Origin of the sequence: Cupriavidus sp. KK10, from assembly GCF_018223725.1 — a bacterium.
GTDB lineage: Bacteria > Pseudomonadota > Gammaproteobacteria > Burkholderiales > Burkholderiaceae > Cupriavidus > Cupriavidus necator.
Map to the genome: position 1 here is coordinate 3665210 of NZ_CP073677.1, position 57370 is coordinate 3722579.

The window sequence follows — 57370 nt, forward strand, 5'->3', positions numbered from 1 at the left end:
ATTTGGGCGCTGAAGCTGGTGCAGGCGTCACAGATCGCCAGGTGGGCGCGCATGCGCAGCCGCTCGCCCCATGACAGCGGCCGGTCCAGGCCCTTCATGGTGAGGTGATGCACCTCTTCACAGTTCGGCAGCAGGCGGCGGGAGGGGCGGGAATCTGGCATGTAGGTCAGTGACTTATCCGTTGCATGGGCGGGGGCCGGGCTCAACCGGCCTTGCCGGGCCGGCCGCGCTGGCCGAACCAGTGCAGTTCCAGGCATTCGCGCAGGCGCATGCGGGCGCGGTACAGCATCGCCCAGGCATTGGTCGCGCTGATCTGCAAATGCTGACAGATTTCTTCGGTGTCCAGCTCCAGCCACTCGCGCATCATGAAGATCCGGCCGGTGCGCTCCGGCAGGCGGTCCACGCAAAGCTGCAGGATCTCGAAGAACTCGCGGCGCTCAAAGGCGCGTTCCGGGTTGCCCCAGTCGGACGGCGGGTCCTGGTAGTGGCCGTTGCGCGTGAACAGCACATCGAAGGCATCGTCGTCGGATTGCGGCTGGCCTTCGGCATCGGTGGCCAGCGCCAGCCTGACCTCACGTTTGCCGCTGCGCAGGGTGTCGATGATCTTGTGCTTGAGGATGCCAACCAGGTAGGTGCGCAGCGTTGACTGGCCGGCGAAGCGCTCAGGGTGCTCCAGCGCCGCCAGCAGCGTTTCCGAGACGGCATCCTCGGCCACCGCCTCGTCCCGCAGCTGCAGGCGGGCAAAGCGCAGCAGGTAGGGGCGTATGGCCTGGAGTTCGGCGGGGTCGAGGCTCATCGGGGATCGGGGCGCGGTTGCCTGCACAGATGGCCCATGATACCCGCGCACCGGCGCCTTACCCTATCCCGCGGAACTGCCCGCACAGCCGGAACACGTCTTCCGACAGCGGGATCCCCTTGGCCTTGCCGTAGCGGGTTGCCAGCTTCAGCAGCTCCTTGATGTCGCGTCCGCTCGCCTTGGGGTAGGCGGCGGTCAGCGCATCGATCAGCGCGTCGCCCAGTTCCGCGCCGAACTGCCCGGCCTGCAGGCGCCACAGCCGCATGGCGTCTTGCTTGCACGGCGTTTCGTAATGGATGGTCGCGATGCAGCGCGACAGGATGGCATCGTCGACGTCGCCGATGCGGTTGGTGGTCATGAACAGCAGGCCGTTGAAGTACTCCAGCGTGCGCAGGAATTCCGCGACGATGGCGTTGTGCTCCAGGTCGTTGTCGCGGCAGCGGATATAGACGTCGGCCTCGTCCAGCAGCAGGATCGCGTTCCAGCGCATGGCCCGGCGCAGGATCGTCATCAGCGTGGCACCGACCGACGCGGCAGTGGTGCCCAGCTGCCCGGAATGCACGCGGTACAGCGGCTTGCCCACCACCTCGGCGTAGATCTCCGCGGTCAGCGTCTTGCCCAGGCCTGGGGCGCCCTGGCACAGGATGGTGGTACCGCCGGACTTGCCGGGCACGAAGTCCGGCACCAGCATGTCCATGTGCGAGGTCAGGATATCGATCAGGTCGCGGTGATGCGCGGGCAGGACCAGCTTGTCGCGCAGGGCCGGCTGGTAGCGATACTCGGTCAGGTGCTGCACATGCACCCAGATGTTGCGATGCCACTCCAGGTGGAACAGGTGCACGTAGCCATGCAGCGGCACGCGCTCAAAGCCCTCCATGACCCCGGCATCGCGCCAGAACGCCGGGTCGCAGGTCATCTCGAAGCGGCGCTCCAGCCGTTCCTCATCATTCACGCAGCGCGCGCCCGCGGTGTCGGCAATCGGCGTCAGCTCGGCGGGTCCCTTGGCATCGAGCGAGAACGCCGCGCGGGTGGCGACAAACTGCGCGCCGAAGCGGCGCTGGTAGCGCACGAAGCGCTGCGCATGCTGCTCGTATTCGTGCCGGAATTCCGCGCACTCCTTGTAGAAGCCGAACTCGGCCAGCAACTCCGGGATGGTGCGGTTAGCGATGTCGTCGCGGGTGATCACCATCGACGTGGTCATGCCGGAGCGGCGTAGGTGGTGGTCAGTCAGCGTGGAGTTGGCCGACTGCATGGTGTTGGCCAGCATGTCCACCACCACATAAGGCATGCCCTGCTCGGGCGACACATAGCGCATCCGGCGCACCAGCCAGGGCAGCAGCACGCCGTCGCGGCTGCGCTGGTACAGCCAGCCATCGATGGCATCGCGCGACAGGTAGGCGGCCAGCCCCGCCACCAGCTGGTCCAGCCCCGGAATCACGCGCGCCTGCGGCGCGTTGTAGACATTGTCCAGCGCCAGCATCTGGAACATCAGCGCGCGCTCGTTTTGCGTCTTGCTCAGCGTGTAGAGCGAGCTCAGCGACTGCGCATCGAATAGCTTGCTCGACACCAGCATATTGCCGTGGCAGACGCCGTGCTCCTGCAACTGCCGCGCCAACCGTGACCCGGTTTCGATCATCGCCAGCAGGGGGTGGATCAGCGCCTCTGGAATCTCGAAATCCATGTACCGCACTCCCGTTGAATGGCGTGGCCGCGCCGGCCAGCGGCCGGGGTTTCACTGCAGGAAGAAATCGATCGCGCGCTCGACCACGGGCGGATGGATGACATGCAGGCCATCGAACTCGACGTACTGCACGTCGTAGCCCGCGGCCTTCAGCCTGGCCGCATGGGCGCGGCCGCTGGTGACAACCGGCAGTTGCTCGTCAGCCAGCCCGTGCGCGACAAACACCCTGGGAGCGCCCTCCTGCATGAACACCGACATGAAGCCGCCGGAGAACGCAATCACATGGCTGGCAATGTCGCCGTTGGTGATGCCGATCGACAGCGCGTAGCTGGCCCCGTCCGAGAAGCCCGCAAAGGCCAGCCGGCCCGCGTCGACCCGGTAACGCGATGTCACCGCGATCAGCGCCTGGCGCAGCCGCTCCAGGTCGGGGCCGTTGCCGCCGATCACGATGTCCCAGGTCGGGTAGAGCGAATGCGGCGCCAGCACCAGGAACTTGTGGCGCCGCGCATGCGGCTCGATATGCGGCAGCACCTTTTCCGGAAACCCGCCCGCGCCGTGGAACATCACCAGCAGCGGCACCGGCCCGCTCTCCGGCAGGCCGTCCGGAACGAACAGCACGGCATCGCGCTCCGGGGCCACGCCCAGCGGGTTACGCCCGGGTGGCAGCGGGCCGTCGACGGGATCCGCGTAGGTGAATGACAGGCGACCGAACAGCGAGGGATCAAGCATGGCGGCAGGAGGCGTTATGCACACTTAATATATTGTATATCACATATCTAAGTATAGACCATGAACCCGGAGACCGACGGCGGCCTCCCTCCTCCGCAAGCAAACCTGCACCAGTCCTATTCCTGGTTCTCCAGCAGCGAGAAATACCGCCCGCGCAGGATGCCCTGCATCAGGTCCGCCAGCGGCATCTGCCCCCTGCGCCTCCCGTCGAGGCGCCGACCGGATTACCCGCGTCGGCTCGAAGCGCATATTTCCATAATCATATTTTTATGCCTAAACTATATGGACAAGAAGGAGCGTGGCGACGATCGCGCAGAGATTCCCTGGCGGTCGGCCAACAGGGCAGCCCGGCCGCCTTCTTGGCGCGCGCAGGAAGTTTAGGTATAAAGTAACTGATTGCGCGGGCTTCCTGCGCTTCGCAGGCGAGCCAGGCACGCTGCAATCCTGCAGGAGTGAGACGATGCAGACCGCCCCCCAGTCACCCGCCGACATCCCGTCTTCTCCGGCGCGTGACCACAACTGCGCGCCGCAAGGCATGCTGGCGAACTACCCCTCATTCCGCTCCGAGGATGTGAAGGAGGCCCAGGGCAAGATCGCTTCGGTATTTTGCCCGCATGAACTGCGAGTGATCGGTGCACTGCAGCAATTGCATGTCCAGCACAACCTGGTACGACTGCATGAGACCGCACTCAACTTCCTTGCCTATGGCGCCCATGTAGAGATCGACCCTGGCTGCCTAGAGCACTTCTATCTCGCCCAGATCCCGGTTGCGGGCCATGCCGAAATCAAGTGTGGCTCGCAGGAGATACTTTCCGACGTCCGCACCGCCAGCTTGCTGAGTCCAGACACCCCAACCCGAATGCACTGGCATGAGGATTGTGCGCAAGTCTTGCTCTGGATTCAGAAGGAAGCCATCGAGCAACGTTTCGCATTGCTGACCGGGCGCGATCCCAGCGGGCCCCTTTCATTCGATCCGGGGCTGCCCCAGCACGCATGGAGCCAGTCCGTACTCGACCTTACCAGGAATATCGACCAGCACGGCACCAACTGGCTCCAGTTCCCGGCCGCGGTGGCGTCGATGGAGGACTACCTGCTGCGGACGCTGCTGCTGCTTCAACCGCACACCCACACCTATCTCCTTGCGCGCAGCGCCGAGCCCGCCAGGCCACGTCATATGCAGCGGGTGATAGATTATGTCCGCGCGAATGCCGACACACCGCTGACCGTCGCCGACCTGGCGCAAGTCGCCTGCGTGAGTATCCGGGCGCTGGAAGAAGGCTTTCGCCGCCATCTCAATACGACGCCGTTAGCCTATCTGCGGGATGCGAGACTGGACTGCGTCCGACAAGCGTTGATTGCTGCCGCCGGAGCGGAGCAGGCCTCCATCACGGATCTTGCATATCGCTTTGGCTTTACACATCTCGGCCGGTTTGCGGCCTATTACAAGAAGCGCTTCGGCGTTTCTCCGTCGGCGACCCTGCGCAGGGGTGCAGCGGAGCGCCATGTCAGCGATGCCGGGCGTTGATAATCAGCGGGCTCTTTAGACCTCGCAATACCCCTGCGGCATCGACCCGTTTCACTGACTTGCAGTCATTGATACAACAACGCCAGGCCGCGCTCGCGCGTGAACGGATACCTGCACGCCCGGCCATCCGGCAAGGCTGCCGCCCCACCTTTTCCTGACTCCACCGCCTCCTTTTCCCGGTCCGCCAGCGACGGCTCGTTATCTGGATATTGGCCGGCGGATTGTGGATAGCAGCGTCATCACCGCTACACCAAACTACGTTGCACATGGCTACATGCGAGCCAATACAACAAGTGGAGACGGACATGCAAGGAATCGAAGGCAAGACGGCGATTGTCACCGGTGGCGCGACCATGATTGGCGAGGCCGTGGTATCGGCCCTGGTCTCGGCTGGCGCCAACGTCGTTGTCGTCGACATCGACCAGCAAGGCGGCCGCAATGTTGCCGAGCGGCATCCGGAGCGCTGCCGCTATGTGGCCGTGGACGTGACCAGCGATGCCGACATCGCTGCCTGCATCGCCGACACCATGGAGACCTTCCGCGGCATCGACCTGCTCGTCAACTGCGCCTGCACCTACGTGGATAACGGTGCCGATTCCACACGCGAGCAGTGGCTGGAGTCCTACAACGTCAATGTAGTCGGCGCGGCGATGATGCTGAAGGCGTGCGTGCCGGAGATGAAAAAGCGCGGCGGCGGAGCGGTCGTCAACTTTGCCTCGATCTCCGCGGGCGTGGCGCAGTCGGGGCGCTGGCTGTACCCGATTACCAAGGCAGCGATGCAGCAATTCACACGTAGCGCCGCATTGGATCTAGCCCCGGACAACATTCGAGTCAACTCCGTCTCGCCGGGCTGGACGTGGTCCTCCGTCATCAGCGCGCTGAGCGGCGGCGACAAGGCGAAAGCCGACGGTATCGCCGCAGATTTTCACCCACTCGGCCGGCTCGGCAAGCCAGAAGAAGTCGCGCAAGTGGTTCGCTTCCTCCTGTCAGATGCTTCCGCCTTTGTTACCGGCGCCGACTATGCATGTGACGGCGGATACGGCGCCCTCGGCCCCGAGGGTCGGCAAGCAGCCATCAACCGGCTGACGGCATAAACCGGCCGGTGATTCCGGGCGACCTCGGTTCGCCCGGCACGAAGTGAATTGCACACAAGACAATCCCACAGGAGAGACACATGATCCCCCATTCCATCGACAAGATCACGCCACGCAAGATTGCGATTGTTGGCGCGGGTCAGGCAGGACTATTGCTCGGGTGCGGCCTGCTGGATCAAGGCTATGAGGTCACGCTAGTGACAAACCGCACCGCTGACGAGGTATGGGGCGGCAAAGTGATGTCGTCCCAGTGCATCTTCGACCAAGCACTCCAGATCGAGCGCAATTTCCGGATGAATCAATGGGAAAGGCAGTGCCCCACGGTGGACGGCATCGGCCTGACCATCCCCACCGACGACGGCAAGGGCGAAGTTGCCATCCACTGGCGCGCCCGCCTGAATTCCTACGCCCAGTCTGTTGATCAACGTGTAAAGATGCCAGGCTGGATGGCGGAGTTCGAAAGCCGTGGCGGCATTCTACGTATCGAAAATGTCGAGATTCCCCAGCTTGAAGCCTTGGTCGAATCTCATGATCTTGTTCTCCTGGCCGGTGGCAAGGGAGAGATCGTCAATCTGCTGACACGCAATGATGCACGCTCGCCTGTTCGTCATCCCCAACGCCAGTTGGCACTTGCTTACGTGACGGGCATGCAGCGCAGTGGTCCGTTTGAGTGCGTCAACTTTAATCTGATTCCCGGCATCGGCGAGTACTTTGTCTTCCCGGCCCTCACCACCCAGGGCAGTTGCGAAACGCAAGCCTGCGACATCATGGTCTTCGAAGCCATTCCTGGCGGCCCGATGGACCGCTGGGCAGACATCAAGTCCGCCGACCAGCATCTGGATGTCTGCCTGGGCATCCTGCGCGACTACCTGCCGTGGGAAAGCGAGCGCTGTGCCAATGTACGACTCACCGATGCCAATGGGATCCTGAGCGGACGCGTCACCCCGACCGTGCGCAACCCTACTCTTTCCCTGCCTTCCGGCCGGCATGTAATGGGGCTCGGCGACGCGGTCATGGTCAACGATCCGATCACCGGCCAGGGCTCGAACAACGCCACCAAGGGCGCTCTGCACTATTTCGAGGCCATCCTGCGCCATGGGGACAAGCCCTTCGATAAGGCATGGATGCAGCAGACCTTCGACGGCCTTTACGAAGGCTATGCCGAACCGGTCATCCGTTGGACAAATTCCCTGCTTTTCCCGCCGCCAGACCACATCGTCAAACTGCTGGCCACAGCGCAGCACGCGCCGCGCATCGCCCAGCGCATCGCCAACGGATTCAACGATCCGCGCGACTATGGCAGCTACTGGTTCAACGAGGAAGCCACCGAGGCCTGGATCGCTGAAGAGTCGCAGTCCAAGGCCGCCTGAGGCAAAAAGATCACCCACACGAAAGCAAGCAGCCTGCTCACCGTGCAACGGTTGAGCAGGCGACAGGAGACAGCCATGACCGACGCTCGCGAATTTCGGAATGCCCTCGGCCGCTTTGCCACGGGCGTAACCATCGTCACAACGCGCACCCCCGACGGAGAACCCTGGGGCGTGACCGTGAATAGTTTCAGCTCGGTATCGCTGGAGCCTCGCCTGGTGCTGTGGAGCCTCGCCAAGAAGTCCTACAGCCTCGAGGCATTCCAGAAGACCGGGAGTTTCGTGATCCACGTCCTGGCAGCCGACCAGGAACATGTCTCCAACCGCTTCGCACGAGGCGCGGAAGGCAAGTTTTCGGGCGTCCCCTGCACGGATGGCATCGATGGCTCGCCTGTCCTGTCAGGTTGCGCAGCGGTATTCCAATGCCGAAACACGCATCAGTATGACGGCGGCGATCACATCATCTTCCTGGGCGAGGTCCGGCACTTTGACACATCGGATCGGGAATCCCTGCTCTTCTACAAGGGAAACTACGCGCGTACCGCTAACGCTCTTACGGAGCTGTCAGAGCTGATCCGCACCGAATACGTCGCCGCGACCTGATTCCGGTACCGCACGCGGCAATTCGTCTAAAGGAAGCTGGCCAACGCCGCGACCGAACGTATTTGCCCGCCTCTCTTATCCTTGCCCCCGGGATAATCCAATGAGTACGTATGACGCCGTCATTGTCGGCAGTGGTATCAATTCGCTCGTCTGCGCTGCCGTCCTAGCCAGACGCGGCAAGCGTGTCTGCGTGCTGGAACGCAATAGCACGCTGGGCGGATGCATTCGCACGGAGGCCCTGAATGCACCGGGCTATCTCCACGACACGTTGTCCACGGCACATCCGCTGTTTGTCACGTCGCCAGGCTACGCGGAGCTGAAGGATGAACTTCATCAGGCAGGGCTCAGCTACCGCAATAACAGTACACCCACTGGCGTACTGTTACCCGATAACCGTTCGCTGGTTCTGAGCACGTCCCGTGAGCGCAATGTCAGCACATTCAATACGCTGGCAAGCGGCGACGGTGATGCCTTTCAGGCCGCCATGCAAGAGGTCGAGCAAAACGCCGGCCTGGTGTTCTCGCTGCTTGGCAACGAACTGTGGAGTGCCGGTGTTGCAAAGACCGTGGCCGGCCGCCTGTGGAAACAAGGCGTGCATGACACCGTCGCCTTCTTTTCCCCTGCACTGATGAGTTGCCGCAGCTGGCTGGAGACCCGGGTCAAATCCGACCTGGTCCAGGCGCTGCTCGCGCCGTGGGTACTGCATACAGGCCTTGGCCCGGAAAGCGCCATGTCTGCATTGATGGGAAAAGTCGTCGCCTTCACGCTGGAGGCGGTTGGCCTGCCTATCGTCCAAGGAGGCAATGCCCGTACCGTCGACGCCTTCCGCAGAATCATCGAGAGCAGGGGTGGTGCTTTCCACGTCAATTCCGACGTCGAGGACATCCTGGTCGAGGGCGGCTCGGCGCGCGGCGTTAGGACGCGGGACAACCGCGTTTTCATGGGCAAGGAGATCATCTGCAACGTCACGCCCGGCCAGCTTTACGGAAAGCTGCTGGCCGCCAAGCACGTTCCCCCTGGCCTACGTCAGCAGGCGGCCGAGTACCGCTACGGCAAGGGGAACATGCAGATCCATTTGGCGCTGTCCGCCCCTCCGGACTGGCCCCAAGAACATCTGCGCGACGTCATCTACCTGCACCTTACCTCGGGTCTGGACGGTGTCTCCAGGGCAGTCAGCGAAGCAGAGCGAGGCCTGCTTCCAGCCGAAGGCACGATTTGCGTTGCCCAGCCTTGCGCTGTTGACCCTTCCAGAAGCCCGGCCGGAGGCTGGGTGCTCTGGATTCAGGTTCCGGAGTGTCCGCGTCAAGTCAAAGGCGATGCGCTTGGAGAGATCGCTGTTCCCGCGGATGGTCGCTGGACCGCCGAACTCCGTGAGCGCTACGCCGACCGGATTATCGACCGCATTGCTCGCCAGGTTCCAAATCTCAAGGCGAGCGTCGTCGGGCGTACGGTCCTCTCCCCGGCGGATCTTGAGTCGATGAACGTCAACCTCGTCGGCGGTGATCCCTATTCCGGCGAATGCAGCATCGACCAGTTCATGTTCTGGCGTCCGGTCCCTGGCGTCAAGGATCACGCTACCCCGGTTAAACATCTGCACCACATCGGCGCCTCGACCCATCCAGGCCCCGGTCTTGGCGGTACCTCCGGTTACCACGTCGCAAACGCGCTCGCAAAGAAACGGGCGAAATCTAACTCATAAGTGAAGCAACCACAGGAGACAACAACCATGAGCAACAGCCTCGCCCACTTTGCAGCAGAGTTGCTGTCCGGCCGCATCCGCGTGGTGGATCTGACGCAGACCTTGAGTTCTGAATTTCCGACCATCTCGCTGCCTCCGGAGATGGGCCAGACCTGGCCCTTCCGGCAAGAAACCATCTCGCGCTACGACGATCGCGGACCGAACTGGTACTGGAATAACTTCTCCTGCGGCGAACATACCGGGACCCACTTCGACGCACCAGTCCATTGGATCTCTGGTAAGGACTTGCCGGACAATACGACCGACACCATCCCTGCCGAAAAATTCTTCGCCACCGCCTGCGTCATCGACTGCTCGAGGGAGGCCGCGGAAGACCCGGACTACTTGCTCACTGTCGACGCCGTCAAAGCCTGGGAAGCACGGCATGGCCGCATCCCTCCGCGCTCCTGGGTCCTGATGCGCACCGACTGGTCCAAGCGCAATAGTCCCGAGGCGTACCTGAATGCGCGTGACGACGGCATGCACACACCCGGCCCTGACCTGGGCGTCGTCCAGTGGATGATTGAACAGCGCGATGTCCATGGATTTGGCGTCGAAGCAATTGGCACCGACGCGGGCCAGTCCTATGGCTGGGAGTTACCGTTCCCGTGCCATTACCTCATGCATGGCAACAACCGCTACGGTCTGCAATGCCTGACCAATCTCGACCAACTCCCGCCGCAGGGTGCATTGATTGTCGCCGCCCCGCTGAAGATCAAGGACGGTTCAGGCAGCCCGCTTCGCGTCCTGGCTCTTATTCCCGGCTGATATTCCGCTAACCCGCCCATCACCACAAAAAGGAGGAGAACGAAGTGAAGAAACGAGCAATCTCGGCCGTACTGGCCGGTTCGCTTGCGCTAGTCGGCAATCAGGCGCTCGCAAAGGAGGGCGCAGACCAGTATCCCAATGGAGCTGAAAGCTGGATGTCGGGAGCATTGCCCCCGCCCGGCACCTATCTCCTCAACTACACCGGCTATTACGGCGGTAAGCTCAAAGACGGCAACGGCGACAACGCAAACATCGCCGGCAATCCTGCAAAGGTTGACGCCTGGTTCGACGCGTTGCGGGTGGTGAAGGTCACCAACATCACGCTTCTTGGCGCGAGCTGGGGCATGCAGGCCATCGTTCCGCTCGTCTACCAGTCCATGAATTTGCCCCAGATGGGCGGCCGTCGCAACGCCACCGGCTTGGGTGACATCACGATCGACCCGATAGTGCTCGGCTGGCATGGTGCGAACTGGCATGTCACGACGGGTCTGGACATCTACGCGCCCACGGGCCGCTACGACCAGAATGATCCCAGGGCCAGCATCGGCGCGAACTACTGGGCCTTCGAGCCAGTTGCGGCATTCACCTGGCTGAACCAGAGTGGCTGGGAAATCTCTGCCAAGTTCATGTACAACATTAAGGGGAAGAACAAGGACTCCAACTTCGGCGGCATGACAGGAAGCTACCAGTCCGGACAGGAATTGCACGTCGATTACGCCCTGGGCAAGCACATCGGCCCGTGGACTGTCGGCTTGAGCGGGTACTACCTGAAACAGGTCACGGACGACAAGTTCAATGGCGCCGTGGTGCCAGAAGTGCCTGGGGTGTGGAGCCGTGGCCGTCGCGGCGAGGTGCTGGCTATCGGCCCCAGCGTCTCCTACACCAACGCCAAGGGAACTAGTTTCATCACCCAATGGCAGCATGAAGCGTATGCCAGGAACCGGTTTGGCGGCGACAAATTCTGGGTCAAGGTGGTCACCGCTTTCTGACGGAATGGGCCCGCGAGGCCCTGTGCTGTGCTTCTGTAGCCATGCGAGAAGACGGCGCTGATTTTCGCCTCGGTGCGAACGGCAACGTGGCCTGCCGGTCAGGGCGTGCCGCGCCGTTGCAGATATGCTCCAATAGCAAAAGCCCTGCCGTCGAAAGCCAGCCCGTCAGGCTGACTCCTGTATGAATTTGCGGCGGAGCGGAAGAGGTGAAGCATGGCCCTTATTAGCCGCCAGCTGTTCTCGACCAGCCCGCAAATTCAGGTGCGAGATGTAACGCTTTCCGCACACGACGACTTCCAAACCCAGCGAGCCAAGCTTGCAAGCATCATGCTGGACGCAATGTACCAGTTCGTCGGCCTGCTAGACGTCGACGGCAAGATGCTCGAGATCAATCGCGCAGCGCTCGAGGGAATCGGCATTCAAATGGATGACATTCGCGGAATGCCATTCTGGGAGGCCAGATGGTGGGTCATCTCTCCGGAGACCCAGCGCGTCTTGCGAGAGCTGATCCGGCGCGCAGGCCAAGGCGAGTTCGTCCGCGGTGACTTCGAGGTATACGGCCAAAAGATGGGCGAGGAGACGATCATTGTCGACTTCTCGCTATTACCTATTAGAGATTCGGATGGCGAGGTGGTGTTCCTGCTGCCTGAAGGGCGCAACATCACGGAAAAGAAGCGCACCGAAGCAGCGCTTGCGCGGAAAAACGAGGAGCTTCAAGCCAGCTGGGATCTAATCTGCCGTCAGCGCGATGAACTTCAGAGTCTTTACGATCGACTCATGGTCGAACAGACGCTTTCGGAGCGGCTGCTTTTGAACCTGCTGCCCTCTCCGATAGCTGAACGACTGAAAGCACGTCCGGAAATCGTAGCCAACAGCATTCCTGAAGTCATAGCCGACAGCTTCCCGGAAGTGACGGTCTTGTTTGCGGACATCGTGGCATTCACCCGTTTCTCGGTGGGCATGAGCGCCGAGCGCCTGGTCGCAGTGCTCAATGAGATCTTCACCGAATTCGACACAATCGCGGATCGTCGCGGACTTGAGAAGATCAAGACAATCGGGGACGCTTACATGGCAGCAGCTGGGCTACCGGAACCAGTTTCTGACCATGCTGTCCGCGCTGCCGACATGGCACTGGACATGATAGACGCGCTCAGACTGTTCAATCGACGCACCGGCTATAACCTCCGAATGCGAATTGGCATCAATAGTGGATCGGTCGTGGCCGGCGTTATCGGTAAGCGCAAGTTCATTTACGACTTATGGGGCGATGCCGTCAACACTGCCAGTCGGATGGAATCCCATAGTCTGGCTGGACGGATTCAAGTTACCGACGCAACTCGCAATCGATTGGGAGAATCCTTTCAGTTCGAAGAACGCGGCATCATCGTGGCAAAGGGGGTCGGTGCAGTGCATACCTGGTTCCTGACTGGCCGCCGCGAGGCGCTATAGCGATAGTTGTTTCGGAGGTGTCAGGAATTCTGTGTGCTGAGGTCGGTTAAATAAATCTCAGCGTAGGGCGTTGGTGAAGCGGTCACCGAAGAGAATGGCGAACTGGTTGGCCGCTTGTTTCCAGGTGATGGGCGGCATCTTCCAGTCTTTCTCGATGTTGCGCAAGGCCAGGTAAAGCAGCTTGCTGGCCGCCTCGTCGCTGGGGAAGTGACCTCGGTTCTTGACGATCTTGCGCAACTGCATGTGCATGCTTTCGATGGCGTTGGTCGTGTAGATGATCCTGCGCACTTCGGGCGGGTAGACGAAGAACGGGATGACCTGCTCCCATTGGCGGCGCCACATGTCGGTCACCGTGGGGAATTTGCGGCCCCAATCGCTGGCGGCGAACGCCTGCAGCGCGCCGGCGGCGGCGTCGGCCGTGGCAGCCTGGTAAATCGGCTTGAGCGCGGCCGCCAGGCCCTTGCGGTCCTTCCAGCTCGCCAGGTTCAGCGAGTTGCGGATCAGGTGGACGATACAGGTCTGGATTTGCGCGCCGGGGTAGACGGCCTCGATCGCTTCGGGGAAGCCACGCAGGCCGTCGACGACGGCGACCAGGATGTCGTCCAGGCCGCGGTTCTTCAACTCGTTGAAGACCTTGAGCCAGAACTTGGCGCCCTCGGTTTGCTCGATCCACAGGCCGAGCACCTCCTTGCGCCCGTCGGCGCGGATACCCAAGGCCAGGTAGACGGCCTTGTTCCTGACGGTGCCTTCGTCGCGGATCTTCAGGCGCAGCGCGTCGAAGTAGACGATGGGGTACATCGCCTCCAGCGGACGCTGCTGCCATTGTTCGACCTCGGCCAGCACTTCGTCGGTGATGGTGGAAATCAGGTCAGGCGAGACCTGCAGCCCATACAGTTCCTGCAAATGGCCCTGAATCTCACGCACGCTCATCCCGCGCGCATACATGCTGATTACGTGGTCGTCGAAGCCGGACAGCCGGCGTTGGTACTTGGCGACCAGTTGCGGCTCGAAGGTGGCTTGCCGGTCGCGCGGAATGTCCAGTTCCAGCTCGCCGTTGGGCGTGATGACGGTCTTTGCACTGCTGCCGTTGCGGTGATTGCCGCTCTTGCCTTGCTTGGCCTCGCTGGCCAGATGGTGCGTCAGTTCGGCGGCAAGCATACGCTCGGCCAACTGCTTCTTGAGCAGGCCGGCCAAGCCTGATTCACCGAGAATCGACTCGGCGTCCTTGTTCTGTACCTGAGCCAGTAGTTGATCGATCAACTCATCCGGAAACAGCTTCGGCGCGCTCGATTTCTTGCTCTTCTTGGTCATGCTTGTTGTTTCGGTCATAAGGGCGTTTCTTTCGATATCGTCTCATGACCTCAACACACAAGAAATCTGACAGGCTCGTTGTTTCCCCCTGACCAGATCCCCCGAGCCATCTTCGCTTCCACGTTTTTCGACTGCGCGTCACGACGCTGCAAGCCCCGCATTTATCAGCAGCTGTTGCAGATCACTATTCCGGCTAATGGCAGCCACTATTTCACCGAAGGCCGGCCATTCAATTGGCTCTCGTCGCATCCCTTATCTCCCCACTCCGGAGCCTCTTCGAAGTCTGGCTCGGCGGCGCAGAACAATCGTGTTAAGTCCAGACATGTCGCCAAGCCTGACTCAGCGAATGTCCGAGGTCAACGACCCGCCCATCTCCTATACTCCGCATGACACATTTCATCCGGAGCCAAACCATGGATTACACGCCCGGCATCAGCCACCTCGCCGGTCTGCTCGCCGATCCCGGCCGCGCGGCCATGCTGTGGGCCCTGATGGACGGCAGCGCCCGGCCCGCCGGCGAGCTGGCGCTGATCGCGGGGCTGTCGGCCTCTTCCACCAGCGGCCACCTGGCCCGGCTGACCGAAGGCGGGCTGCTGGTGGCCGAGACGCGCGGGCGCAACCGCTACTACCGCCTGGCCGCGCCGGAGATCGGCGTGGCGATCGAGGCGCTGGCTTCGGCGTCGCTGGCCAGCCAGCCGCCGCGGCTGCGCGACGTGCCGGTATCGCGCACCGCTCCACCGGCGCTGCGCCAGGCGCGTACGTGCTATGACCACCTTGCGGGAGAACTCGCGGTGGGCCTGTTCGAGCGGATGACGCATTCAGGCTGGCTGATGCTGGACGGACAGCGCGTAGACCTGAGCGGCGACGGCGCGCAGGCGCTGGCAGGGTTGGGCGTGGATGTGGAGGCCGCCCGGCGCAAGCGGCGCCAGTTTGCCTGCACCTGCCCGGACTGGAGTGAGCGCAAGCCGCATCTGGGCGGCGCGCTCGGCGCGGCGCTGTTGGGCAGCCTGCTGGCGCGCGGCTGGGTCGAGCCTACGCGCACCTCGCGCGCGTTGCGCGTGACACCGGCCGGCCAACGCGAGATCATGCGCATCGCGGCCTAGAAGACCGCAGCAACAGGAGAAAGTAGATGGCCAGACCACTGGACGACGACACGCAGGACGCGATTGCGCGTTTCTTCGCCCTGATCAACCTTGGCGACAGCGCGCAGACCTCGGCGCAGCTGTCGATGTTTGAAGATGCCCTGCTCGATGCCGAGGACGATGACACCGATGGCCAGGAACTGCTGTGGGTGATCCGCGAGGTCATCGACTGGCAGTCCGGGTTCTTTGTCGACTGGAAGGATGCCCAGTCCTTTATCGGCTGCCTGAACCAGCTGTGCGAACGGATCGACCTGGAGATCAACTGGGGCAGCGATGACCCCGAGGAAGAAGCCTTCCTGGAGACCACCAGCGTGCCCGAACTGATGGAGCTGGCGCACAACCAGTTGCGCGTGGCCGGCTATACGCTGTGGAACTGGGATACGGGCGGCGATGCCTACGGCGGCTGGATCACGCGCAGCGAGGATGATGAGGAGATGCTGGATCTTGCCGAAGTGCTGCACTTTGATGTGCGGCCGGCCGAGCAGCCTTATTGACCGATGCCTGCGAGCGGAGGCCGCGGCAGCTAAGCGTTCTCCCTCCGCTTGCCGGCCGGGCGCCGCGCCTCCGGCACCCCCAGCGTCTGCTCCAGCACGTCCAGCAGCAGCCGCACGCTGGCCGGCATGAGCTTGCGCGCCGGCATCAGCACGTAGACCTTCAGCGGCGATGAGGCATAGCCCGGCAGCACGCGCACCAGTTGCCCCTGTCCGACCGCATCCTGCACGAAGCGCGGCGACAGCCGCGTCACGCCCAGCCCGTCGAGCGCCGCCTTGAGCCGCAGCTCGGCGTTATGGGTGCAGATGCGCGGCTCGACATCCAGGCGTGCAATCTCCACGCCGTCGCGCAGGAACTCCCAGTGCCGGTCGTCGGCGTTGCCCAGCGTCGGCCAGCCCTGCAGGTCCTGCGGCGTGCGCGGCAGCCCGCGCGCCTTGATCAGTGCCGGCGCGGCATAGAAAGCGCGTTCAATCAGCACCACGCGCTTGCTGGCGAACGAGGTGTCGTGCAGCGCGGTGTCGGTCATCACGAACGCAAGGTCGTAGCCGTGCCGGATCAGGTCGGGCTGGTCCCAGCTGACATCGACTTGCACGCGCAGGCCCGGGTGGGCGCGCAGCACGCGCGTCAGGCTTTCGGACAAATGCTGGGAGCCGACTTCATAAGGGGTGGAGATGCGCAGCAGGCCGCTGACTTCGGCGCTGTCCGAGGTGGCCTCGGCACTGATGTCATGGAGTTCGGCGAACAGCGGCGCCACGCGCTCATACAGGCGCTGGCCGCGTTCGGTCACGCGCACGCGGCGCGTGGTGCGCTCGAACAGGCGGATGCCAAGCTGGCTTTCCAGCCGCGCCACCGCGGCGCTGGCGGAAGATTTGGGTACCTCGGCCAGCTCGGCTCCCTGGGTGAAGCCGCCGCCTTCCACCACGCGGCAAAAAATCTCCCAGTCCTTCCATTCGATTGTCTTCATGCGGCGCCTCGTCATTGCGGTGCGCCGCGATTGTCCCACAGCGCGAACAATGGCGCTGTGGGCGGCGACCCTAAATCGAACAGGATCACCGAACGCACCAGCTTGCCGCGGCGCAGTTCGTCGAAGGCATTGTTGATGCGCGCCAGCTACAGTTCTTCCTTGATCGGGAGCACGCGCAGCACGCCGATGCCCAGATGCTGCAGCGGGCCCATGCCGGGTTCGCTGTCGTAGACCATGAGCTGCCCCTTCTCGCGCGTGGTCCAGGTCAGGCGCCGGTTGCCGCCGTCGCCATCGGTCTGCATCCCGACGCGGTAGGTCATGTCGAGCAGCGCGTTCTCGGTGGACTTGATCATGCGCTCGGCCAGCGCGGGGCTGTCCAGCACGATGCCCATCTCGGTATTGAGCTTGGCCGAGCGCGGGTCCATGTTGAGCGAGCCGATGAATACCAGGCGCCGGTCGACGATGTAGTTCTTGGCGTGCAGGCTGGCGCGGCTGGACGACAGCCAAGAGCGCGAGCGTGAACCGCGCGCGGCCTTGCCGCTGCTTGCCAGTTCGGCGTAGGCGCTGGGCTTGAGCTCGTACAGCTCTACGCCCGCGGCCACCAGGGCCAGCCGGTGCGGGGCGTAGCCGGCATGCACCGGGCTGACATCGGTGGCGGCAAACGAGTTGGTCAGGATGCGCACGCGGATGCCGCGCTTTGCCAGCGCGATAAGCCAGGCCTCGCCGTCGTCGTCCGGCACGAAGTACGGCGAGATCAGCAGCACTTCCTTCTGCGCGCCGTTGATCATTTTCTCGAGCCGGGCGGTGGCGTAGCCGGGATCGTCATCGGTCTGGTGCGTGATCTTGGCGGCCGAATCGGAGACCACGACTGCGTTGCCGCTGTAAGCAGGCATATGGCCGCTCTCGATGCTCTTGGCCAGGCCCGACTCCAGCAATTCCTTCACGTAGGGACTGGCGATGGCCTGGTCGCCGCGTGCCTCCAAACCTTTGCGCAGGCTGCGCATCTCAACCGGCGCTTCCTTGCCTGCCGGGATCAGCGCCACCACCGGATATGAGGACTGGTCGTTCCAGTATTCGTCGAACACGGCCGACACCTGCGGCACCGCCGGTCCGGCAATCAGCACATCGAGGTCGCTGAAGTCCATGTCGGTGCGCGCGGAGAAGTAGGCATCGCCGATATTGCGCCCTCCCACCAGCGACATCTGGTTGTCCACCGTCATCGACTTGTTGTGCATGCGCCGGTCCAGCCGCTTGAAGCCGGCCAGCATTTCCAGCCAGCGCACGCTGCGGTTGGCAAAGGGATTGAACAGGCGCACTTCGATATTGGGATGCGAATCGATGGCCGACAGGATCTGGTCCATGCCGCCGGTATGCAGGTCGTCGAGCAGCATGCGCACGCGCACGCCGCGGTCGGCCGCGTCGAGGATGTCGCCCAGCACGGCGGCGCCGGTGCCGGTGGTCTCGAAGATATAGGTCTGCAGGTCCAGGCTGCGCTGCGCCGCACGCGCCATCGCCAGCCGCGCAGCGAGCGCGTCGGGCCCGGACGACAGCGGATAGAACAGCGACTCGCCGGGGCGCTGCGCCAGGCGCGGCGCCAGCACCTTGCCCAGCGGGGTATCGGCGGTACTGGCCGGAGCGCTCGAGGGGGTGCGCTGCGCCGAGGCCGGCAGGCTGGCGCACCCTGCCAGCACCCCGGCCGCCAGCGCGGACACCAGCATCAGCGCCGTCATCCGGCGCAGGCCCCGGCAGCGGCTGGCGCCCGCATGCCCCGCGGCACTGAGTGGCCGGGCATCGAACGGGACATGGCAGAGCGTCTGGAACATCCGTGAGGTCCCCCTGCGGCGGGATGGGATGGGGCTGGCTCCGCGCACCGGCCGGCATGCAGCGCCTGCTACTTCGCACGATATACCGTGCGCCGTGGCCGCAACAGCGGTGCCATTCCTGTTCCACGCCGGGTGTTTGTCCTACACCTCATGGACAAACAAGGCACCACGCGGCGAATGCCGCACATATGACGGCGCACGGCCCGCGCAGCGGCTTTCCCTGCACAGCGATTTCTCTTATGATGCCGCCCAATATACCGGCCGGTAGAACCGGGAGGTGGCACTGGCGGCGGGCCGCCGGGACCCATGCGGCTGGCGCTTTGGCGCAGCTTGCCGCCTCTTGGCGATGCCGGCATAGTTGCGCCCCCTTCGCGCCTTTAGTCCTGACGCGCGCCCAGACCGGATCCTGATGTCAAGCCAACCTTCCCAGCCCATCTCTTCCGGCGCCCCCGCGCCGACGCTGCGCCGCACCCTGCGGGCACGCCATCTCACCATGATCGCCATCGGCGGCTCGATCGGCACGGGGCTGTTCGTGGCCTCGGGTGCCACCATCGCGCAGGCCGGCCCCGGCGGCGCGCTGGCCGCCTATATCCTGATCGGAGCGACGGTCTATTTCCTGATGACCAGCCTTGGCGAGCTGGCGGCCTACATGCCGGTGTCGGGCTCGTTCGCCACCTATGGCGCGCGCTATGTCGATGAAGGCTTCGGCTTCGCGCTCGGCTGGAACTACTGGTACAACTGGGCGGTGACCATCGCGGTGGAGCTGGCCGCGGCCCAGCTGGTGATGCAGTACTGGTTCCCCGACACGCCCGGCGTGCTGTGGAGCGCGCTCTTCCTGGGCCTGATGTTCCTGCTCAACGCGATCTCGGTGCGCGGCTTCGGCGAGGCCGAGTACTGGTGCGCGCTGGTCAAGGTGGTGACAGTGATCGCCTTTATCGGCATCGGCACGCTGATGATCTTCGGCATCCTGCGCGGCGATGTATCGGCCACGCACGGGCTGGCCAACCTGACCATCGGGGATGCGCCCTTTGTCGGCGGCCTGCCGGCGCTGATCGGCGTGGCCATAATCGCCGGCTTCTCGTTCCAGGGCACCGAGCTGATCGGTGTCGCCGCCGGCGAATCGGCCGATCCCGCCACAAACATCCCGCGCGCGGTGCGCCAGGTGTTCTGGCGCATCCTGCTGTTCTATGTGCTGGCGATCCTGATCATCGGCATCCTGGTCCCCTACACCGACCCGAACCTGCTCAAGAACGACGTGCAGACCGTGGGCGTAAGCCCGTTCACGCTGGTGTTCCGCCATGCGGGCCTGGCCTTTGCGGCAGGCGTGATGAACGCGGTGATCCTGACCGCGGTGCTGTCGGCCGGTAACTCGGGCATGTATGCCTCCACCCGCATGCTGTACAACCTGGCCACCGAAGGCCGCGCGCCGCGCATTTTTGCGCAGCTGACGCGCAACGGGGTGCCGCTGATGGCGCTGCTGGCCACCACCGCGGTGGGCGCGCTGTGCTTCCTCACCTCGCTGTTCGAAAGCCGGTCGGTCTACCTGTGGCTGCTGAACCTGTCCGGCATGACCGGATTTATCGCCTGGCTGGGCATTGCGGTCAGCCATTACCGCTTCCGCAAGGGCTTTGTCGCGCAGGGGCTGGACCTGGACCGGCTGCCTTACCGCTCGCCGTTCTTCCCCTACGGGCCGGTCTTCGCATTTGCGCTGTGCCTGATCGTCACGTTGGGCCAGAACTACCAGGCCTTCACCAGCGGCAAGATCGACTGGGTCAGCGTGGCCGCCACCTATATCGGCATCCCGATCTTCCTCCTGATCTGGCTGGGCTACCGCATTGCGCGCAAGACGCGCTTCGTGTCCTATGCCGAGATGCATTTCCCCGCCCTGCCGGCCAGACGCGATGCCGCCCCGGCGCGCGCCGCCGTACCGGCAACCGGTGAATAAGCGCCATTCCCGGGCGCTCACAAGCAGCAGTACATAAAAGCAAGAAAGCACAACAACAAGGAGCATCGCTTTGAAGAGAGCAATCCGCATGAGCATGCTGGCGCTTGGCGCCGGCATGGCACTGAGCCTGTCCGCGCATGCCGCGCCGACACTGGTGGAATCGGTGCAGGGCTACACCCTGAAGCAGGACAAGATCACCAGCTTCACCGGCCTGGTGTTCGACCAGGGCAAGGTGCTGGCCACCGGCGACGCCGCCGCGCTGCGCGCGCAGTACCCCGATGCCAGACGCATCGACGGCCAGGGCAAGACCCTGCTGCCGGGCCTGATCGACGCCCACGGCCATGTGTTCCGCCTGGGCTTCAAGACCACCGAGATCTCGCTGTCCGGCACCAGGACCCTGGCCGAGGCGCAAGGCATGATCCGCGCCTACGGCGACAAGAACCCGCAGCGCAAGTGGCTGCTGGGCTATGGCTGGAACCAGGTGAACTGGAAGCTGGGCCGCTTCCCGACAGCGTCCGAGCTGGACGCGGCGGTGTCGGACCGCCCGGTGCGGCTGGTGCGCGTGGACGGCCACGCCGCGTGGCTCAACACCAAGGCGCTGCAGGCCGCCGGCATCACCCGCGACACCAGGGACCCGGCCGGCGGGCGAATCGAGCGCGACGCCGACGGCAACCCCACCGGCGTGCTGGTCGACAAGGCCATGGCGCTGGTCAACAGCGTGATCCCGCCGTACAGCGACGACGACCGCCGCGCCGCACTGGCCGCCTCGCTGGCGCACATGAACGCGCTCGGCCTGACCGCCGCGGGCGACGCCGGCGTGACCGTTGCCGAAGACAAGATCTACCGCGAGTTCGCCGACCAGGGCAAGCTGACCACGCGCATCTATGGCATGATCCGCGACACCGGCGACGACTTCAAGGCGCTTTCGGCCAAGGGGCCGCTGGTGGGCTATGGCAACGACCGCTACTACCTGCGCGCGGTCAAGCTGTACGGCGACGGCGCCCTGGGCAGCCGCGGCGCCGCGCTGATGGCGCCGTATTCGGACGACCACGTGCACAGCGGCCTGCTCTTCATGAGCGACGCAGCCATGCAGGCCGCCGTCAAGACCGCGATCAAGTCCGGCTACCAGGTCAATATCCACGCCATCGGCGATGCCACCAACCACCAGGTGCTGGATGCCATGGAAGCGGCCTACAAGGATGTGGGCGGGCGCCAGTTGCGCAACCGCGTCGAGCACGCGCAGGTGATCGCGCTGCCGGACATCCCGCGCTTCAAGACGCTGGACCTGATCGCCTCGATGCAGCCCACGCACGCCACCAGCGACATGAACATGGCCGAGGACCGCGTCGGCAAGGACCGCATCAAGGGCGCTTATGCCTGGCAGACGCTGCTCAAGCAAGGCACCGTGATCGCGGGCGGCTCGGACTTCCCGGTGGAATCGGCCAACCCGTTCTACGGCCTGCACGCCGCGGTGACCCGCACCGACCATGAGGGCCGCCCGATCCGCGGCTGGCATCCGGAAGAGGCCATGACCCTGCCGCAGGCATTCCGCGCCTTCACGCTGGATGCGGCCTATGCCGAGCACCAGGAGAAGACGCTGGGCTCGCTCGAAGCCGGCAAGTGGGCCGACTTCATCCTGGTCGACCAGGATCTGTTCAAGGCCAAGCCTGCCGACATCTGGAAGACCCAGGTGCTGGAGACCTGGGTGGCGGGTGAGCGGGTGTACGTGAAGGACGGCAAGCGCTGAGCGTTTCCCTGACATCCCGCGCGCACGCGGCGAATTTCACCAGCTAGCCATGGCTAGCACTCCTCTCTCCCGCACGCGGGAGAGAGGAGCTAACTGACCGCATCAGTCGCCTGCACGACAGAGATCGGCCCTTAGATCGTCCAGCGACTCGAACCTGCGCAACCCGCCGGCCCGCGCTTCCCTCAGCGCACCAATAGTCGCCGCATTTGGCGTCATCAACGCCAAAGGAAGTGCCTTGTCTGTCGCTATGCGCTTCAGCAGCATGCGCACTGCATCGGACACCGGCAGGCCCATTGCTTCCAGCACGGCAGAAGCCTCTTCCTTGGTTCGCAGGTCAATCGGACACGAATGTTCGACATGACCATGGCAGGCTCCAGCAATCGATAGGGGAGCAGGGAGGCTAGCGCGAACCGGCTACGCCAGCCACCGTTGCTTTCATCGCAACACCCCCTCCCACACCTTGACCACCGCAACGAGCGTAGGCATCATTCGGCTTTTCGCAAATGCGAATAAGTCGCATTTGTATTTACATACAGGCCCGCCTGCCTCCTGTTGTCCCTCATGAGCCGCCAAGTCATTCGCGCCGCGCGCCTGCGCGCACCCAAACCCTGCCACCTCGCCGCGCTGGCACAACTGGCCGTCCTGGCCGGCTTTCCGGCAACCGCCGCGCTGGCACAGCAAGCCGCGGCGCCAGCGGATGCGCAATCACTACCTGCAGTGACCGTCAGCGCCTCGGCGGTCGACGATTTCGGCCTGCAGCTTGAGAAAAAGGCCTGCACCGGCGCGCTGGGCTCGCGCACGCAGCTCGACACCCCGTACTCCACCACCATCGTCACCGGCGAAGACCTGGCCGACCGCCAGGTGGCCAAGCTGGGCGATGTGTTTGCGATGGATGCGTCGGTCAGCGACAACGGCAATGGCTACAACAGCTGGTCCAGCTACCTGAGCGTGCGCGGCCTGCAGATCGACTGGCAGAACGGCTTCAAGATCAACGGGCTGCCGTTCGTGGCCTACGGCATCACGCTGCCCTACGAGCACATGGAGCAGGTGGAACTGCTCAAGGGGCTGCCGGGCTTCATGTACGGCTTTGCCACCCCGGGCGGCATCGTCAACTACGTCACCAAGAAGCCGACCGACACCTTCACCGCCTCGTTCGAACTGGGCTACCGCGCCGCCAATGTCTGGAGCGAGCACGTCGACCTGGGCGGGCGCGCCGGCCCGAGCAATATGTTCGGCTACCGCCTGAACGTGACGCACGAGGAAGGCACGCCCTACAACGCGCGCAATATCCAGCGCGACAGCGTCTCGCTGGGCCTGGATGCGCGCCTGACCAGGGACCTGACGTGGACCTTCGACTCGATCTACCAGGACCGCCGCGCCACTGGCCAGATGCCGTCGTTCAGCCTGTGGAGCTACGGCGACACGGCCCTGCCGGCCGCGGTGTCCGGCCGCATCCGCAACTTCGCCGGTGCCGACCAGCACCTGAACACCAACCTGCAGCTGTACAGCACCGGCCTGCGCTACCAGATCAATCCGGACTGGGCGGTCAGCACCAAGTACAGCTTCACCAAGGTCAACCGCAGCCGCAACGAAAGCACCTACAACCTGCTGAACCAGGCCGGCGACTACAACGACCAGCGCTACGACACCGCGCAGAACCAGCAGGTGGGGCAATGGCAGGCGATGCTGGAAGGCAAGTTCCGCACCGGGCCGTTCGGGCACCAGTTGGTAGCGGGCCTGTCGTGGCAGAAGCAGATCGACCGCTATGACAACAACGGCTTCGGCGCCGTCATCGGCACCGGCAACATCTTCGAGCCCAATACCAACACGTACTACAGCTCGACCGCCTTCAACAAGGTGCGCAACAGCGACATTACGCAGAAGTCGGTGTTCGCCAGCGACACCGTGCAGCTGAGCGAGCGCTGGTCGGTGCTGGCCGGCCTGCGCGTGACCAACTTCGAGCAGAACGGCTACGTGCCGGTGACCTCCAGCTACAGCAAGAACGGCGTGGTCACGCCCACGCTGGCGCTGATGTTCAAGCCGGTGCCCACGGCCACGGTCTACGCCAGCTACGTGGAAGCGCTGGAGCCCGGCTCGATCGTGCCGGATGGCTACACCAATGCACGCCAGTTGCTCAGCCCGATCCGCAGCAAGCAGTATGAAATCGGCGTCAAGGCCGACCAAGCCGCCTGGAGCGCCACCGCCGCCGCCTTCCGCATCGAGCGCGGCGCCGAGTACGACAACATCAACGGCGGCGTGCCGACGCGCCAGCAGGACGGCACCTCGATCTACCAGGGGCTGGAGCTGGCTGGCGTGTACCGGCTGGGCTCGCAGTGGGAATTCGGCGCGAGCGCGATGTACCTGGACTCGTACTACGACAAGGGCATGGCCAACAACGGCAAGCGCGTCGCCGGTGCGCCTGACCTGGTGCTGGCCGGACGCATCAGCTACCGCGTGCCGTTCGTACCGGGCCTGCGCCTTGGTGTCGATGGCAAGTACACCGGCAATACCAAGCTGAACGCGGGCAATACGCTGGAGGCCGGCGGCTACACGGTGTTCAATCTCGGCGCGAGCTACAACACCCGCGTCGCCGGCAAGGACCTGACGCTGCGCGCCGCGCTGAACAACGTGACCAACAAGCGCTACTGGGGCTTCCAGTATGAGAACTACATCCAGCCGGCCGATCCGCGCAGCGTGAGCCTGACGGCCAGGATTGCGTATTGAGGTTCACCCGAACGCAACGATGCCTCGCAGAACCCCGCTCTCCGGAGCGGGGTTCTTTTTTGGTTCAGCGAAAACTGGCTTCCCGCCCCCGGGGCGACTTCAGGGAAATCGAATGTTGACAATCACCAATCCGTGATCTACAACATCGTCTACACACTTAATAACTTTTGTAGACAATTTAGTAGACAGCAGAAACCAGCTTCCCATCGGCGCACACCAAAGAGCCCAACGGCCGCACGTCGCCTATCGTCAAGACACACATCTGCCAGGAGACTCAGATGATGCAAACGACCGCAACGACCGCAGACGCACCGCAGGTGCAGGCGGGGGGTGCCGCACACGGCAACGCCCTGATCAAGCCGAGCTATGACGAACGCCTTACCAACGAGGACCTGGCGCCGCTGCGCAAGCAGACCTGGGGCACCTACAACATCTTTGCCTTCTGGATGTCGGACGTGCACAGCGTGGGCGGCTACATCACCGCCGGCAGCCTGTTCGCGCTGGGGCTGACCAGTTGGCAGGTGCTGGTGTCGCTGCTGGTCGGCATCCTGATCGTGCAGTTCTTCTGCAACCTGGTGGCCAAGCCCAGCCAGGTGACCGGCACGCCCTATCCGGTGATCTGCCGGGCCTCGTTCGGCGTGCTCGGCGCCAATATCCCGGCGGTGATCCGCGGGCTGATCGCAGTGGCGTGGTACGGCATCCAGACCTACCTGGCTTCCAGCGCCTTCCTGGTGCTGGCGCTGCACTTCTTCCCCGCGCTGGCGCCGTATGCCGACGTGAAGCTGCACGGCTTTGCCGGGCTCTCCACGCTGGGCTGGGCCGCATTCATGGTGCTGTGGGTGCTGCAAGCGCTGGTGTTCTGGACCGGCATGGAGACCATCCGCAAGTTCATCGACTGGGCTGGCCCGGCGGTGTATGTGGTGATGATCGCGCTGGCGATCTGGCTGGTGAACAAGGCCGGCTGGGAGAACGTCAATTTCACGCTGAGCTTTGTCAAGTACACCGGCTGGGAAGCGGTGCCGGTAATGCTGAGCGCAATTGCGCTGGTGGTGTCGTATTTCTCCGGCCCGATGCTGAACTTCGGCGACTTCTCGCGCTATGCCAAAGACTTCGAGTCGGTCAAGCGTGGCAACTTCTGGGGCCTGCCGGTCAACTTCCTGGGTTTCTCGCTGCTGACCGTGATCACGACCTCGGCCACGCTGCCGGTGTTCGGCAAGCTGATCACCGACCCGGTGGAAACCGTCAGCCATATCGACAGCACCTTCGCCATGCTGCTGGGCGCGTTCACCTTCATGACCGCCACCATCGGCATCAATATCGTCGCCAACTTTGTTTCGCCGGCATTCGACTTCTCCAACGTCTCGCCCAAGCACATCAGCTGGCGCACCGGCGGCATGATCGCGGCCGTGGCTTCGATCTTCATCACGCCGTGGAACCTGTACAACAACCCGGCGGTGATCCACTACACGCTGGACGTGCTGGGCGCCTTCATCGGGCCGCTGTTCGGCATCCTGATTGCCGACTACTACCTGGTGCGCCGCCAGCATATCGACGTCGACGACCTGTACACGCTGAACCCGCGCGGCCGCTACTGGTACCGCAACGGCTTCAACCCGGCGGCGGTGACCACCATGATCCCGGCGGCCATCATCCCGATCCTGTGCGTGGTGGTGCCGGCGTGGCAGCCCGCGGCCAACTACAGCTGGTTTATCGGCATGGGCATCGCGCTGGTGCTGTACCGGCAACTGGCGCTGCGCATGATGCCCGGCCACTTCGGCAGCCGCGCCGCCAGCCAGGCCTGATCCCCGAACCATTCTTTCGACTGCACGATTTCGACCGCACCTAGCAAAGCCGCGCCCATGAAGCTGAAGATCATCAACCCCAATACCACCCAGAGCATGACCGACAAGATCAGGCAGTGCGCCGTCGCCGTGGCGGCACCGGGCACGCGCATCAGCGCGGTCAGCCCGCGCATGGGACCGGCTTCCATCGAAAGCCACTATGACGAGGCGCTGTCCGTGCCCGGCATCCTCGACGAGATCCTGGCCGGCGAGCAGGAAGGCGTGGACGGCTACGTCATTGCCTGCTTCGGTGACCCCGGCCTGTACGCGGCGCGCGAGGTGGCGCGCGGGCCGGTGATCGGCATTGCCGAGGCCGCCATGCATATGGCCAGCGTGGTCGGCAGCAGCTTCAGCGTGGTGACCACGCTTGCGCGCACCTGCAATATCGCCTGGCACCTGGCCGAGCGCTACGGCATGAAGCGCTTCTGCAACAACGTGCGCGCCTGCGACCTGGCGGTGCTGGAACTGGAGCGCCCGGGCTCGGACGCGCGCCGCATCATCACCGAGGCCTGCCGCCAGGCGCTGGTTGAAGACCGCAGCGAATGCATCGTGCTGGGCTGCGCCGGCATGACCGACTTGTGCGACGAGATCGCCGACGCCATCGGCGCGCCGGTGATCGACGGCGTGGTGTGCGCGGTCAAGATGGCCGAGGCGCTGGTCTCGGTGCGACTGGGCACCAGCAAGCGCGGCGACTGGGCGCGGCCGCTGCCCAAGGCGTATGCGGGCATGCTGGCCCCTTATGCGTTGAACTGAACCGTATGACTTCCCGATCCATTTCCGACTCCACCGCCATGCTCCAGTCCCGCTATCCACGCGATCTCATCGGTTACGGCGCCCGGCCGCCGCACGCCCGCTGGCCGGGCGGCGCGCGCGTTGCGGTGCAGTTCGTCCTCAACTACGAAGAAGGCGGCGAAAACTGCGTGCTGCACGGCGACGCCGCCTCCGAGCAGTTCCTCTCCGAGATCGTCGGCGCCGCGGCCTACCCCGACCGCCACATGAGCATGGAGGGCATCTACGAATACGGCTCGCGTGCCGGCGTCTGGCGCCTGCTGCGCGAGTTCGAGAAGCGTGGCCTGCCGCTGACCATCTTCGGCGTGTCGATGGCGCTGCAGCGCCATCCTGAACTGACCCGCGCCTTTGTCGAACTGGGCCATGAGATCGCCTGCCACGGCTGGCGCTGGATCCACTACCAGGGCATCGACGAAGCCACCGAGCGCGAGCACATGCGCATCGGCATGCAGATCATCAAGGACCTGACCGGCGAGTTGCCGCTGGGCTGGTACACCGGCCGCGACAGCCCCAACACGCGCCGCCTGGTGGTGGAGCACGGCGGCCTCCTGTACGACTCGGACTACTACGGCGACGACCTGCCCTTCTGGACCGAAGTCGAAGTCACCGGCGGCAAGAAGAAGCCGCACCTGGTGGTGCCGTACACGCTCGACTCCAACGACATGCGCTTTGCCACGCCGCAGGGCTTCAATACCGGCGAACAATTCTTCCAGTACCTGAAGGATGCGTTCGACGTCTTGTATGACGAAGGCGACCCCGGCGGACAAGACAGCCCCAAGATGCTGTCGGTCGGCATGCACTGCCGCCTGCTCGGCCGCCCGGGCCGCTTCCGCGCGCTGCAGCGCTTCCTCGACTATGTGCAGGGACACGACAAGGTGTGGATCTGCCGCCGTGTCGACATCGCCCGGCATTGGGCGCAGGTGCACCCGTTCGCAGCCGCGGGCACGATGCGCGAGGAAGTTGCCCCGGCCTGACAAATGCCGCCCGTGTCGCCATATTTGTGTACGATATAGCCGTCTTTCGTCGCCATTTCCGGCGACAGGCTGAATGTCCGTCCCCTGATATGGCAACCACATCGAAGAAGGCGGCGCCCGGCACCGCAGCAAAAACGCCGCGCCGGCCCGCGTCCAAGGCAACACTGAAAACGGCACCCAAGGCCACCGCCAATGCCGCGCCGGAGGAAAGTGCCGGCCCGGAGGCCACCACCAGCGAGGCTTCCGCCACCGAGGCGATCTACCTGAGCCTGCTGACCGCGATCATGGAGCACCGCCTGCTGGCCGGCACCAAGCTGGTGGAGGAACGGCTGTGCGAAGTGACCGGCGCCAGCCGGGCGCGTATCCGCCAGGTCTTCGCGCGCCTGGCGCATGAGAAGCTGGTCACGCTGGTACCCAACCGCGGCGCCTTTGTCTCCAGCCCCACGGTGGACGAGGCGCGCGAGGTGTTCCAGGCACGCCGCGTGGTCGAGCCCGCGCTGGCAGCCGAACTGGCCCAGCGTGCCACGCCGGCCAAGGTCCGCAGCCTGCGCCGCCACGCGATGGAAGAAGACAACGCGCGCGCACGCGGCGACCGCGCCGCGATGATCCGCCTGTCAGGAGAATTCCATATCCTGCTGGCCGAGATGGCCGGCAATGCCATCCTCGAAAAGCTGATCCGCGAGATGGTGTCGCTGACCTGCCTCATCATCACGCTGTACGACCGCCCCGGCGCGCCGGCCTGCGCCGAGCATGAGCACCGCCAGCTGATCGACGCCATCGAGCAGCGCGACGCCGCGCGCGCCAGCGCGTTGATGGCGGAACACCTGGAACACATCGAGGGTTCGCTCGACCTGAGCGTGCCCGACAGCGGCACGCCGGACTTCTACAGCATCTTCAGCAAGGGTTGACGCACGGTGCGGGGCACCAGCGCGCGCCCCGTGACCGGCATTGCACTCCGCGCCCGGCAGCCTAGACTGGCTGCATAACAATGCCGCGCGCAACGCGCCGCAGGGAGGTCCGCCATGGCTGTCACTGCCGAACCCGTCACAACCGCCCGTCCACCGCTGGCCTTCGAACGGCTTTTCGCGGATGCCGACGGCGAATCCCACTTTGGCCCCCTTTCCGTTGCCATCACCGAGCGCCTGTTCGCACCGCCCGCGCGCGCCTTCTGGGTGTCGCCGCTGGACGAGGCCGCGCGCCAGGGCTTCCTGCTGGTGCCGGCCGGCTGGGTGGGAGCACTGCACCCGTCGCCGCTGCGCATGTGGATCTTCGTGTTGGCGGGGGCAATGGAGTTCGAAGCCAGCGATGGCGAGCTGCGGCCGCTGTCGGCGGGCAGTGCCCTGCTGCTGGAAGACACCACGGGCAAAGGGCATGTCAGCAGGGTCATCGGTACTGCCGATGCCACGTTGGCCGTGGTGCAGTTGCCGGAGAACCGAAGCTGAGCCCGCGGCGTAGCGGCAGGGCTGTCGGCTCGGACTGCGGCCGCGCAAAACTATCATGGAGGCGCCAGATGAATGCCCCCGAGCCAGCGGCTGCGCCCAAGCCCGCGCCGCAACTGGTGCCCAACGGCTACCGCCAGGGCATCATTACCGCGATCACAGTGCTGCTCGGCTTCTCGCTGGCGTTCTGGCGATTCTGGGGCTTCGAGAGTCCCGGCCACTGGAACCTGCGCGCGCTGTTCGCCGCGGTATCGCTGCTGGCCGCGGTGTCGCTGCAGATCGTGGCGCTCTATCGCGCGCTGCGCATCGAGGACGATGCAGTGGATGAGTACCGCAAGACCGTGCGATGGTTCATCGCGTCGGCGGTTGCGCTACTGGTCGGGCTGGCCGTGGCCATGATCGACGCGGCACTCGGCCCCTAGGGCGCTGACTATGTCCAGCACATGGGGCGTGCCGAATCCGCAGATGGCTATTGCCGCCATGCCAGGCGGCGCGCGCGCTCAGGCGCCGAGGATCTCGATGCTGTCGACGCGGTCGGGGTAGAAGGCCAGGTGCGAGGCGATCGCCGCCACCGCGGGGTAAGGCGTCTCGTAGCTCCACACCGCATTGCGCGCGCGCTCGCCGCCGGCGGGGATGGAGAAATAGCTGCAATCGCCCTTGTATGGGCAGTACGTCGTGTGCGCTGTACGCTCCAGCTGCGTCATGTCGACATGCTCGCGCGGGATGTACTGCACCGGTGGGTAGGTCGCCTCTTGCAGGGTCAGCGCCGCGTCGCTGTCTGCAATGGCAATGCCCGCCACCCTGACCACCACCCTGCCGGCAGTCGGCGTGATGGTGATCGGGTGGTCGGGGCCGGGGATCCTGACTGGCTTGTCGGTCATGGCGCGTCCTCCTGCAGGGCATCGTCACGGGGGCGATGCTGCATTCTAGGCGTTCGCCGCGCGGCCTGCAGGCCGTGCCCGATGGTTCAGCCCAGCCGTCGCTATTCGACCTTGACGTTGGCCTTCTTCACCAGGGCGGCGTAGCGCGTGGCCTCGCTGCGGAAGAAACTGGCGGCTGCCTCGGGTGTGCCGGGCTCGATCACGGTGGCCTGCTTCTTCATGGCTTCCAGCACTTCGGGCGAGGTGAAGGCCCTGGCAAATGCGTCATGCACGCGCTTGACCTCTGCCGGGGGCATGCCGGCGGGGCCGACCACGGCAAACCAGCCGGCGACGTTGTAGCGGGGCAAGCCTTGTTCGGCGATGGTGGGGATGTCCGGCGCGGCGGCCGAGCGCTTGTCGCCGCACACGCCGATCGCACGCAGCGTGCCGGCCTTCAGGTGCGGCGCCACTGCGTTGAGCGCGACCACGCCCAGCTCCACCTGTCCGGCGATCAGGTCGTTCATCATCGGCCCGGTGCCCTTGTACGGCACATGGCGCGCACTCACGCCGGCCTCGTCCAGAAACATCTCCCCGGCCAGGTGGATGATGGTGCCATTGCCGGACGACCCGTAGTTGTAGCCGTCGGGCTTGGCCTTGAGCAGCGCCACCAGTTCCTTCACGTTCCTTGCCGGCACCTTGGGATTCACGACAAGCACCAGCGGCGTGGTGCCGATCACGCTGATCGGGGTGATGTCCTTGATGGCATCGAACGGCATCGTGCGGAACACGCTCGGGTTGATGACATGGTTGTTCGAGACCAGCCCGAGCGTGCTGCCGTCCGGCTGCGCCTTGACCACGGCCGCGGCCCCGGTGATGCCGCCGGCGCCGGGCAGGTTCTCGATCACCACCGGCTGGCCAAAGGCCTTGCCCAGGGCCGGACCGGCCGCGCGCGCGATGGTGTCCACGCCGGAGCCGGCGCTGATCGGCAGGATCAGGCGCACCGGCTTGCCGGTGCTGCCCTGCGCGAGCGCGCCGATGCCGGGCGCGGCCAGCGCGGCGGCCATGGTGGCGGCCAGCGCCAGCCCTGACTTGAGAAGGATGCGACGGGGGTGCATGGGGTTGTCTCCGTATCGTTATCGTAGGATCTTTGCGGGCTGCCGCTGTGCCGCGGCATGCCCGTCGTGGTACCGCTCAGCCGTTGCGGCCCTGGCCGAGCTGCGACAGGATCTCTTCGTTGTGCTCGCCGGCCCTAGGCAGCGGCCGCCGCACGCCCGGGCGGCGCCCGCCCATCAGCAGCGGCAGCAGCACCGTGGGCGTGGTCGAGCCATCGTCGGCCTGCATCGGCACCAGCCCGCCGCTGGCAAGCAGGTGCGGATCGTCGAGCAACTGGTCCGGGCGCACGATCGGCGCATACGGGATGCCGGCGGCTTCGAGCTTGGGCGCCAGTTCTGCGCTGCGGTGGTGGCGCAGGATTGCGCCCAGCTCATCGAGCAGTTGCGGACGCACCGCCACGCGCGAGGCATTGCTGACGTACTCGGGCTTGTCGAGAAGCTCCGGGTGCTCCAGCACCTGGCACAACGTCACGAACTGCTTGTCGCTGACGGCGCCGATAAACAGCTGCTCGTCGCCGGCCAGCGTGAAGACGTCATACACGCTCCACGCCGACACGCGCGACGGCATCGGCGGCGGCGCCTCGCCGGTCATTGCAAACTGCTGCATATGCTGCGAGGCGAGGAACACGCAGTTCTCGAACAGCGCGCTCTGGATCTCCTGGCCGCGCCCGGTGCGGTCGCGCTCGCGCAGCGCGGCCAGCACGCCGATGGCGCCGAACATGCCGCCCATGATGTCGTTGACCGAGGTGCCCGCGCGCAGCGGACGCCCGCTTGGGCCGGTCATGTAGGACAGGCCGCCCATCATCTGCACCACCTCGTCCAGCGCCAGCCGGTTCTCGTACGGGCCGGGCAGGAAGCCCTTGTGCGAGACGTAGATCAGGTGCGGGTAGTCGCGCGACAGCGTGGCGTAGTCCAGCCCCAGCTTCTGCATCAGGCCGGGCCGGAAGTTCTCCAGCAGCACGTCGCTCTGGCCCGCCAGCTCGGCCGCGGCGGCGCGCCCTTCCTCGGTGGTGATGTCCAGCACCACGCTCTTCTTGTTGCGGTTGAAGGCGCGGAAGAAGCCGATGCCCAGGCCCGGCAGGTTGCGCGTCTTGTCGCCGCCGGGCGGCTCTACCTTGATCACTTCGGCGCCCAGGTCGGCCAGGATCATGCCGCAGGTGGGGCCCATCACCATATGCGTGAATTCGACCACGCGGATGCCGGCCAGCGGCAGGGAGTTTCTGTTGTCTTGGGTCATCTTGCGTCTCAGGCAGCGGCGCCAGCGTGCTGGGCCGGGAAGGTCTTGGGCAGGCCGGCGCGCCACAGCGTGCCGTGCAGGGTTTCGTCCTTGAGCCAGCCAGCCACGTCTTCACGCAGCGCCAGCAGGCGGCCGATATCGATGCCGGTGTCGATGCCCATGCTGCCGAGCATGTAGGCCAGGTCTTCGGTCGTGACATTGCCGCTGGCGCCGGGCGCGTGCGGGCAGCCGCCGATGCCGGCCAGGCAAGCGTCAAAGCGGCTCACGCCGGTTTCCAGCGCCGCGTGGACGTTGGCCAGGCCAAGCCCGCGGGTATCGTGGAAATGGCCGCACCAGAAGCGATCGCCGGCGATATCGACGGCGCGCGCAAACAGCTCGCGCACCATGCGCGGGTCGGCATAGCCGACGGTATCGGCCAGGCTGACGCGGTCGGCGCCGGCATCGAGCAGCGCCTGCATCAGGCGCAGCACTTCATCGGGATCGACATGGCCCTGCAGCGTGCAGCCGAACGCGGTGCCGACACCGCCCTCTATCAGCGTCTTCGCGCCGCTGGCATCGCGCGCGGCGCGGATGCGGGCGACTTCCGCCACCACCTCGTCCGGCGTCTTGCGCAGGTTGGCCAGGCTGTGCGCATGGCTGGCCGACAGCGGCACGAGCATCAGGTCCGCACCGCTGGCCAGCGCATCCTGCGCGCCGCGCAGGTTGGGCACCAGCACTGAGACGAACAGGCCCGGCAGCGTGCGCGCGAACGCGACCAGCTGCGCGGTATCGGCCAGTTGCGGCAGCAGGTGCGCGGGCACGAACGAGCCGACTTCCAGCTCACGCAGGCCGGCCGCGTAGGCGCCGCGAATCCACGCTTCCTTGCTGGCCGTGGGCAGGATGGTGCGGATGCTCTGCAGGCCATCGCGCAATCCGACTTCGCGGATAACGGCGTGGCGGGGAAAGGGAACAGACATGATTCAGGGGCTTCCGGTTTGCGCCCCGCGGTGGGGGCGACGGAAGAACTCTATGAGCTTCTGCCAAAGAGCTGAAGCGGTGATTTATGCACGATAACATTCCGAACCGGAATGTCTGCCTGGCGCCGCACAGCGACATCCAGGAATTCCCGGATGCATGATTCCGGCAACCAAAGAGGGCTTACCATTCCATTCCGGAAACCCGCATTCCCTCACAGCCATGCGAGACCTCGACCTCACCACCCTGCGCCTGTTCATCGCCGTCTGCGAAACCCGCAACATGGCGCGCGCGGGCGAGCAGGAGCACATCGTGGCATCCGCCATCAGCAAGCGGCTGGCGCAACTGGAGGAGACCGTGGGCGCAACCCTGCTGGAACGCCGCCGCCGCGGCGTGATCCCGACGCCCGCGGGCGAGATGGTGCTGGCGCATGCGCGCGCCATGCTGGCGGCGGCGGACCGCGTCGCGCGGGACATGGCCGACTACGGCGCCGGCATCCGCGGGCAGGTGCGGCTGCTGGCCACGGTGTCGTCGATGGCCGAATCGCTGCCGGACGATATTGCCGCCTTCCTGCAGCAACCGGTCAACCGCGACGTGCGCGTGACCATCGAGGAAAGCCTGAGCAGCGACGTGGTGCGCGCGCTGCGCGAGGGCTCGGCGCCGCTGGGGATCTGCTGGGACGCGGCCGACCTGGAAGGCTTCCAGACCCGGCCCTACCGCACCGACCAGCTCGCGGCAGTGGTACATGCCTCGCATCCGCTGGCGCAGGCCGCCGACTGCCGCTTCGAGGACACGCTGGACTGCGACCATATCGGCATGCCCGCCCAGACCGCGGTGCAGACCATGCTGACGCGCTATGCGGCCATCCTCGGGCGCGGCATTGCCTACCGCGCGGTGGTCTCGACCTTCGACGCTGCGCTGCGCTGTGTGCGGGCCAACCTGGGCATCACCATCATCCCGGCCGAGATCGCCGCGCCGATCGCGCCCACCTTCGGCCTGCGCGTGATCCCGCTGCGCAACGACTGGGCGCGGCGGCGCTTTGCCATCTGCTTCCGCGACCTGGAACTGCTGTCACCGGCGGCGCGGCTGCTGGTGGCCTTCCTTGAACAGACCGCGGCAGCGGAAGCGGCGGCCGCCCCCGCGGACACCGCACCAGTGCGCAAGCCACGGCGCAATCGGCAATGACGCCGACCCGGCGCGCAACTTCCTGTGCCGTTCAAGGGTTAGCCCGAGGCAATTTCGCAAGCAAATGTTGGGGAGCGGTGCGTAGACTGGCTTGCGTTTTTCGCCCCGGCCCACGATGGCAAAAGCCGGCCCCGGGCGATGCTGACCCCGACCATGCGCGCCACGACGGCGCAGGAGCACGCAATGAACTTCAACGACAAGAACGTATTGATCACCGGCGCACACGGCAACCTGGGCCGCGCCGTGGCGCAGGCCTTTGCGCAGGCAGGCGCGCGCGTGGTGCTGCTGGACCGGCATGTGGCGCCGCTGCCCGAAGCGGGCACGGGCCACCTGGCGCTGCAGGCGGACCTGCTTGATGCCGCCCAACTGAGCGAGGCCGTCGCGCAAGCGGTTCAGGCCGGCGGGCGCATCGACGTGGTGTGCAACCTGGCCGGCGGCTTCGCCATGGGCCCAAGCGTGCATGAAACCAGCGCCGACGCCTGGAACCACCTGTTCGACATGAACGTGGGCACGGTGCTGAACATGGCGCGCGCGGTGGTGCCACACATGCTGGCCGCCGGCGGCGGCGCCATCGTCAACGTGGGCGCCAACTCGGCGGCGCGCGGGCTGGCGCAGATGAGCGCCTATTGCGCCTCGAAGGACGCGCTGGCGCGCGTGACTGAATCGATGTCGGCAGAGCTGCGCGACCAGGGCATCCGCGTCAATGCGGTGCTGCCCAGCGTGCTGGATACGCCGGAGAACCGCCAGGCCATGCCGGATGCCGATGCCACGCGCTGGGTCAGCCTGGACGCGCTGGCCGATGTGATCCTGTTCCTGGCCTCGGATGCGGCTCGCGCCGTGCAAGGCGCGCTGCTGCCGGTGGTCAACCGCGCCTGACGCGGGGCTTGCGCGCGGCCGGCTCGGCCGCGCTGATGCCGCTAGCCACCTCCTGGATCTGCTGGCGCAGCCAGCGCCGCAGCCGGTCAGCATCGGTGCGCGCGTGCCAGATCTGCATCATGTCGACCTGGGGCAGTGCGAACGGCACCGGCAGCAGCACCAGTTCACGATCGCGCGCCACCGCCTCTTCCGCGACCGAGCGCAGGCAGGTCAGCAGCAGTTCCGTGCCGCGCACCAGCCGGCTCGGGGCAACGAAGCTCGACAACCCCGCCACTACTGTGCGCTTGTGCCCCTGCCGGGCCAGCGCGCGGTCGACCACGCCGTTGAGGTCGCCGGTCAGCGTGGTCAGCAGGTGCTCGCACGCCAGGAAGGCGTCGAGATCGAGGCCGTCGGCGATGCGCGGATTGGCGCGCGAGGCCAGCACCACGAAGTCCTCGCTGCATAGCCGCTGCTGATGGAAGGTATCAGGCAGGTTCTCATAGAAGCCCGCGATCGCCAGGTCGCAGGTGCCCTTCTCCAGTTCCTCGCGCGGCAGCTCGCCGCGCGTGTTGTGCGTGACCAGCACCACGCCCGGCGCCTGGCTGCGCAGCCGCGGCAGCAGGGCGGGCAGCAGCAGCTGCTCCATGTAGTCGGTGGTGTAGATATGCAGGTGCTCGCTGCGCGCCAGGTAATCGTGGCCGGCACAGGCGTCATAGAACGCGTCGAGGTCCCCGACCAGCCGCTGCACCTGCGGCGCCAGCGCATGCGCGCGCGGCGTAGGCGTCAGGCCACGCGGCGCACGCACGAACAGCGGATCGCCCAGCTCGTCGCGCAGGCGGTTGAGCTTGTGGCTCAGCGCCGGCTGGCTCAGCGCCATACGCGCGGCCGCGCGCGAGGCATTGCCCTCCTGATACAGCACGTGGAACACGTACAGCAGGTTAAGGTCCTTGCTGCCGATATTCATTTTTTGGATAGCAGAGATCGAATAATAGAAGTTTTCGAATCATAGTCCGCTGCCTAGGATGTTGCCAGTGCCGCGGCATTTCAGCCCGGCTGCTTGTGAACCGACATGGAGCGGAACAATGAACATCCTGATGGTGCTGACCTCCCACGACCAGTTGGGCAATACCGGCCACAAGACCGGCTTCTGGCTGGAGGAATTCGCCGCGCCCTACTACGTCTTCAAGGACGCCGGCGCCGACATCACGCTGGCCTCGCCCAAGGGCGGCCAACCGCCGATCGACCCGAAAAGCGACGATCCCGGCGCCCAGACCGATGCCACCCGGCGCTTCCAAAGTGACCCGGCCGCCAAGGCTGCGCTGGCCAGCACGCTGACGCTGGACCAGGTGAAGGCGGAAGACTTCGACGCCATCTTCTATCCGGGCGGCCACGGCCCGCTGTGGGATCTGGCCGAAGACAAGCGCTCGGTCGCGCTGATCGAGCAGTTCGACCGCGCCGGCAAGCCGGTGGGAGCGGTATGCCACGCACCGGCGGTGTTCCGCCATACCAAGAGCGCGGACGGGGAACCGCTGGTCAAGGGCAAGGAGGTGACCGGCTTCACCAACAGTGAGGAAGAAGCCGTGCAGCTGACCAAGGTGGTGCCCTTCCTGGTGGAGGACATGCTCAAGGCCAACGGCGGGCGGTTCACGCGTGGCGAGGACTGGGCCAGCTATGTCGTGGTCGCAGGGCGACTGGTGACGGGGCAGAATCCGGCATCGTCTGATGCGGTGGCGGAGGCGTTGTTGAAGATGTTGAAGTAAGAGAAAGCGGCAAGCGCCGCGTCCGCTGCCGCCTCTCGGTTCCCGCCGGCTTGCACCCCTCGCCAGCTTGCGGGAGAGGGGTGCGCTGCCAGGCTTCATGGCTACTTCAGACGCATGAGTTCCCCACCCTCACTGCGGCACCAACTCCAACCGTTCCCGGCTAGCCTTCTCCACCGCCTTGCGCGTATACACCAGCGGGAAATACTCCCCCTTCGCCCACAACGGCGCCAGGTCCCGGTAATGCGGGCTGGCCGGATTCCCTGACTGCCCCGGCGTGTTGACCACGCGCGAGGCATCCCAGTTGCCCACGTCCAGCACCATGCGGAACGACGCGCCGGCGGTCAGGCGGAAGTCCGTGTTGCGGTAGCTGGTGTTCATCGGCGTGAAGGCCGAGCCGCCGATCGGGCCGGCGTTGACGTTGAACTGCTGGCGTTCCGCGTCGCTCAGGATCGGGTCCATCGGATGCGTGAACACGGCGGTGTGGAGCTTGCCCCATTGCCATGCGCGCGGATCGGGGCCGAGCTTGGCTTCGAGTTCGGCCATGGCGGCTTTCAGCGATTCCAGCATCACCGCATTGCGCCGCTCCACCGGCATCCGCGGCCCGGGCTGCTCCCGCACCGCCAGCACGCGCGCGGCATCGCCCGCGCCCACCAGCCGCGCGGCTTCTGGCGGCAGCGCGGCGCGCACCACGGCCTGGCGCAGGTGCTTGCTAAACCAGACCTCGAACAGTGCCGCGGCGGCGCTGTCCGCGCGCTCGTTGCCGTCCCAGTTGCGCAGCAGGTCCAGGCCGCGGGCCAGTTGCGGGTCATCGCTGCTCACATCCTGCAGCATCGCGACCGCGCGCTGCGCCGGCAGCGACACGGTGTCGTTCTGCCACGCCATCGAGTCCTGCACCGAGCTGCGCGCATTGGCTCCCACCAGAGCCTTGAGCCGGCGCGCGCGCGAGCTGTCGCTCCATTCGTAGCCCACGCCAAGTTTCGCGGCGGGGTGCTCGGGCGGGATGTTGTTCTCGTTGGCGGTGACGATATAGCCTGGCGCGGGATTGAAGGCCCACGGCAGCTCGTCCATGTTGCGGTAGCCGGCCCACTCGTAGCGGCCATCGCCCGCCACCGGCGTGAGGCCGTCCCAGTTGGGCCGCTTGACGGTCAGCCCTCCCGGGATCCAGCCGATGTTGCCGCTGGTGTCGGCATAGACCTGGTTTTCGCCGGGCGCGCCCCAGCGGTTCATGGCGGCGCGGAATTGGTCCCAGTTGCGCGCGCGCATATAGTCCATCGAGCCGAAGTACGGCGCCATGCCGTAGTCGAGCCACGCGGCGCGCAGCGCCCAGGCCTGTGCGCGGCCGGCATCGGCGACCAGCACCGGGCCGTGGCGCGTGAAGTCGATGGTGACTTTGCGCGGGGTGGACTCGCCCTTGACCACGATCTCTTCGGTGATGGTCTCCATCGGTTCCCAGCGGCCCTTGTACTTGTACTCATGCGGGTTGGCCGGATTGAGCTCGTAGCCGTACAGGTCCTCCTGGTCCATGTAGAAGCGCGTCAGGCCGAAGGCGATGGTGCCGTTGTGCCCGATCGAGATGCCGGGCAGGAACGGCTCGCCCGCGCCGATCACCGACATTCCCGGCGCGTTCAGGTGGCTGATATAGCGCAGGCTGGGCGCGCCGTGCGAGCGGTGCGGGTCGTTGGCCAGGATCGGGCGGCCGGTGGTGGTGCGCTTGCCGCCGATGACCCAGTTGTTCGACCCGAGGCTGCGGCCGGTGTCGCTGTTGGGGTCCACCAGTGCGTAGAGCTGGTCGAGCGGGATGCTGGCGGCCTGCGCATTGCCCCACGCCTCTTTCGGGAAGCGCGCTGCGGCGGTGGCCAGTTCGTAGGCGCGGCGCAGTTCGGCGGCGGGAACCGTGCAGGGGTCGATGCCGGGACTGAGCCTGGGCTCGATCTGCGGGTCGAGTTCGCGGCGCAGCCAGTCGGCACGCGGGGCGTCCTGTTTGGCCTGGCAATAGAGCTGGGCGCGTTCGACTTCGCCGGTGAAGTTGAGCGTCAGGCCGTGGTGGCGGATGCGCACGATGTCTTCGGCCTGCCAGCGCGCAGGCTTGTAGTTGAGCTTGCGGAATTCGGGCGGCAGCAGCTCGGGCCTCTGCTCGGTCAGCGCCACATAGGCGTTCACCCCGGCCACGAAGGCCTCGGCCACGCGCTTGGCGTCGGAGCCATACGCCAGCCATTCGCGGTACATGTCGCCGCGGAACAGCACCGCGCGCGCCATGCGGTCGCCGTCGGCATAGGCCGGGCCGAAATCCCTGGCCATCTCGCCAAGTCCGCGCTTGCGCCACAGGTCGATCTGCCACAGGCGGTCGCGCGCGGCCATGAAGCCCTGGACGAAGAAGGCGTCGTAGAGCGTGCCGGCATAGATATGCGGCACGCCCCAGCGGTCGACCAGCACGCTGGCGGGCTTCTCCAGGCCGGGCACGGCAAGCAGGTTGTTGCGGGCGGGGACTTCGGCCATGGCGGCCGGGATGGTAGTGGCGAGCAGGGCCAGCGCAGCGATCAGGCGGCGGGGGGTGCGTAACATCAGGTCTCCTCGGTGTTGTGATTGGCTGCAGATGTCTTGCAGTTCACACGGAAGATAGTGCATCCCCGCCCAGCGCGCGAGCCATACGGCCGATCTCCGCACGGCGCGTGTCGCTGCGGGTTCGCTCAGTAGACGTCGCGCCGGTAGCGGCCGTCGTCGGCAAGCCGGCGCAGCGCGTCTTCGCCGAGGATCCCCGCCAGTGCGTCATGGACGCCGCCGGCCATGCCCTGCAGGCTGCCGCAGACGTAGACGGCCGCGCCGTCCGCCACCCATTGGCGTACCGTCTCGCCCTGTGCGCGCAGGGCGTCCTGCACGTAGCGCGGCGCGCCGCCGTCGCGCGACCAGGCATGGTCCACGCGCCGCAGCGTGCCGTCGGCCTGCCATGCGGCCAGTTCCCCGGCAAAGAACGCGTCATGCTGCGCCGAGCGCTCGCCGAACAGCAGCCAGTTGCGGCGCTGCCCGGCCGCGGCGCGGGCCTTGAGCTGGGCGCGCAGGCCGGCCAGCCCGGTGCCATTGCCGACCACGATCAGGGGCCGGTCATCGGCCGGCGGGTGGAAGCTGCGGTTGGTACGGATGCGCAGCGCGATGCGGGCGCCCACGGCCGCGTGCTCGGTCAGCCAGCCGGAGGCCAGGCCGAGGCGGCCGTCGCCGTAGCGGGTCTGCCGCACCAGCAGTTCGAGGTGCCCGTCCTGCGGCAGCGAGGCGATCGAATACTCGCGGTGCGGCAGCGGCGGCAGCGTGTCCACCAGTTGCTGCGGCGGCAGGCCCTGCATCACCGCGAAGTGCGGTTCGGGCAATGGCATGCGCGTGGCCACGGCCTCGACCAGGGTGGTGTCGCGGCCATCGCAGCGCACGGGCGTGGCGCCGTCCAGGCCAAGCCGCGCCAGCAGCCGTTCAACCTCGGCCGGCGCGTGGCACGGGCCGATCTCGGCGATGTCGCCGGCTTGCCAGTCCATTGCCGCATCGCCCTGCGGCGCCAGCGACAGGTGGAACGCCGGCGCGCCCTGGCTGCCGGGGTTCAGATGGTGGCGTTGCACGAGCCGCCAGCTGTCATAGCGCGGGCGTTCCCAGTCGGCAATCTCGGCGCCGCCGCTCAGGGCCGACAGGTGGTTCTGCCAGTGGCGCAGGGCGCCGGCGTCGCCGTTGTCGACTTCGACTAGGTCAAACAGCGGCTGCGCACGGTGGCGCTGCAGCCAGCCGTCGAGCGCGTGGCCGAAGGCGCAGAAGCGCGCGTAGCTGCTGTCGCCGAGCGCGAGGATGCCGTAGCGCAAGGACTGCAGGCCATCCGCGCCAGCCAGCAAGCGGCGCGCAAAGCCGGACGCGCTGTCGGGGGCGTCGCCCTCGCCGGTGGTGCTGACCAGGAACAGCGCCTGGCGGCATGTCTGCAGGCGCCGCGCATCGACATCGGCCAGCGACAGCAGTTGCACCGGCACGCCCGCGCCCTGCAGCGCGGTGGCGGTCTGCAGCGCCAGCTGTTCGGCAAACCCGGTCTGCGAGGCATAGGCAACCAGCGTCGCACCCGCTTCCGTGCCACCCAGTGTCGCCACGCGCGCGCGCCGCTGGCGATGGTGTGCAAGCGCCGCGCTGCAGAAGCCCGCATAGGCTGCCACCACGCCGGCCGCCATGGCCATGCGCGACGGCCCCAGCACGGACAGCGCGACGCCGCCGGCAACGGCAAGCCAGCTTGCGCCAGCGACGGCGGACGGCATGGCCTTCGCGCTCATGCCAGCATCGCGGCAAAGGCCGGCGACAGATGTTCGTCGAAGCCGTCCGGCGTGCGCACCAGGAAACGCGCAGCAATGCCGTGGCGGCGCGCGTGCGCCATGCCGGCCTCCGGGCCCAGCACGGTCAGCGCGGTGGACAGCGCATCGGCCAGCATGCACTGCCCATGGATGACCGTGACCGAGGCCAGCGCGTGGCTGGCCGGATAGCCGGTGCGCGGATCGATGGTATGGGCGTAGCGGCGACCGTCACTGTCGAAATAGCGGCGATAGTCGCCGGAGGTGGCGACGGACAGGCCGTGCAGCGCCACCCGCGTCTGCCCCGCGGCATCGCTGTCCAGGCCGGGTGGTGATTCCAGCGCGACCCACCACGGCATGACGTCGGGCTTGACGCCATGGCCGCGCAGTTCGCCGCCGATCTCAGTCAGGTGGTGGTCCAGGCCCTGTTCACACAGGTAGCGCGCTACCGCGTCGACGGCAAAGCCCTTGGCGATGGCGCAGAAGTCCAGCGACAGGCCGCCTGGCTGCCGGGCGCGCCGGCCCGCCGCATCGACTTCGATGCGGGCCCAGCCGCAGCGGCTGCGCGTGGCCTGCACCGCGTCTGGCGACGGTGGCGCGCTGCGCGCCGGGGCGGGGCCGAAGCCCCACAGGTCCACCAGCGGGCCGGCGCTCGGATCATAGGCGCCGCCGCTGTCGCGCGCCACCTGCAGCGCGCATTGCAGCACCGCGAAGCAATCATCCGGCAGCGCGTGCCAGTTGCCCGGCGCCGCGCGGTTGAAGCGACTCAGGTCGGAATCCGCTTCCCAGTTGCTCATCTGCGTGATCACGCCATCGAGCACGGCCTGGATGCCGGCGGCGATGCCGTGAGCATCCGCCGCGGGCGGCAGCAGCGCCGCCACCGACCAGGTCGTGCCCATGGTCACGCCGCCCCAGCGCTGCAGCCGCGTGTCGGCGGCGGGCGGCTGCGGCGGCGCGGTCAGCGCAACGGGGACCAGGACGCGGTTCAAACCCGGCATCCGGCTTATTGCGGCAGCACTTCCACCGTCACCGCATAGACGGCGCGGCGCGACCTGGCCTGCTTGAAGGTGGTCTTGTCGTCCTTCACCTCCGCTTCCATCCAGTACATGCCAGCGGCCGGCCACTTGACGCTGAACTTGCCGTCGGCGTCGGTGGTGGCGCTGAACTCCTGCAGCTGGTCGCGGTAACGGATGCCGCCCGGCACCACCGAGACCTTCAGGTTGCTGGCGGGCTTGCCGTCGAGCAGCAGGCGGAAGCTGGCGGTGTCGCCCGCGACCAGGTCGTTCGGGTGCGTGATCGGCGCCAGTTCCAGGCCGCGGCCGACGGTGCGCAGACCCTTGTCGCTGGGCTTGCCGGCGGTGACGAAGGATTCGATGCGGCCTTCGGCCTGGGTGACCTGCAGGTCCTGCGCATTGGCCGGGACTTCCCTGGCGAAGTTCTCGGCGGTGCCACGCCAGCGCTTGGCCTGGCCGTCGACCTTGTAGCTGGCGAACAGGCCGTTGTTGACCACCGCCACGCGGTACGTGCCGGGCTGAGTCAGGTGCAGGTCGAAGGTGCTGCGGTACTTGCCGGTGGCCGCGTTCTCGGCCTTGACGGCGCTGCCGTCGGGCGCGGTCACCTGCAGGTTGTCGAGCCGCATCGGCACGTGCTCGAAGTAGAACAGGTCGTTGGAGACTGCGGCATCCACGGTCACCCACGGATCGCTGCCGGACAGCACCGTGGCCGACGGCAGCAGCCACTGGCGGTGCGCGTGCGCGGCCAGCGGGGCCAGGGCAGCCAGGGCGAGCACGGCCACGCGGGTGGCCATGCGGGAAGACGCGGCGGAAATAAGGGAAGGTTTCATCGTCTGGCTCCGGAAGGATTACGGCTTCAGTTCGACGGTCACTCCGCCGAGTTCGTGTTCGCCCTTGGCGCGGGCGGTCTGTGCGGCTTGCGGCGGCCACGTGAACGGCACGCGCAGCAGCTCGCGCCCGCCCACTTCACGCGCGGCTTCCACCACCAGCTGGTAGTTGCCCGCGGGCAGCTTGCCCAGCGGCGCCTTGCCGTCGCTGAAGCTCACGCTGTGCTCGCCCGGCGCGCGCGTGGCGCCGGAGACGCCGTCGGCCGGCATGTGCAGGTCGCGGCCGGCCTTGCGCCACCACTGGCGCATGTCCTTGAGCCACTTGGTGCCTTCGCCGTCCTTGAGCTTGCCGTCGTACCAGACCGCCAGGGTCTGCACCGGGCTCTGGTCGGCGCGCTCGACCCACATCGCCACGTAGGGGCGGTGGTACTCGGCCACGGTCAGGCGCGGGATGTCGACCTTGACGCTGAGATCCGCGGCCAGCGCGGGGCCGGCCAGGGGAACCGCGGCCATGCCGGTCAGGGTGACGGAGAGCAGTCGGCGCATATCGGAGAAACCTCGTCAGTGAGATGCAGGAAGGAAAACGGTTGGAACGGTTGGAACGGTTGATTCAATGGATAAGCAGGATCGCCAGCAGCACCGGCACCACCAGTCCCAGCCCCACCAGCGGCCAGGTCCCCACGCGCCCGGCCGCATGCAGCTTGAGCAGGAACAGGCCGGTTACGCTGAAGACCAGGCACGCCAGCGCGAACACATCCAGGAACAGGCTCCACGCAGCGCCGGTGTTGCGGCCCTTGTGCAGGTCGTTCAGGTAAGAGATGGCGCCGCGCGTGGTTTTCTCGTACTGGGCTTCGCCGCTGTCGAGTTCCAGGCTGACCCAGGCGTCGCCGCCCGGGCGCGGCAGCGCCACGTAGATCTCGTCGGCGGACCATTCGGCCTCGCGCCCGCTGGCGTCGATGTCCAGCGCCTGCGCCAGCCAGTCGGCCAGCACCGCCGGCACCGGCGCCTTCTTTTCACGCGCCTGGGCATCGCCCGCCGGCGCTTCGGCTCGCACCTGGTCGAGCACGCGCGTGGGCATGGTGGCGTGGCGGGTCTCGACCGCGGGCCTGGCCTCGATCTGTGCGGCGTGGTTGAGCGTGAAGCCGGTGACGGCAAACAGCAGCATCCCGATCAGGCAGATCGCGGAACTGATCCAGTGCCACTGGTGGAGATGCTTGAGCCAGAAGGCACGGCGCTGCTGGCCGGAGGCCGGCTTGGTTTCGGTCATTGCGGTTGGTCGGCGGGCGCAGCCCAGTCGCGGCCCGGTCTTGCCCTGTGTACGGATAGCTGGAGCGCCCCTTGTGCGCATCACATAGCGCTCAGGTGTGCCATTGTCTGCACAATGACTGTGCGGAAGAGAGAAGGATAATCGTTCGCATTTGAAATCGCAAACGATCCGGGGAGGGCGTTGGGTTACAGCGCATTACAACGTAAAGCAGCGGGACGGGATCACTTGTCGTCGGCGATCTGAATCGCTGGAAGAGATGTACAAAGTACAAGCATGTCGGCACGATGCAACCAATTAACCATATCACCCCGAAGGGGTGAATTTACCCCAATCAAGTTAGCTGCCTCCCCCGCCGTTAAGGCGATGACCCGCACGCATGCGACAGGCGCCACCGATGCATGGCGCCGCCGGCGTGCCGCCGATGAGAAACGCGCCGAGCGCGGAAAATGGAGGAGTGGAAGCAATGCTGCACAACCTGAGCCTGAAGAAGAAGCTGTTATTGCCGCTGGTGCTGAGCTGGGTCTGCCTGCTCGGCATCACGCTGTGGAACGCCTGGCAGATCCGCACGTTACGCATGGAAGAGCGGCGCCTGGACCTGGCCCACGTCACCGACACCGCGTTCTCGGTGGTGGCCGAGTACGAGGCCCTGGCCAAGGCCGGCAAGCTGACGCAGGACGAGGCCAGGAATCAGGCCATCGAGCGCGTGCGCGCGATGCGCTTCGGCAGCGATGGCTATTTCACGCTGATGCGCTCGGACACCGTGGTGCTGATGCACCCGTTCAAGCCGGAGATGAACGGCAAGGCCATGGAAGGCACCAAGGACCCCAACGGCGTCTACCTCTTCCGCGAAATCGCCGAGATCGGCAAAGGGCCTGGCAAGGGCTTTATCGAATACCTGTGGCCCAAGCCCGGCGCCGAGGCGCCGCAGCCCAAGCTGAGCTACGTGGCCAACTTCCGCCCGTGGGACTGGAACTTCATCGCGGGCCTGTACCTGGACGACATCGAGGCGGCGTTCCGCGCCGAGCTGATGAAGGCGTTTGGCATCCTGCTGGGAGTTGGCTTGCTGATGTCGCTGGTGATGGTGCGCGTGGCGGCCAGCCTGCAGCGCCAGTTGGGCGGCGAGCCCGCCATCACGGCGCACATCGCCGGCCGCATTGCCGAAGGCGACCTCGGCAGCCAGGTCGAGGTGCGCCCCGGCGACGAGCACAGCGTCCTCTATGCGATGCAGCGCATGCAGGCGCGCCTGACCGGCGCGATCGGCAGCATCCGCGGCTCGGCCGATTCGATCGCGGGCGCGGCCAAGCAGATCGCCGCGGGCAACGCCGACCTGTCGCGCCGCAGCGAAGAACAGGCCACGTCGCTGCAGGAAACCGCCGCCAGCATGGAGCAGCTCACCAGCACCGTGCGCCAGAGCGCCGAGAACGCGCGCCAGGCCAGCCACCTGGCCGAAGGCGCGTCGGACATTGCGGTGCGCGGCGGCACCATCGTCAGCCAGGTGGTGGACACCATGGGCGAGATCAAGAACGCCTCGGGCAAGGTGGTTGACATCATCGGCGTGATCGAGGGCATTGCCTTCCAGACCAACATCCTCGCGCTCAATGCGGCCGTGGAAGCGGCGCGTGCCGGCGACCAGGGCCGCGGCTTCGCGGTGGTGGCCGGCGAGGTGCGCACGCTGGCGCAGCGCAGCGCCACCGCCGCCAAGGAGATCAAGGCGCTGATCGGCAACTCAGCGCAGCGCGTCGACGACGGCGCGGTGCTCGTGGAAAGCGCGGGCAAGGCGATGGACGAGATCGTCGGCGCGGTCAAGCGCGTGACCGACCTGATGGCCGAGATGCGCGCGGCCACCGAGGAGCAGACCGGCGGCATCGAGCAGGTCAACCAGGCGGTGTCGCAGATGGACCAGATGGCGCAGCAGAACGCCGCGCTGGTGGAAGAAGCCGCGGCCGCCGCGGCCTCGCTGGAAGACCAGGCGGATGCGCTGCATCACGCGGTCGGCCAGTTCCGGCTGGCGCAGGCCTGACAGCAGCGCCGCCGCTTGTCACTTGAGCGTCATACGCACCCGAGTGCTGCGTGTATCATGAAGCGCAGCCGGCCGCCCCATGCGGCCGGCATGGACTCAGACCACTACCGGGAGAGCGCATCATGATGGCATTCATTGGCACCGTGTTCGTTGGCCTTATCGTCGGCCTGATCGCCAGGGCGGTCAAACCCGGCGACGACAAGATGGGCTGGATCATGACCATCGTCCTGGGCGTGCTGGGCTCACTGGCTGCCGGCTACGTCGGCCGCGCCCTGGGCTGGTACCAGCCGGGCCAGCCGGCCGGCTGGATCGCGTCAGTGATTGGCGCGATCGTGCTGCTGGTGATCTACGGCATGGTCCGGCGCAAGGGCTGACTGGCGCGGCGCACGCCAGCGGCGTCCTGCGCATCGGCCAGCGCCGGCGTGTCCGGTGCGCGCACCGGGCTGGCAGGATTGGCCGGCGCGGGCGACACCCTGGGCACAACCTGTGCCTGGGCCAGCGGCGCGCCGGGCACCGCCTCGGTCAGTGTCGGCGTGCGCGGGGCGCGCAGCCCTGGGGACGTATCGCGGCAACGCAGCAGTGCGCGGTCGCCGCCTGGCGCCATCGCCGAGATCTGCGGCGCGATGGCGCGCAGCACCCTGACCGCCAGCGCGCTTGTATAGCTGTAGCGCGCCGCGTAGGGTTCCCTGGCATTGACCACCACGGTGCCGAAGAAGCGGTCGCCGAGCGTAAACACGAAGGTCGCCGAGCGGTTGACCGAGCGCGATGAAATCAGCCGCCCGCCCGGCCCGTAGACCTGGAACCGCTGATCGCCGGTGCCGGTCTTGCCCGCCACCGTCAGCGTGGTGCCATCGCGGCCCGGCATGGTGAAGGCACCCCGGATCGACCTGGCGGTGCCGCCTTCCACCACATCGATCATCGAGCGCCGCACCACCGCGGTCACTTCTTCCGGCAGCAGGCGCTTGCCCGGCGCCGGCTGCAGCACGTAGCGCGTGGCATAGGGCGTGCCATCGGCAAAGGCGAGGCTGTACACCGCGGCGTTCTGCGTGGCCATCCCGCCTGACATCAGGATGCCCGCCAGTTCCGCCAGCGCGGCGGGGCGGTCGCCCGAGGCGCCGATGGCGCTGGCATAGGACGGCGTCAGCGAATCGAACGGATAGCCCAGCCGCTGCCAGCGCCGGGCAATGTGCGCGAAGGCGTCCTGCTCCAGCAGCGTGCGGATGCGGTTGTCCTGGCCCGCCTTGCTGTGCGTCTTGAACAGCCACTTGTACACTTCCTGGCGCTCGGCGGTGCTGGCGCGCAGGATCTCCGACAGCGTGGCGTTGGGGTGCTGGTCCAGGTACTCCACCATCCACAGCTCCAGCGGGTGCACCCGCGACAGGTAGCCACGGTCGTTCAGGTTGAACTTGTCCTTGCCGTACTTGCGGTACAGCGCCGGCAGGTCTTCCTTGGCCAGCTGCTTGTCGCCCAGGCGCGCGCGCATGATGCGCACATAGCTTTCCTCATCCAGGGTCGGCCGCGCACTCAGCAACGTCACCGACATGCGCACCGCATTCAGGTGCGGTATGGTCATACGCACGCGGCCCAGCAGCGTGTCCAGGCGCTGCGCCGAATCCTTGCCGCGGTAGCGCTGGTAGAAACCGGTCATGTAGGCGCTGCCTTCCTGGTCGGCGAAGCGTTCCAGGTACTCGCGCCGGCCGGGCGCGTTGCGGTCCTCGAACAGGTCGCCCATGTCAGGCTTGGCATGGAACATCTCATAGCGCACGATGTCGCGCATCATGCGGATGAACACCAGGTTGACCGAGTGCTGGAAGCCCATGCGCACGGTCATGATGCGCTCACCCTCCCAGCGCTCGAAATTGGTGAAGCTCTGCAGGCCGCCGCCGGTGTAGAAGCCTTCGCCGGCACTGCCGGAGTACTTGCGCTCCATCGCCGCCTCCAGCATCGGCATCAGCTCGCGCTCGTCCGGCTTGCGCGCCTTCATCAGGTAGTCCACCGCCCAGCGGCTAAGCGCATCCTGGCGCGCCAGACGCACGGCGGCCAGCTGGTCGCGACTCATGCCGGCGTAGCGCGCGTTCAGTTCGCTGATGATCTCCAGGTAGGTCACCAGCGTGCGCAGCTTGGCCGTGGAGCCCAGGTTCAGGCGCGCGCCGCTGTTGATATCGAAGGGCTGGTCGATATTGTCGGCCTGCACGCGCACCACGCTGGCGTTGCCCACGCGCTCGTACAACGTGAAGCTGGTCATCAGCTTCGACGGGTCGTCGTTGTCGCGCAGCAGGTTGTGGCCGTACAGGCCCATGGCACGCGCATCAGCCTTGTTGTTCACGCGCTGCAGCGTCTCGGTGATGATGCGCTGCGCTTCGCGGTTGATGGTGCTGTCCACGGTCAGGTCGAGCCGGTCCATGTCGTAGCGGCCCTCCACCCCGGTCAGCCGGGTGATATCCGAGCGCACGCGGTTGACGGCCTTGCGCGTGACAAACGGCTCCTGCGGCGGGCGCTGCGGCGGCGTGGCCTTGTCCAGCGGCTGCGCCAGCGCCGCGTCGCGCAGCTCGGGCGTGATGATGTTGTTGGCCGCCAGCAGGCGCAGGTAGCTGCCAGTCAGCGCATCCAGGTTGGTATCGTCGCGGCGCAGGTGGTAGGACGGGCGGCGCTGCGAGATGATCAGCGACAGCGCGCGCTTGAAGGCCTGCGCCTGGCGCGGTTCAGGGGCGCGCACGTCCATGTCCTTGAGCAGCCGGTTGACCTCGCCGAAATCCTCGCCGTACCAGACCCACAGCGCATCGCCGATGCCGTTGATCTCGCCAAAGCCCTCGCGCGCCGACAGCGGCACGGTGTTCAGGTAGTCCACCACGATGCGCTCGCGTGCACGCTGGGTGTCGGGCCCGTCCAGGTAGGCGCGCAGCGACGCCGACGCCATCTGGCGGAATTTCTCCTGGATCGACGCGGTGCGGCCTTCGGGCGAGTGCCGGTATTTCTCGATCTGCGTGGCCAGCGTGCTGCCGCCGGGCGCGTCATGCGACTTGTCGGCCAGCCGGATCACCTGGTCAAGCACCGCGCGCGACAGCCGGCGCCAGTCCAGCGCCGGGTTCATATTGGGGTATTCCGGATTCAGCAGGCCCTGATTCTCGACATACAGCAAGGCGCTTATCAGCAGCGGCGGCACCGCGCCGAAGTCCGGGTACTGGCGCTGCGGATAACGCTCGAACGCCAGCGTCAGCCCGTTGCAGTCGCGCAGCAGCAGGCCCGCCTGGTTCTTCTCGCGGTAGGGCGTGAACAGGCCTTCGTCGATCAGCCGCACCATGTCGGGCGACATGCGCGCCTGCTCGGCGGGCACGTAGCCGCGCTGCTCCAGCCGCTGCGCGAACAGCGGCATGCGGCCGTAGCCCATGCGGGCGTCGTAGGGGCCGGAATGCGGGAAACGGATGCTGTCGCTGGCACCCGGCTGGATCTCGAATGTCAGCCGCTGCCCCAGGCTGCCAATCAGCCGCGCCTGCAAGTGCGAGTTGCGCACTTCGCTTGCGACAAAGCTGTACACGACATAGGCGCCCCCACCAAGGGCGACCGCCAAGCCAGCGAAGATCCAGCCACGACGCGACACGTTTGGGCTTCCCTGTTGGGCCGATGCAGCGCGCAACGGCTGTCATGCACCGGCTCGAAGCGCAATGTTCTCGCGGCGCGCGCACGCCGCGCGCCGCCTGTCTTGATATTAGTAGGAGTAAAGGCAGCCTGCAGCAAGCGCGCGCACGCGCATCGTGCCGTTGCATACAGGCATCACTCCAGGCAGCGCCTGCGCCACATTGCGCCCCCTGCCCGAAACGGTCATCAGGCTGCCTGCGCGCGTGCCACGGGTCGTCCCCCGAACGGGTAGCCCGGGTCGTTGTAGCCGTGCGTCGAGGCATGGCCCGGCGACACCAGCGCGTCGACCATCGATTCTTCCGCGGGCGTGATGACCGCACCGGGCGCGCCCAGATAGTCCTCGAACTGCGCCAGCGTGCGCGGACCGGCAATGACCGACGAGATGATCGGGTTGGCCAGCACCCACGCCGTGGCGAATTGGCCCGGCGTCAGCCCGCGCCCTTCGGCATGAGCCTTGAGCTGCTGTGCAATCACCAGCGATTCTTCGCGGAACTCGGTTTCCATCATGCGGCGGTCGGCACGGCCGGCGCGCGTCCCCTCGCCCGGTGCCTGCCCGGGCGCGTACTTGCCGGTCAGCACGCCGCGCGCCACCGGGCTGTAGGGCACCACGCCCAGCCCGTAGTGCTCGCATGCCGGCAGGATCTCCACCTCCGGCATCCGGTTCAGCAGGTTGTAGTAGGGCTGGCACGCCACCGGGCGCGGCACGCCCAGCTCGCCGCACAGGCGTGCGATTTCCGCGATGCGCCAGCCGCGGAAGTTCGACACCGCCCAGTAGCGGATCTTGCCGCTGCGCACCAGGTCGCCCATTGCCCGCACCGCCTCTTCCAGGTTCGTGCCGGGATAGTCGCGGTGCAGGTAGAGAATGTCGATGTAGTCCGTCGCCAGCCGGTGCAGGCTGTCCTCCACCGCGCGCAGGATCCAGACCCGCGAATAGTGCCCGTGGTTGGGCGCCGCCTGCATCGCGTTGCCCAGCTTGGTGGCAAGCACCCAGTCGTGGCGGTTGGCAGTCAGCAGGCGCCCGACCATCTGCTCCGACGCGCCCTTGGTGTATACGTCGGCGGTGTCGATGAAGTTCACGCCGTGGTCGCGCGCGCTGGCGACGATGCGGGCGGCTTCGGCCTCATCGGTCTGGTCGCCGAACATCATGGTGCCCAGGCAAAGTGCCGAAACACGCAGGTTGCTGGCGCCGAGGCGGCTGTAGGGCATGGTTGTGGCAGGCATGGTGGCTCCTTCGGATGGGGTGGGATGGCGTCGGGGTGGTAGAAGCAAAGGGCACAGGCGGAAATGGCAGGCTGTGACCACAGTTCCACATTTTGCCGCGAGTTGGCGTAGCTTGCTGGCCCCCTGTAGCTTTCTGTGCGGCCCATCGATAATCCAGCCCGGGAGAATTGGTTTCAATATGTTGCAGGCCGGCCAACGGGAGCCAATTTGCAGTCATATTCTTGCGTTTGCCGCGTGAGGATGACGCTTTTCCCGACCCTCGCCGCCTTCCCCATGCAATAGAAGAGAAGAATCGAACCTTATGAAAACGGAAACCACGGATGTCGTCATCATCGGCGCAGGGCCCGCGGGCTCGGTCGCGGCCGGCTTGCTGCGCAAGCATGGGATTCCGGTGCTGGTGATCGAGAAGGAGACGTTCCCGCGCTTTTCCATCGGCGAAAGCCTGCTGCCGCAGAGCATGGCCTACATCGAAGAGGCAGGCATGCTGCGCGCGGTGGTGGAAGCGGGCTTCCAGTACAAGAACGGCGCCGCCTTCTCGCGCGGCGACCAGCAGACCGCCTTCGACTTCCGCGAGAAATTCTCGCCCGGCTGGGGCACCACCTACCAGGTGCAGCGCGCACGCTTTGACGACGTGCTGATCCGCGAAGCGGCGCGCCAGGGTGCCGAGGTGCGCTTCTCGCACCTGGTCGAGGACGTCGACGTCAGCGGCACGCAGCCGGAGGTGACCGTGCGTGCGCCGGACGGCAGCCGGTACCTGGTGCGCGCAAAGTTCCTGCTTGATGCCTCCGGCTTTGGCCGCATCCTGCCGCGCCTGCTGCAGCTGGAATCGCCGTCGGGCTTCCCGGTGCGCAGCGCGCTCTTCACCCACGTGGAAGACCGCATCGCGCCGGGCGCCTTCGACCGCAACAAGATCCTGATCAGCGTGCATCCCCAACACCCGGACGTCTGGTACTGGACCATCCCGTTCTCGGACGGCCGCTGCTCGCAGGGCGTGGTTGCCGAGAAAGCATTCCTGGACCGCTACACCGGAACCGAGACCGAACGGCTGCGGGCGCTGGTGGCCGAGGAGCCCGGCCTGGCGAAGCTGCTCGGCAACGCGCAGTGGGACACCCCGGCGCGCCAGATCGCCGGCTACTCGGCCAATGTGAAGTCGTTGTGGGGCAACGGCTATGCGCTGCTCGGCAATGCCGGGGAGTTCCTGGACCCGGTGTTCTCGTCCGGCGTGACCATCGCCTTCAAGTCGGCCAGCCTGGCGGCGCAATGCCTGGTGCGCCAGCTTGCCGGCGACACCGTGGACTGGGACAAGGACTTCGCCCAGCCGCTCAAGGCCGGCGTGGACTGCTTCCGCGTGTTTGTCGAAGCCTGGTACGAAGGCCGCTTCCAGCAGCTGATCTTCCATCCCAATGCCAACTCCGAGATCCGCGACATGATCTCGTCGATCCTGGCCGGCTACGCGTGGGACCGCAGCAACCCCTTCGTGGCCGAGCCGCGCCGCCGGCTGGCGGTGCTGGAAGAATTCTGCCGCGTATGATGCGCCGCATCCGCATGCGTTCCGCATTCGCGCCCGCGCCCGCAGAGGACTTTTTTCAAGGACACCAGGTATGACCAATCCGACCGTGCTCGTTACGGGCTCGTCGCGCGGCATCGGTCGCGCCATCGCCCTGCGGCTGGCCCGCGACGGCTACGACGTGGTGGTGCATTGCCGCTCGCGCCGCGACGAAGCCGACTCCGTCGCCGACGCGGTGCGCGCCTGCGGCCGCAAAGCCCGCGTGTTGTGCTTCGACGTGGCACGGCGCGAGGAAGCCGCCGCCGCGCTGCTGGCCGATATCGCCGCGCATGACTGCTACTACGGCGTGGTATGCAACGCCGGCCTGGCGCGCGACGCGGCCTTCCCGGCCATGAGCGGCGCCGAATGGGACGAGGTGGTGCATACCAACCTCGACGCCTTCTACAACGTGCTCAACCCGGTGGTGATGCCGATGGTGCAGCGGCGCCAGCCCGGGCGCATCGTCACGCTGTCGTCGGTCTCGGGCCTGGTGGGCAACCGCGGCCAGACCAACTACAGCGCGGCCAAGGCCGGCATCATCGGCGCCACCAAGGCGCTGGCGATCGAACTTGCCAAACGCGCCATCACGGTCAACTGCGTGGCGCCCGGCCTGATCGACACCGACATGGTCGAGCAGCACGTGCGCGACGAGGCGCTGCGCATGATCCCGGCGCGGCGGCTCGGCACGCCCGACGAAGTGGCCGCGACCGTGGCCTTCCTGATGTCGCCCGACGCCGGCTATATCACGCGCCAGGTGATCTCGGTCAACGGCGGGATGTTCGGATGAAGCGCGTCGTCGCCAGCGTGGTCCGATGAACGGCGTCAGCATCTTCTTCCTGCAGGCGATGCTGGTGGTCGCGCTGCCCTATCTGCTGTGGCGTGGTGCCGGCCTGCGCTCGGTGTTTCCGCTGGTCGGCGTGCAGGTGCTGGCCGGCATCGTGCTGGGGCCATCGGTGTTCGGGCAGCTGGCGCCGCAGGGCTGGACCGCGCTGTTCGGGCCCGACCGCCTGCCGATGCTGTCCGGCCTGCAGTGGCTGGCGGTGACGCTGTTCTGCTTCCTGACCGGCCTGCACCTGCGCGAAGACAGCGTGCCCGCGCACTGGCGCGCGACCCTGCAGATCTCGCTGGGCAGCATTGCCGCGCCGTTCGCGCTGGGGGCCGCTGCCGGCTGGTATATGACCACGGCCGGCTGGCCGGTCGCCGGGGAACTGGCCAGCCCCTACTGGTTTGCCTGCGCCATGGGCATCTGCACCGCCGTCACGGCGCTGCCGGTGCTGGGTGCGCTGCTGCGCGAAATGCGCCTGACCGGCACCCGCCTGGGCCAGCTGGCCTTGCGCTGCGCGGCCGTCAACGATGCCTGGGTGTGGCTGTTCCTGACCCTGGTGCTGCTGCAGCATGGCGGCCAGGACGGCGCCAGCGCCCTCACCGTGGCGGCACGCGCCGGTGCCTACCTGGCGTTCATGTTCCTGGCGGTGCGCCCCGCCCTGGCATGGCTGCTGCGCCGCCGCGCGCCGGAGACCGAGCTGCTGCTAGCGACGGCGCTGTTCCTGGTGCTGGCCTCGGCATTCCTAGGCGAACTGGCCGGGCTGCACCATGTGATGGGCGGCTTCGTCGCCGGGCTGGTATGGCCCGCACGCGAAGCGCAGCGTGTGCGCCAGCAGCTTGAACCGGTCACGGTGGTGGTGCTGCTGCCCTTCTTCTTCCTGGCCGCCGGGCTGCGCACCGAGATCTCGCTGGACAACCCGATGACGCTGTGGATCGCGGCGCTGTCGCTGGCCATCGCGATCGCCGGCAAGATGGCCGGCGTGGCGCTGCCCGCGCGCCGCGCCGGCATGGGCTGGCGCGAATCGCTGGCACTGGGCACGCTGCTGCAGACCAAGGGCCTGGTCGAGGTGGTGGTGCTAACCGTGCTGCTGGACGCGCGCATCATCAGCACTGCGGCGTTTTCCGGGCTGTTGCTGATGGCGCTGGCCAGCACGCTGCTGGCGCGGCCGTTGACGATGCTGGTGGCGCGGGGCCGGTTGCATTAAGCGCTATCCGGCCGCTCACACCGGGTTGACATCCTCCTCGTCCTCAGCCTTCGGCTGCCGCCTTACGGCGGAAAGGACGAGGATTCCTACGGCGCTACGTGATGCTCTACGTAGTCACTTCGGTGGGTTCCTGCTTCGTAGAGCGGCTTGACTACGCCGACTCTCCACAGGCTGCAACGCGGTGCCCCCGCGCCAAAATGTTGATCGCGCCGACCACGTCGGCGTGATTCGCATAGCCGCATGCCACACAGGCGAAGCTCGCCTGGCTCTGCCGGTTCTCGGCAGATACATGCCCGCAGCAAGGGCACGTGCGACTGGTGTGCTGTGGCGGCACAGCTATTAGCCAGCCGCCATTCCACGCTAGCTTGTATTCCAGTTGACGCCCGAACTCGTACCAACCCTGATCGAGGATGGCCTTGTTCAGGCCGGACTTGGCCCTGACGTTCTTGCCCGGTTGCCCGCTTGAACCGGCCGCTGACTTGGACATGTTCCGTACCTTCAGGTCCTCGATACACACCATCGCTTGATTTTCGCTGATCGTGGTCGTGGCTTTGTGCAGGTAGTCGAGGCGGGCGTTACCGATGCGTGCGTGGATACGCTGGATTCGGGCCTTGGACTTCTTCCAGTTGTTGCTGAATTTCGTCTTGCGGCTCATCGCCCGCTGCGCACGGCGCAGTCTGGCTTCGTGCTTCCTAAAGCTGTTGAGCGGCGCGAGGAAAGTGCCATCGCTCATGGTGGCAAAGCGAGCGATGCCCATGTCGATGCCGATGGCGCTGGTGGCTTTCGGCACAGGTCGCTCGACCTTCCGCTCAGTCTGGATCGAAACAAACCACTTGCCGCCCGAAAGGCTGACGCAGGCATTGCGTACCTCACCGAGTACGTCGCGGCTGTTCCTGTATCGCAGCCAGCCCAGCTTGGGCAAAAAGATACGCGAGTTGGTCTGATCAAGCTTGATTTGCTTCTGGTCGGGATAGCGGAAACTGTCGCCCAGACCCTTCTTCTTGAAACGCGGGAAGTCGGCCCGTTTTGCGAAGAAATTTGTGTAGGCCCGCTCCAAGTCCTTGAGCGTCTGTTGAAGAGGATGGACTGGTGCATCGGCCAGCCATGCTGTTTCCGTGCTGTTGCGCCACTCCGTGAGTTGCTTACACAGACCGGCATAGCTGAGCTTCTTTTCGCCTTGATCGTAACGCTGTTTCTGCAACGCCAGCGCCTTGTTATAGACGAACCGGCACGATCCGGCATAACGGCGCATGTTGCGCTGCTGCTCGCCGTTCGGCATCAATTCGTATTTGAAGGCTTGAAGACGCTGCATGGCCCAATCATACTCTTGGCCTATGAGCGACGACAATGACATTCGGCAGAGGACCTGCGCGACATATTTACCGGCGTTTGCGCAGATTTCGAAGCTGAACTGGTGGAGTTCGATGGGGAGGACGATCACGTTCACCTTCTTGTGAACTACCCGCCAAAGGTCGCGGTGTCCGCACTGGTAAACAGCTTGAAAGGGGTATCCAGCCGTATGATCCGAAAGAAGAACTACCCGAGCATCAGCAAGAAGCTATGGGGCGGTGCGCATGGTCGCCGTCTTACTTCGCAGGGAGCTGCGGCGGTGCGCC

Annotated in this window: 49 protein-coding genes and 1 pseudogene (2 of these 50 cut by a window edge); 28 read left to right on the forward strand and 22 right to left on the reverse strand. The window is 66.1% G+C overall.

The genetic code is table 11. The features are described 5' to 3' along the window. The 4 genes in view from KB879_RS17185 to KB879_RS17200 are tightly spaced (at most 58 nt apart) and all read right to left on the reverse strand, a layout consistent with a single transcriptional unit that may run on beyond the window. On the reverse strand, nucleotides 1-161 hold the 5' portion of the coding sequence (locus KB879_RS17185) for a zf-HC2 domain-containing protein (protein WP_013953980.1). Its footprint begins 46 nt before the window's first position; the window shows 161 of its 207 coding nt (coding positions 1-161); its start codon is at nucleotides 159-161; the stop codon falls past the left edge of the window. A 41-nt stretch (nucleotides 162-202) separates the two neighbouring features. After that, nucleotides 203-796 (reverse strand): sigma-70 family RNA polymerase sigma factor, encoded by a 594-nt coding sequence (locus KB879_RS17190; protein WP_211979478.1) that lies wholly within the window; start codon nucleotides 794-796, stop codon nucleotides 203-205. Nucleotides 797-854: 58 nt separating this feature from the next. Next, nucleotides 855-2477, reverse strand: coding sequence for an ATP-binding protein (locus KB879_RS17195; RefSeq protein WP_211979479.1), 1623 nt, complete (start codon nucleotides 2475-2477; stop codon nucleotides 855-857). A 51-nt stretch (nucleotides 2478-2528) separates the two neighbouring features. Beyond that, nucleotides 2529-3206 carry an alpha/beta hydrolase gene (locus KB879_RS17200; protein ID WP_013953983.1) on the reverse strand — a complete coding sequence of 226 codons (678 nt, stop codon included), beginning with the start codon at nucleotides 3204-3206 and terminating at the stop codon, nucleotides 2529-2531. Nucleotides 3207-3666: 460 nt separating this feature from the next. Here KB879_RS17200 and KB879_RS17205 point away from each other — a divergent pair, with 460 nt between their 5' ends. The 8 genes from KB879_RS17205 to KB879_RS17240 all read left to right on the forward strand — a co-directional run bounded on the left by KB879_RS17205 (nucleotide 3667) and on the right by KB879_RS17240 (nucleotide 12739). Then, entirely contained in the window at nucleotides 3667-4731 is a 1065-nt protein-coding gene (locus KB879_RS17205; RefSeq protein ID WP_211979480.1) for an AraC family transcriptional regulator, read from the forward strand. Nucleotides 4732-5036: 305 nt separating this feature from the next. Beyond that, complete coding sequence (locus KB879_RS17210) at nucleotides 5037-5825, forward strand: SDR family oxidoreductase (protein ID WP_013953985.1); 789 nt, start codon at nucleotides 5037-5039, stop codon at nucleotides 5823-5825. Between the two features lie 80 nt (nucleotides 5826-5905). Next, nucleotides 5906-7195, forward strand: coding sequence for a styrene monooxygenase/indole monooxygenase family protein (locus tag KB879_RS17215; RefSeq protein WP_211979481.1), 1290 nt, complete (start codon nucleotides 5906-5908; stop codon nucleotides 7193-7195). Between the two features lie 75 nt (nucleotides 7196-7270). Further along, the gene (locus tag KB879_RS17220; RefSeq protein WP_013953987.1) at nucleotides 7271-7795 is read left to right on the forward strand and encodes a flavin reductase family protein; all 525 of its coding nucleotides are present in this window, start codon (nucleotides 7271-7273) and stop codon (nucleotides 7793-7795) included. A 100-nt stretch (nucleotides 7796-7895) separates the two neighbouring features. After that, nucleotides 7896-9494 carry an NAD(P)/FAD-dependent oxidoreductase gene (locus tag KB879_RS17225; RefSeq protein WP_211979482.1) on the forward strand — a complete coding sequence of 533 codons (1599 nt, stop codon included), beginning with the start codon at nucleotides 7896-7898 and terminating at the stop codon, nucleotides 9492-9494. Nucleotides 9495-9521: 27 nt separating this feature from the next. Then, on the forward strand, nucleotides 9522-10301 hold the full coding sequence (locus KB879_RS17230) for a cyclase family protein (protein ID WP_153954089.1): 780 nt from the start codon (nucleotides 9522-9524) through the stop codon (nucleotides 10299-10301). A gap of 44 nt (nucleotides 10302-10345) precedes the next feature. Then, nucleotides 10346-11290, forward strand: a complete 945-nt coding sequence (locus KB879_RS17235) for a transporter (protein ID WP_249221143.1) — start codon at nucleotides 10346-10348, stop codon at nucleotides 11288-11290. Nucleotides 11291-11503: 213 nt separating this feature from the next. Then, complete coding sequence (locus tag KB879_RS17240) at nucleotides 11504-12739, forward strand: adenylate/guanylate cyclase domain-containing protein (RefSeq protein ID WP_211979483.1); 1236 nt, start codon at nucleotides 11504-11506, stop codon at nucleotides 12737-12739. A 57-nt stretch (nucleotides 12740-12796) separates the two neighbouring features. Here KB879_RS17240 and KB879_RS17245 read toward each other — a convergent pair whose 3' ends face one another. Next, nucleotides 12797-14050 carry an IS256 family transposase gene (locus KB879_RS17245; protein WP_211982161.1) on the reverse strand — a complete coding sequence of 418 codons (1254 nt, stop codon included), beginning with the start codon at nucleotides 14048-14050 and terminating at the stop codon, nucleotides 12797-12799. Between the two features lie 413 nt (nucleotides 14051-14463). Here KB879_RS17245 and KB879_RS17250 point away from each other — a divergent pair, with 413 nt between their 5' ends. Both KB879_RS17250 and KB879_RS17255 read left to right on the forward strand, forming a co-directional pair. Further along, complete coding sequence (locus KB879_RS17250; RefSeq protein WP_153956963.1) at nucleotides 14464-15153, forward strand: helix-turn-helix transcriptional regulator; 690 nt, start codon at nucleotides 14464-14466, stop codon at nucleotides 15151-15153. Nucleotides 15154-15179: 26 nt separating this feature from the next. Beyond that, nucleotides 15180-15686 (forward strand): hypothetical protein, encoded by a 507-nt coding sequence (locus KB879_RS17255; protein ID WP_211979484.1) that lies wholly within the window; start codon nucleotides 15180-15182, stop codon nucleotides 15684-15686. Nucleotides 15687-15715: 29 nt separating this feature from the next. Here KB879_RS17255 and KB879_RS17260 read toward each other — a convergent pair whose 3' ends face one another. Both KB879_RS17260 and KB879_RS17265 read right to left on the reverse strand, forming a co-directional pair. After that, nucleotides 15716-16648, reverse strand: coding sequence for a LysR family transcriptional regulator (locus tag KB879_RS17260; RefSeq protein ID WP_013953995.1), 933 nt, complete (start codon nucleotides 16646-16648; stop codon nucleotides 15716-15718). Between the two features lie 146 nt (nucleotides 16649-16794). Beyond that, entirely contained in the window at nucleotides 16795-18471 is a 1677-nt protein-coding gene (locus KB879_RS17265) for a phospholipase D family protein (RefSeq protein ID WP_041228748.1), read from the reverse strand. A gap of 409 nt (nucleotides 18472-18880) precedes the next feature. On the opposite strand from KB879_RS17265, the gene KB879_RS17270 reads away from it, so the two are divergent. Both KB879_RS17270 and KB879_RS17275 read left to right on the forward strand, forming a co-directional pair. Then, complete coding sequence (locus KB879_RS17270; RefSeq protein WP_211979485.1) at nucleotides 18881-20416, forward strand: amino acid permease; 1536 nt, start codon at nucleotides 18881-18883, stop codon at nucleotides 20414-20416. 70 nt (nucleotides 20417-20486) lie between these two features. Beyond that, entirely contained in the window at nucleotides 20487-22163 is a 1677-nt protein-coding gene (locus tag KB879_RS17275) for an amidohydrolase (protein WP_211979486.1), read from the forward strand. 102 nt (nucleotides 22164-22265) lie between these two features. Here the strand turns inward: KB879_RS17275 and KB879_RS17280 are convergent, their stop codons facing one another. Beyond that, nucleotides 22266-22502: a type II toxin-antitoxin system RelB/DinJ family antitoxin gene (locus tag KB879_RS17280; protein WP_041228749.1), complete on the reverse strand. Its 237-nt coding sequence runs from the start codon at nucleotides 22500-22502 to the stop codon at nucleotides 22266-22268. A 222-nt stretch (nucleotides 22503-22724) separates the two neighbouring features. Between KB879_RS17280 and KB879_RS17285 the strand changes: the two genes are divergently transcribed. The 7 genes from KB879_RS17285 (at nucleotide 22725) to KB879_RS17315 (ending at nucleotide 30352) form a co-directional block, all read left to right on the forward strand. Next, on the forward strand, nucleotides 22725-24887 hold the full coding sequence (locus tag KB879_RS17285; RefSeq protein WP_211979487.1) for a TonB-dependent siderophore receptor: 2163 nt from the start codon (nucleotides 22725-22727) through the stop codon (nucleotides 24885-24887). Between the two features lie 278 nt (nucleotides 24888-25165). Then, complete coding sequence (locus KB879_RS17290; protein ID WP_013954001.1) at nucleotides 25166-26689, forward strand: NCS1 family nucleobase:cation symporter-1; 1524 nt, start codon at nucleotides 25166-25168, stop codon at nucleotides 26687-26689. A gap of 57 nt (nucleotides 26690-26746) precedes the next feature. Beyond that, nucleotides 26747-27481: an aspartate/glutamate racemase family protein gene (locus KB879_RS17295; RefSeq protein WP_013954002.1), complete on the forward strand. Its 735-nt coding sequence runs from the start codon at nucleotides 26747-26749 to the stop codon at nucleotides 27479-27481. 38 nt (nucleotides 27482-27519) lie between these two features. Continuing rightward, complete coding sequence (gene puuE / locus KB879_RS17300; RefSeq protein WP_211982227.1) at nucleotides 27520-28491, forward strand: allantoinase PuuE; 972 nt, start codon at nucleotides 27520-27522, stop codon at nucleotides 28489-28491. Between the two features lie 89 nt (nucleotides 28492-28580). Continuing rightward, on the forward strand, nucleotides 28581-29399 hold the full coding sequence (locus tag KB879_RS17305; protein WP_211979488.1) for a GntR family transcriptional regulator: 819 nt from the start codon (nucleotides 28581-28583) through the stop codon (nucleotides 29397-29399). A gap of 114 nt (nucleotides 29400-29513) precedes the next feature. Next, nucleotides 29514-29933, forward strand: a complete 420-nt coding sequence (locus KB879_RS17310; RefSeq protein WP_013954005.1) for a hypothetical protein — start codon at nucleotides 29514-29516, stop codon at nucleotides 29931-29933. Between the two features lie 68 nt (nucleotides 29934-30001). Further along, complete coding sequence (locus tag KB879_RS17315; RefSeq protein ID WP_013954006.1) at nucleotides 30002-30352, forward strand: hypothetical protein; 351 nt, start codon at nucleotides 30002-30004, stop codon at nucleotides 30350-30352. 78 nt (nucleotides 30353-30430) lie between these two features. Here KB879_RS17315 and KB879_RS17320 read toward each other — a convergent pair whose 3' ends face one another. The 4 genes from KB879_RS17320 to KB879_RS17335 form a co-directional block, all read right to left on the reverse strand. Beyond that, nucleotides 30431-30811: a DUF427 domain-containing protein gene (locus KB879_RS17320; RefSeq protein ID WP_013954007.1), complete on the reverse strand. Its 381-nt coding sequence runs from the start codon at nucleotides 30809-30811 to the stop codon at nucleotides 30431-30433. Between the two features lie 101 nt (nucleotides 30812-30912). Continuing rightward, a complete protein-coding gene (locus KB879_RS17325) occupies nucleotides 30913-31905 on the reverse strand; it encodes a tripartite tricarboxylate transporter substrate binding protein (protein ID WP_153956594.1) in 993 nt (330 codons plus the stop codon). A gap of 76 nt (nucleotides 31906-31981) precedes the next feature. Then, on the reverse strand, nucleotides 31982-33139 hold the full coding sequence (locus KB879_RS17330; protein WP_013954009.1) for a CaiB/BaiF CoA-transferase family protein: 1158 nt from the start codon (nucleotides 33137-33139) through the stop codon (nucleotides 31982-31984). Between the two features lie 8 nt (nucleotides 33140-33147). Further along, on the reverse strand, nucleotides 33148-34095 hold the full coding sequence (locus KB879_RS17335) for a hydroxymethylglutaryl-CoA lyase (RefSeq protein ID WP_013954010.1): 948 nt from the start codon (nucleotides 34093-34095) through the stop codon (nucleotides 33148-33150). A 220-nt stretch (nucleotides 34096-34315) separates the two neighbouring features. Between KB879_RS17335 and KB879_RS17340 the strand changes: the two genes are divergently transcribed. Next, a complete protein-coding gene (locus KB879_RS17340; protein WP_211979489.1) occupies nucleotides 34316-35278 on the forward strand; it encodes a LysR family transcriptional regulator in 963 nt (320 codons plus the stop codon). Between the two features lie 183 nt (nucleotides 35279-35461). Next, on the forward strand, nucleotides 35462-36154 hold the full coding sequence (locus KB879_RS17345) for an SDR family NAD(P)-dependent oxidoreductase (protein ID WP_013954012.1): 693 nt from the start codon (nucleotides 35462-35464) through the stop codon (nucleotides 36152-36154). Here KB879_RS17345 and KB879_RS17350 read toward each other — a convergent pair. Then, nucleotides 36141-37097 (reverse strand): LysR family transcriptional regulator, encoded by a 957-nt coding sequence (locus tag KB879_RS17350; RefSeq protein ID WP_211979490.1) that lies wholly within the window; start codon nucleotides 37095-37097, stop codon nucleotides 36141-36143. The two genes, KB879_RS17345 and KB879_RS17350, sit on opposite strands and share 14 nt — an antisense overlap. Nucleotides 37098-37215: 118 nt before the next feature. Between KB879_RS17350 and KB879_RS17355 the strand changes: the two genes are divergently transcribed. Next, nucleotides 37216-37893 (forward strand): type 1 glutamine amidotransferase domain-containing protein, encoded by a 678-nt coding sequence (locus KB879_RS17355; RefSeq protein ID WP_153956598.1) that lies wholly within the window; start codon nucleotides 37216-37218, stop codon nucleotides 37891-37893. Nucleotides 37894-38022: 129 nt separating this feature from the next. On the opposite strand, the gene KB879_RS17360 is transcribed toward KB879_RS17355, so the two are convergent. The 6 genes from KB879_RS17360 to KB879_RS17385 all read right to left on the reverse strand — a co-directional run bounded on the left by KB879_RS17360 (nucleotide 38023) and on the right by KB879_RS17385 (nucleotide 45301). Continuing rightward, the gene (locus KB879_RS17360; RefSeq protein WP_211979491.1) at nucleotides 38023-40455 is read right to left on the reverse strand and encodes a penicillin acylase family protein; all 2433 of its coding nucleotides are present in this window, start codon (nucleotides 40453-40455) and stop codon (nucleotides 38023-38025) included. A gap of 125 nt (nucleotides 40456-40580) precedes the next feature. After that, entirely contained in the window at nucleotides 40581-42164 is a 1584-nt protein-coding gene (locus KB879_RS17365) for a sulfite reductase flavoprotein subunit alpha (protein ID WP_211982228.1), read from the reverse strand. 11 nt (nucleotides 42165-42175) lie between these two features. After that, entirely contained in the window at nucleotides 42176-43192 is a 1017-nt protein-coding gene (locus KB879_RS17370) for an FAD:protein FMN transferase (RefSeq protein WP_013954017.1), read from the reverse strand. 5 nt (nucleotides 43193-43197) lie between these two features. Beyond that, nucleotides 43198-44037 carry a DUF4198 domain-containing protein gene (locus tag KB879_RS17375; protein WP_013954018.1) on the reverse strand — a complete coding sequence of 280 codons (840 nt, stop codon included), beginning with the start codon at nucleotides 44035-44037 and terminating at the stop codon, nucleotides 43198-43200. An 18-nt stretch (nucleotides 44038-44055) separates the two neighbouring features. Continuing rightward, nucleotides 44056-44580, reverse strand: a complete 525-nt coding sequence (locus KB879_RS17380; RefSeq protein ID WP_013954019.1) for a DUF2271 domain-containing protein — start codon at nucleotides 44578-44580, stop codon at nucleotides 44056-44058. 64 nt (nucleotides 44581-44644) lie between these two features. Then, a complete protein-coding gene (locus KB879_RS17385; RefSeq protein ID WP_211979492.1) occupies nucleotides 44645-45301 on the reverse strand; it encodes a PepSY-associated TM helix domain-containing protein in 657 nt (218 codons plus the stop codon). Nucleotides 45302-45764: 463 nt separating this feature from the next. On the opposite strand from KB879_RS17385, the gene KB879_RS17390 reads away from it, so the two are divergent. Continuing rightward, nucleotides 45765-47321 (forward strand): methyl-accepting chemotaxis protein, encoded by a 1557-nt coding sequence (locus KB879_RS17390; protein ID WP_211979493.1) that lies wholly within the window; start codon nucleotides 45765-45767, stop codon nucleotides 47319-47321. Between the two features lie 122 nt (nucleotides 47322-47443). Beyond that, on the forward strand, nucleotides 47444-47695 hold the full coding sequence (locus tag KB879_RS17395) for a GlsB/YeaQ/YmgE family stress response membrane protein (RefSeq protein ID WP_013954022.1): 252 nt from the start codon (nucleotides 47444-47446) through the stop codon (nucleotides 47693-47695). Here KB879_RS17395 and KB879_RS17400 read toward each other — a convergent pair. Together KB879_RS17400 and KB879_RS17405 are read right to left on the reverse strand one after the other, a co-directional pair. Next, the gene (locus KB879_RS17400; protein WP_013954023.1) at nucleotides 47668-50919 is read right to left on the reverse strand and encodes a transglycosylase domain-containing protein; all 3252 of its coding nucleotides are present in this window, start codon (nucleotides 50917-50919) and stop codon (nucleotides 47668-47670) included. The genes KB879_RS17395 and KB879_RS17400 overlap by 28 nt on opposite strands. Before the next feature lie 224 nt (nucleotides 50920-51143). Then, the gene (locus KB879_RS17405; protein WP_211979494.1) at nucleotides 51144-52178 is read right to left on the reverse strand and encodes an aldo/keto reductase; all 1035 of its coding nucleotides are present in this window, start codon (nucleotides 52176-52178) and stop codon (nucleotides 51144-51146) included. 301 nt (nucleotides 52179-52479) lie between these two features. Between KB879_RS17405 and KB879_RS17410 the strand changes: the two genes are divergently transcribed. From KB879_RS17410 to KB879_RS17420, 3 genes are all read left to right on the forward strand, one after another. Further along, a complete protein-coding gene (locus KB879_RS17410) occupies nucleotides 52480-53709 on the forward strand; it encodes an NAD(P)/FAD-dependent oxidoreductase (protein WP_013954025.1) in 1230 nt (409 codons plus the stop codon). Nucleotides 53710-53779: 70 nt separating this feature from the next. Further along, the gene (fabG, locus tag KB879_RS17415; protein ID WP_011617927.1) at nucleotides 53780-54511 is read left to right on the forward strand and encodes a 3-oxoacyl-ACP reductase FabG; all 732 of its coding nucleotides are present in this window, start codon (nucleotides 53780-53782) and stop codon (nucleotides 54509-54511) included. 25 nt (nucleotides 54512-54536) lie between these two features. Continuing rightward, nucleotides 54537-55754: a cation:proton antiporter gene (locus KB879_RS17420; protein WP_013954027.1), complete on the forward strand. Its 1218-nt coding sequence runs from the start codon at nucleotides 54537-54539 to the stop codon at nucleotides 55752-55754. A gap of 151 nt (nucleotides 55755-55905) precedes the next feature. Here KB879_RS17420 and KB879_RS17425 read toward each other — a convergent pair whose 3' ends face one another. Beyond that, a complete protein-coding gene (locus tag KB879_RS17425; protein ID WP_049800573.1) occupies nucleotides 55906-57066 on the reverse strand; it encodes an RNA-guided endonuclease TnpB family protein in 1161 nt (386 codons plus the stop codon). A 102-nt stretch (nucleotides 57067-57168) separates the two neighbouring features. Between KB879_RS17425 and tnpA the strand changes: the two are divergent. Beyond that, nucleotides 57169-57370: pseudogene (gene tnpA / locus KB879_RS17430) on the forward strand (IS200/IS605 family transposase); it runs 49 nt beyond the window's last position.

Bases quoted from the DNA above. Each gene is read 5' to 3' on its own strand.
- KB879_RS17340 (WP_211979489.1), top strand. From the start codon at position 34,316: ATGCGAGACCTCGACCTCACCACCCTGCGCCTGTTCATCGCCGTCTGC.
- KB879_RS17345 (WP_013954012.1), top strand. From the start codon at position 35,462: ATGAACTTCAACGACAAGAACGTATTGATCACCGGCGCACACGGCAAC.
- KB879_RS17260 (WP_013953995.1), bottom strand. From the start codon at position 16,648: ATGAAGACAATCGAATGGAAGGACTGGGAGATTTTTTGCCGCGTGGTG.
- KB879_RS17420 (WP_013954027.1), top strand. From the start codon at position 54,537: ATGAACGGCGTCAGCATCTTCTTCCTGCAGGCGATGCTGGTGGTCGCG.
- KB879_RS17315 (WP_013954006.1), top strand. From the start codon at position 30,002: ATGAATGCCCCCGAGCCAGCGGCTGCGCCCAAGCCCGCGCCGCAACTG.
- fabG (WP_011617927.1), top strand. From the start codon at position 53,780: ATGACCAATCCGACCGTGCTCGTTACGGGCTCGTCGCGCGGCATCGGT.
- KB879_RS17325 (WP_153956594.1), bottom strand. From the start codon at position 31,905: ATGCACCCCCGTCGCATCCTTCTCAAGTCAGGGCTGGCGCTGGCCGCC.
- KB879_RS17380 (WP_013954019.1), bottom strand. From the start codon at position 44,580: ATGCGCCGACTGCTCTCCGTCACCCTGACCGGCATGGCCGCGGTTCCC.
- KB879_RS17390 (WP_211979493.1), top strand. From the start codon at position 45,765: ATGCTGCACAACCTGAGCCTGAAGAAGAAGCTGTTATTGCCGCTGGTG.
- KB879_RS17360 (WP_211979491.1), bottom strand. From the start codon at position 40,455: ATGTTACGCACCCCCCGCCGCCTGATCGCTGCGCTGGCCCTGCTCGCC.
- KB879_RS17290 (WP_013954001.1), top strand. From the start codon at position 25,166: ATGATGCAAACGACCGCAACGACCGCAGACGCACCGCAGGTGCAGGCG.
- KB879_RS17250 (WP_153956963.1), top strand. From the start codon at position 14,464: ATGGATTACACGCCCGGCATCAGCCACCTCGCCGGTCTGCTCGCCGAT.
- KB879_RS17425 (WP_049800573.1), bottom strand. From the start codon at position 57,066: ATGCAGCGTCTTCAAGCCTTCAAATACGAATTGATGCCGAACGGCGAG.
- KB879_RS17410 (WP_013954025.1), top strand. From the start codon at position 52,480: ATGAAAACGGAAACCACGGATGTCGTCATCATCGGCGCAGGGCCCGCG.
- KB879_RS17205 (WP_211979480.1), top strand. From the start codon at position 3,667: ATGCAGACCGCCCCCCAGTCACCCGCCGACATCCCGTCTTCTCCGGCG.
- KB879_RS17335 (WP_013954010.1), bottom strand. From the start codon at position 34,095: ATGTCTGTTCCCTTTCCCCGCCACGCCGTTATCCGCGAAGTCGGATTG.
- KB879_RS17200 (WP_013953983.1), bottom strand. From the start codon at position 3,206: ATGCTTGATCCCTCGCTGTTCGGTCGCCTGTCATTCACCTACGCGGAT.
- KB879_RS17350 (WP_211979490.1), bottom strand. From the start codon at position 37,097: ATGAATATCGGCAGCAAGGACCTTAACCTGCTGTACGTGTTCCACGTG.
- KB879_RS17255 (WP_211979484.1), top strand. From the start codon at position 15,180: ATGGCCAGACCACTGGACGACGACACGCAGGACGCGATTGCGCGTTTC.
- KB879_RS17320 (WP_013954007.1), bottom strand. From the start codon at position 30,811: ATGACCGACAAGCCAGTCAGGATCCCCGGCCCCGACCACCCGATCACC.
- KB879_RS17285 (WP_211979487.1), top strand. From the start codon at position 22,725: ATGAGCCGCCAAGTCATTCGCGCCGCGCGCCTGCGCGCACCCAAACCC.
- KB879_RS17210 (WP_013953985.1), top strand. From the start codon at position 5,037: ATGCAAGGAATCGAAGGCAAGACGGCGATTGTCACCGGTGGCGCGACC.
- KB879_RS17365 (WP_211982228.1), bottom strand. From the start codon at position 42,164: ATGCCGTCCGCCGTCGCTGGCGCAAGCTGGCTTGCCGTTGCCGGCGGC.
- KB879_RS17305 (WP_211979488.1), top strand. From the start codon at position 28,581: ATGGCAACCACATCGAAGAAGGCGGCGCCCGGCACCGCAGCAAAAACG.
- KB879_RS17270 (WP_211979485.1), top strand. From the start codon at position 18,881: ATGTCAAGCCAACCTTCCCAGCCCATCTCTTCCGGCGCCCCCGCGCCG.
- KB879_RS17225 (WP_211979482.1), top strand. From the start codon at position 7,896: ATGAGTACGTATGACGCCGTCATTGTCGGCAGTGGTATCAATTCGCTC.
- KB879_RS17245 (WP_211982161.1), bottom strand. From the start codon at position 14,050: ATGACCAAGAAGAGCAAGAAATCGAGCGCGCCGAAGCTGTTTCCGGAT.
- KB879_RS17265 (WP_041228748.1), bottom strand. From the start codon at position 18,471: ATGTTCCAGACGCTCTGCCATGTCCCGTTCGATGCCCGGCCACTCAGT.
- KB879_RS17370 (WP_013954017.1), bottom strand. From the start codon at position 43,192: ATGCCGGGTTTGAACCGCGTCCTGGTCCCCGTTGCGCTGACCGCGCCG.
- KB879_RS17230 (WP_153954089.1), top strand. From the start codon at position 9,522: ATGAGCAACAGCCTCGCCCACTTTGCAGCAGAGTTGCTGTCCGGCCGC.
- KB879_RS17215 (WP_211979481.1), top strand. From the start codon at position 5,906: ATGATCCCCCATTCCATCGACAAGATCACGCCACGCAAGATTGCGATT.
- KB879_RS17220 (WP_013953987.1), top strand. From the start codon at position 7,271: ATGACCGACGCTCGCGAATTTCGGAATGCCCTCGGCCGCTTTGCCACG.
- KB879_RS17190 (WP_211979478.1), bottom strand. From the start codon at position 796: ATGAGCCTCGACCCCGCCGAACTCCAGGCCATACGCCCCTACCTGCTG.
- KB879_RS17385 (WP_211979492.1), bottom strand. From the start codon at position 45,301: ATGACCGAAACCAAGCCGGCCTCCGGCCAGCAGCGCCGTGCCTTCTGG.
- puuE (WP_211982227.1), top strand. From the start codon at position 27,520: ATGCTCCAGTCCCGCTATCCACGCGATCTCATCGGTTACGGCGCCCGG.
- KB879_RS17330 (WP_013954009.1), bottom strand. From the start codon at position 33,139: ATGACCCAAGACAACAGAAACTCCCTGCCGCTGGCCGGCATCCGCGTG.
- KB879_RS17310 (WP_013954005.1), top strand. From the start codon at position 29,514: ATGGCTGTCACTGCCGAACCCGTCACAACCGCCCGTCCACCGCTGGCC.
- KB879_RS17405 (WP_211979494.1), bottom strand. From the start codon at position 52,178: ATGCCTGCCACAACCATGCCCTACAGCCGCCTCGGCGCCAGCAACCTG.
- KB879_RS17355 (WP_153956598.1), top strand. From the start codon at position 37,216: ATGAACATCCTGATGGTGCTGACCTCCCACGACCAGTTGGGCAATACC.
- KB879_RS17240 (WP_211979483.1), top strand. From the start codon at position 11,504: ATGGCCCTTATTAGCCGCCAGCTGTTCTCGACCAGCCCGCAAATTCAG.
- KB879_RS17295 (WP_013954002.1), top strand. From the start codon at position 26,747: ATGAAGCTGAAGATCATCAACCCCAATACCACCCAGAGCATGACCGAC.
- KB879_RS17195 (WP_211979479.1), bottom strand. From the start codon at position 2,477: ATGGATTTCGAGATTCCAGAGGCGCTGATCCACCCCCTGCTGGCGATG.
- KB879_RS17395 (WP_013954022.1), top strand. From the start codon at position 47,444: ATGATGGCATTCATTGGCACCGTGTTCGTTGGCCTTATCGTCGGCCTG.
- KB879_RS17375 (WP_013954018.1), bottom strand. From the start codon at position 44,037: ATGAAACCTTCCCTTATTTCCGCCGCGTCTTCCCGCATGGCCACCCGC.